54 protein-coding genes and 4 tRNA genes (1 of these 58 cut by a window edge) are annotated in these 56762 nt (G+C 70.1%); 36 read left to right on the top strand and 22 right to left on the bottom strand.

What is annotated here, in order from left to right; translation table 11 throughout:
• Together DEJ48_RS16250 and DEJ48_RS16245 are read right to left on the bottom strand one after the other, a co-directional pair.
• Positions 1–88: the 5' end (the start) of a CocE/NonD family hydrolase gene (locus DEJ48_RS16250; RefSeq protein ID WP_150216863.1), read on the bottom strand. 1904 nt of this gene lie to the left of the window's left edge; only the first 88 of its 1992 coding nucleotides appear in the window; it begins with the start codon at positions 86–88; its stop codon lies off the left edge, out of view.
• Between the two features lie 10 nt (positions 89–98).
• Complete coding sequence (locus DEJ48_RS16245) at positions 99–1613, bottom strand: peptide MFS transporter (RefSeq protein WP_150216862.1); 1515 nt, start codon at positions 1611–1613, stop codon at positions 99–101.
• 314 nt (positions 1614–1927) lie between these two features.
• Here DEJ48_RS16245 and DEJ48_RS16240 point away from each other — a divergent pair, with 314 nt between their 5' ends.
• From DEJ48_RS16240 to DEJ48_RS16225, 4 genes are all read left to right on the top strand, one after another.
• Positions 1928–2938, top strand: a complete 1011-nt coding sequence (locus DEJ48_RS16240) for a polyprenyl synthetase family protein (RefSeq protein WP_150216860.1) — start codon at positions 1928–1930, stop codon at positions 2936–2938.
• A gap of 285 nt (positions 2939–3223) precedes the next feature.
• The gene (locus DEJ48_RS16235) at positions 3224–4504 is read left to right on the top strand and encodes a LolA family protein (RefSeq protein WP_150216858.1); all 1281 of its coding nucleotides are present in this window, start codon (positions 3224–3226) and stop codon (positions 4502–4504) included.
• A gap of 111 nt (positions 4505–4615) precedes the next feature.
• A complete protein-coding gene (locus DEJ48_RS16230; protein WP_150216857.1) occupies positions 4616–5608 on the top strand; it encodes an ABC transporter ATP-binding protein in 993 nt (330 codons plus the stop codon).
• Complete coding sequence (locus tag DEJ48_RS16225; protein WP_150216855.1) at positions 5595–6554, top strand: ABC transporter permease; 960 nt, start codon at positions 5595–5597, stop codon at positions 6552–6554. Before DEJ48_RS16230 ends, DEJ48_RS16225 begins: the two co-directional genes overlap by 14 nt.
• A 33-nt stretch (positions 6555–6587) precedes the next feature.
• On the opposite strand, the gene DEJ48_RS16220 is transcribed toward DEJ48_RS16225, so the two are convergent.
• From DEJ48_RS16220 to DEJ48_RS16200, 5 genes are all read right to left on the bottom strand, one after another.
• Positions 6588–7181: a flavodoxin family protein gene (locus DEJ48_RS16220; RefSeq protein ID WP_150216853.1), complete on the bottom strand. Its 594-nt coding sequence runs from the start codon at positions 7179–7181 to the stop codon at positions 6588–6590.
• Between the two features lie 167 nt (positions 7182–7348).
• Positions 7349–8311: a M28 family metallopeptidase gene (locus DEJ48_RS16215; RefSeq protein ID WP_150221210.1), complete on the bottom strand. Its 963-nt coding sequence runs from the start codon at positions 8309–8311 to the stop codon at positions 7349–7351.
• A 260-nt stretch (positions 8312–8571) separates the two neighbouring features.
• A complete protein-coding gene (locus tag DEJ48_RS16210; protein WP_150216851.1) occupies positions 8572–10191 on the bottom strand; it encodes a hypothetical protein in 1620 nt (539 codons plus the stop codon).
• A gap of 5 nt (positions 10192–10196) precedes the next feature.
• Positions 10197–10649, bottom strand: a complete 453-nt coding sequence (locus DEJ48_RS16205; protein WP_150216850.1) for a VOC family protein — start codon at positions 10647–10649, stop codon at positions 10197–10199.
• A 156-nt stretch (positions 10650–10805) separates the two neighbouring features.
• The gene (locus DEJ48_RS16200; protein ID WP_150216848.1) at positions 10806–11240 is read right to left on the bottom strand and encodes a winged helix-turn-helix transcriptional regulator; all 435 of its coding nucleotides are present in this window, start codon (positions 11238–11240) and stop codon (positions 10806–10808) included.
• A gap of 156 nt (positions 11241–11396) precedes the next feature.
• Here DEJ48_RS16200 and DEJ48_RS16195 point away from each other — a divergent pair, with 156 nt between their 5' ends.
• Positions 11397–13007, top strand: a complete 1611-nt coding sequence (locus tag DEJ48_RS16195; protein WP_150216846.1) for an MFS transporter — start codon at positions 11397–11399, stop codon at positions 13005–13007.
• 278 nt (positions 13008–13285) lie between these two features.
• Here the strand turns inward: DEJ48_RS16195 and rarD are convergent, their stop codons facing one another.
• Both rarD and DEJ48_RS16185 read right to left on the bottom strand, forming a co-directional pair.
• On the bottom strand, positions 13286–14272 hold the full coding sequence (gene rarD / locus DEJ48_RS16190; protein WP_411757540.1) for an EamA family transporter RarD: 987 nt from the start codon (positions 14270–14272) through the stop codon (positions 13286–13288).
• A gap of 169 nt (positions 14273–14441) precedes the next feature.
• Entirely contained in the window at positions 14442–15317 is an 876-nt protein-coding gene (locus DEJ48_RS16185) for an SDR family oxidoreductase (RefSeq protein ID WP_150216843.1), read from the bottom strand.
• Positions 15318–15418: 101 nt separating this feature from the next.
• On the opposite strand from DEJ48_RS16185, the gene DEJ48_RS16180 reads away from it, so the two are divergent.
• The gene (locus DEJ48_RS16180) at positions 15419–15790 is read left to right on the top strand and encodes a winged helix-turn-helix transcriptional regulator (protein WP_150216842.1); all 372 of its coding nucleotides are present in this window, start codon (positions 15419–15421) and stop codon (positions 15788–15790) included.
• 37 nt (positions 15791–15827) lie between these two features.
• Here DEJ48_RS16180 and DEJ48_RS16175 read toward each other — a convergent pair whose 3' ends face one another.
• The 5 genes from DEJ48_RS16175 to DEJ48_RS16155 all read right to left on the bottom strand — a co-directional run bounded on the left by DEJ48_RS16175 (position 15828) and on the right by DEJ48_RS16155 (position 23351).
• The gene (locus tag DEJ48_RS16175; RefSeq protein ID WP_150216840.1) at positions 15828–16955 is read right to left on the bottom strand and encodes a 2-oxoacid:ferredoxin oxidoreductase subunit beta; all 1128 of its coding nucleotides are present in this window, start codon (positions 16953–16955) and stop codon (positions 15828–15830) included.
• Entirely contained in the window at positions 16948–18879 is a 1932-nt protein-coding gene (locus DEJ48_RS16170) for a 2-oxoacid:acceptor oxidoreductase subunit alpha (protein WP_150216838.1), read from the bottom strand. Before DEJ48_RS16170 ends, DEJ48_RS16175 begins: the two co-directional genes overlap by 8 nt.
• A 538-nt stretch (positions 18880–19417) precedes the next feature.
• On the bottom strand, positions 19418–20077 hold the full coding sequence (locus tag DEJ48_RS16165; RefSeq protein ID WP_317850956.1) for a response regulator transcription factor: 660 nt from the start codon (positions 20075–20077) through the stop codon (positions 19418–19420).
• A 376-nt stretch (positions 20078–20453) separates the two neighbouring features.
• The gene (locus DEJ48_RS16160) at positions 20454–21818 is read right to left on the bottom strand and encodes a sensor histidine kinase (protein WP_150216834.1); all 1365 of its coding nucleotides are present in this window, start codon (positions 21816–21818) and stop codon (positions 20454–20456) included.
• A gap of 339 nt (positions 21819–22157) precedes the next feature.
• The gene (locus DEJ48_RS16155) at positions 22158–23351 is read right to left on the bottom strand and encodes a sensor histidine kinase (RefSeq protein WP_150216832.1); all 1194 of its coding nucleotides are present in this window, start codon (positions 23349–23351) and stop codon (positions 22158–22160) included.
• A gap of 265 nt (positions 23352–23616) precedes the next feature.
• Between DEJ48_RS16155 and DEJ48_RS16150 the strand changes: the two genes are divergently transcribed.
• The 15 genes from DEJ48_RS16150 to DEJ48_RS16080 all read left to right on the top strand — a co-directional run bounded on the left by DEJ48_RS16150 (position 23617) and on the right by DEJ48_RS16080 (position 37029).
• The gene (locus tag DEJ48_RS16150; RefSeq protein WP_150216831.1) at positions 23617–24006 is read left to right on the top strand and encodes an NADH-quinone oxidoreductase subunit A; all 390 of its coding nucleotides are present in this window, start codon (positions 23617–23619) and stop codon (positions 24004–24006) included.
• Positions 23997–24632, top strand: a complete 636-nt coding sequence (locus DEJ48_RS16145; protein ID WP_150216829.1) for an NADH-quinone oxidoreductase subunit B — start codon at positions 23997–23999, stop codon at positions 24630–24632. The genes DEJ48_RS16150 and DEJ48_RS16145 overlap by 10 nt, the downstream gene beginning before the upstream one ends.
• On the top strand, positions 24629–25825 hold the full coding sequence (locus tag DEJ48_RS16140) for an NADH-quinone oxidoreductase subunit C (protein WP_150216827.1): 1197 nt from the start codon (positions 24629–24631) through the stop codon (positions 25823–25825). The genes DEJ48_RS16145 and DEJ48_RS16140 overlap by 4 nt, the downstream gene beginning before the upstream one ends.
• Complete coding sequence (locus tag DEJ48_RS16135; protein ID WP_150216825.1) at positions 25822–26790, top strand: complex I subunit 1/NuoH family protein; 969 nt, start codon at positions 25822–25824, stop codon at positions 26788–26790. Before DEJ48_RS16140 ends, DEJ48_RS16135 begins: the two co-directional genes overlap by 4 nt.
• Positions 26790–27371, top strand: a complete 582-nt coding sequence (locus tag DEJ48_RS16130) for a NuoI/complex I 23 kDa subunit family protein (protein WP_150216823.1) — start codon at positions 26790–26792, stop codon at positions 27369–27371. The genes DEJ48_RS16135 and DEJ48_RS16130 overlap by 1 nt, the downstream gene beginning before the upstream one ends.
• Entirely contained in the window at positions 27368–27970 is a 603-nt protein-coding gene (locus DEJ48_RS16125; protein ID WP_150216821.1) for an NADH-quinone oxidoreductase subunit J, read from the top strand. Before DEJ48_RS16130 ends, DEJ48_RS16125 begins: the two co-directional genes overlap by 4 nt.
• Entirely contained in the window at positions 27970–28374 is a 405-nt protein-coding gene (nuoK, locus tag DEJ48_RS16120) for an NADH-quinone oxidoreductase subunit NuoK (protein ID WP_150216820.1), read from the top strand. The genes DEJ48_RS16125 and nuoK overlap by 1 nt, the downstream gene beginning before the upstream one ends.
• Entirely contained in the window at positions 28371–30380 is a 2010-nt protein-coding gene (locus DEJ48_RS16115; protein ID WP_150216819.1) for an NADH-quinone oxidoreductase subunit L, read from the top strand. The genes nuoK and DEJ48_RS16115 overlap by 4 nt, the downstream gene beginning before the upstream one ends.
• 6 nt (positions 30381–30386) lie before the next feature.
• On the top strand, positions 30387–32078 hold the full coding sequence (locus tag DEJ48_RS16110; protein WP_150216817.1) for an NADH-quinone oxidoreductase subunit M: 1692 nt from the start codon (positions 30387–30389) through the stop codon (positions 32076–32078).
• Between the two features lie 2 nt (positions 32079–32080).
• The gene (locus DEJ48_RS16105) at positions 32081–33625 is read left to right on the top strand and encodes an NADH-quinone oxidoreductase subunit N (RefSeq protein ID WP_150221209.1); all 1545 of its coding nucleotides are present in this window, start codon (positions 32081–32083) and stop codon (positions 33623–33625) included.
• A 179-nt stretch (positions 33626–33804) separates the two neighbouring features.
• The gene (gene htpX, locus DEJ48_RS16100) at positions 33805–34668 is read left to right on the top strand and encodes a zinc metalloprotease HtpX (RefSeq protein ID WP_150185717.1); all 864 of its coding nucleotides are present in this window, start codon (positions 33805–33807) and stop codon (positions 34666–34668) included.
• Entirely contained in the window at positions 34665–35060 is a 396-nt protein-coding gene (locus DEJ48_RS16095; RefSeq protein ID WP_150216815.1) for a YccF domain-containing protein, read from the top strand. Before htpX ends, DEJ48_RS16095 begins: the two co-directional genes overlap by 4 nt.
• A gap of 15 nt (positions 35061–35075) precedes the next feature.
• Positions 35076–35987 carry a barstar family protein gene (locus DEJ48_RS16090; protein ID WP_150216813.1) on the top strand — a complete coding sequence of 304 codons (912 nt, stop codon included), beginning with the start codon at positions 35076–35078 and terminating at the stop codon, positions 35985–35987.
• Between the two features lie 65 nt (positions 35988–36052).
• Entirely contained in the window at positions 36053–36604 is a 552-nt protein-coding gene (locus tag DEJ48_RS16085; protein WP_150216812.1) for an SMI1/KNR4 family protein, read from the top strand.
• Between the two features lie 158 nt (positions 36605–36762).
• The gene (locus tag DEJ48_RS16080) at positions 36763–37029 is read left to right on the top strand and encodes a GlsB/YeaQ/YmgE family stress response membrane protein (protein WP_150216809.1); all 267 of its coding nucleotides are present in this window, start codon (positions 36763–36765) and stop codon (positions 37027–37029) included.
• Between the two features lie 92 nt (positions 37030–37121).
• Here the strand turns inward: DEJ48_RS16080 and DEJ48_RS16075 are convergent, their stop codons facing one another.
• Entirely contained in the window at positions 37122–37610 is a 489-nt protein-coding gene (locus tag DEJ48_RS16075; RefSeq protein WP_055564526.1) for a YajQ family cyclic di-GMP-binding protein, read from the bottom strand.
• Between the two features lie 197 nt (positions 37611–37807).
• Between DEJ48_RS16075 and DEJ48_RS16070 the strand changes: the two genes are divergently transcribed.
• Together DEJ48_RS16070 and DEJ48_RS16065 are read left to right on the top strand one after the other, a co-directional pair.
• A tRNA-Tyr gene (locus DEJ48_RS16070) sits at positions 37808–37889 on the top strand.
• A gap of 313 nt (positions 37890–38202) precedes the next feature.
• Positions 38203–38883, top strand: coding sequence for a hypothetical protein (locus DEJ48_RS16065; protein ID WP_150216808.1), 681 nt, complete (start codon positions 38203–38205; stop codon positions 38881–38883).
• Positions 38884–39934: 1051 nt separating this feature from the next.
• Here DEJ48_RS16065 and DEJ48_RS16060 read toward each other — a convergent pair.
• Both DEJ48_RS16060 and DEJ48_RS16055 read right to left on the bottom strand, forming a co-directional pair.
• On the bottom strand, positions 39935–40864 hold the full coding sequence (locus tag DEJ48_RS16060; RefSeq protein ID WP_190537442.1) for a toll/interleukin-1 receptor domain-containing protein: 930 nt from the start codon (positions 40862–40864) through the stop codon (positions 39935–39937).
• Positions 40865–40899: 35 nt separating this feature from the next.
• Positions 40900–43620 carry an NACHT domain-containing protein gene (locus DEJ48_RS16055; protein WP_190537441.1) on the bottom strand — a complete coding sequence of 907 codons (2721 nt, stop codon included), beginning with the start codon at positions 43618–43620 and terminating at the stop codon, positions 40900–40902.
• A gap of 211 nt (positions 43621–43831) precedes the next feature.
• Here DEJ48_RS16055 and DEJ48_RS16050 point away from each other — a divergent pair, with 211 nt between their 5' ends.
• Positions 43832–44044, top strand: coding sequence for a hypothetical protein (locus DEJ48_RS16050; protein ID WP_150216804.1), 213 nt, complete (start codon positions 43832–43834; stop codon positions 44042–44044).
• A 57-nt stretch (positions 44045–44101) separates the two neighbouring features.
• Here DEJ48_RS16050 and DEJ48_RS16045 read toward each other — a convergent pair whose 3' ends face one another.
• Positions 44102–44758 (bottom strand): NAD(P)H-binding protein, encoded by a 657-nt coding sequence (locus DEJ48_RS16045; RefSeq protein ID WP_150216802.1) that lies wholly within the window; start codon positions 44756–44758, stop codon positions 44102–44104.
• Between the two features lie 286 nt (positions 44759–45044).
• A complete protein-coding gene (locus DEJ48_RS16040; RefSeq protein WP_150216801.1) occupies positions 45045–46343 on the bottom strand; it encodes an amidohydrolase family protein in 1299 nt (432 codons plus the stop codon).
• 242 nt (positions 46344–46585) lie between these two features.
• Between DEJ48_RS16040 and DEJ48_RS16035 the strand changes: the two genes are divergently transcribed.
• From DEJ48_RS16035 to DEJ48_RS16000, 8 genes are all read left to right on the top strand, one after another.
• A tRNA-Thr gene (locus tag DEJ48_RS16035) sits at positions 46586–46658 on the top strand.
• Between the two features lie 47 nt (positions 46659–46705).
• Positions 46706–46778: transfer RNA gene (locus tag DEJ48_RS16030), tRNA-Met, on the top strand.
• A gap of 88 nt (positions 46779–46866) precedes the next feature.
• Positions 46867–47031 (top strand): 50S ribosomal protein L33, encoded by a 165-nt coding sequence (gene rpmG / locus DEJ48_RS16025; RefSeq protein WP_004571794.1) that lies wholly within the window; start codon positions 46867–46869, stop codon positions 47029–47031.
• A gap of 104 nt (positions 47032–47135) precedes the next feature.
• Positions 47136–47588 carry a MaoC family dehydratase N-terminal domain-containing protein gene (locus DEJ48_RS16020; protein ID WP_150216799.1) on the top strand — a complete coding sequence of 151 codons (453 nt, stop codon included), beginning with the start codon at positions 47136–47138 and terminating at the stop codon, positions 47586–47588.
• Between the two features lie 4 nt (positions 47589–47592).
• The gene (locus tag DEJ48_RS16015) at positions 47593–48021 is read left to right on the top strand and encodes a MaoC family dehydratase (RefSeq protein WP_150216798.1); all 429 of its coding nucleotides are present in this window, start codon (positions 47593–47595) and stop codon (positions 48019–48021) included.
• Between the two features lie 136 nt (positions 48022–48157).
• The gene (locus tag DEJ48_RS16010; RefSeq protein ID WP_190537439.1) at positions 48158–48715 is read left to right on the top strand and encodes a TetR/AcrR family transcriptional regulator; all 558 of its coding nucleotides are present in this window, start codon (positions 48158–48160) and stop codon (positions 48713–48715) included.
• 74 nt (positions 48716–48789) lie between these two features.
• Positions 48790–50244: an MFS transporter gene (locus tag DEJ48_RS16005; RefSeq protein ID WP_150216795.1), complete on the top strand. Its 1455-nt coding sequence runs from the start codon at positions 48790–48792 to the stop codon at positions 50242–50244.
• A gap of 37 nt (positions 50245–50281) precedes the next feature.
• Positions 50282–51400, top strand: a complete 1119-nt coding sequence (locus DEJ48_RS16000; protein WP_190537998.1) for a UDP-N-acetylmuramate dehydrogenase — start codon at positions 50282–50284, stop codon at positions 51398–51400.
• Between the two features lie 16 nt (positions 51401–51416).
• Here the strand turns inward: DEJ48_RS16000 and DEJ48_RS15995 are convergent, their stop codons facing one another.
• A complete protein-coding gene (locus DEJ48_RS15995) occupies positions 51417–52049 on the bottom strand; it encodes an NAD(P)-dependent oxidoreductase (protein WP_150216791.1) in 633 nt (210 codons plus the stop codon).
• 87 nt (positions 52050–52136) lie between these two features.
• Between DEJ48_RS15995 and DEJ48_RS15990 the strand changes: the two genes are divergently transcribed.
• Positions 52137–52739, top strand: a complete 603-nt coding sequence (locus DEJ48_RS15990) for a TetR/AcrR family transcriptional regulator (RefSeq protein ID WP_150216789.1) — start codon at positions 52137–52139, stop codon at positions 52737–52739.
• A 3-nt stretch (positions 52740–52742) separates the two neighbouring features.
• Here DEJ48_RS15990 and DEJ48_RS15985 read toward each other — a convergent pair whose 3' ends face one another.
• Both DEJ48_RS15985 and DEJ48_RS15980 read right to left on the bottom strand, forming a co-directional pair.
• Complete coding sequence (locus DEJ48_RS15985) at positions 52743–53777, bottom strand: adenosine deaminase (RefSeq protein WP_150216787.1); 1035 nt, start codon at positions 53775–53777, stop codon at positions 52743–52745.
• A 125-nt stretch (positions 53778–53902) separates the two neighbouring features.
• The gene (locus DEJ48_RS15980) at positions 53903–55129 is read right to left on the bottom strand and encodes a pyridoxal phosphate-dependent aminotransferase (RefSeq protein ID WP_150216785.1); all 1227 of its coding nucleotides are present in this window, start codon (positions 55127–55129) and stop codon (positions 53903–53905) included.
• Positions 55130–55310: 181 nt separating this feature from the next.
• On the opposite strand from DEJ48_RS15980, the gene DEJ48_RS15975 reads away from it, so the two are divergent.
• From DEJ48_RS15975 to nusG, 3 genes are all read left to right on the top strand, one after another.
• A tRNA-Trp gene (locus DEJ48_RS15975) sits at positions 55311–55383 on the top strand.
• Positions 55384–55490: 107 nt separating this feature from the next.
• The gene (gene secE / locus DEJ48_RS15970; protein WP_150216783.1) at positions 55491–55778 is read left to right on the top strand and encodes a preprotein translocase subunit SecE; all 288 of its coding nucleotides are present in this window, start codon (positions 55491–55493) and stop codon (positions 55776–55778) included.
• A 77-nt stretch (positions 55779–55855) separates the two neighbouring features.
• Positions 55856–56758 (top strand): transcription termination/antitermination protein NusG, encoded by a 903-nt coding sequence (nusG, locus tag DEJ48_RS15965; protein ID WP_150216781.1) that lies wholly within the window; start codon positions 55856–55858, stop codon positions 56756–56758.
• The last annotated feature ends 4 nt before the right edge of the window (positions 56759–56762 follow it).

Here is a 56762-nt window from a genome sequence, read left to right as displayed (position 1 = left end):
CGCGCGCGTAGAGCGTGGTCCCGTCCGCGAGGGGTACGCGGAAGTCCTCGCGGGTGGTCTCGTACGGGTAGGAGTCGCGGATCTGCATGAGTGGAACCTCAGTGGACGGGGTGCATGGTGCGGCGCAGCCACGGCGCCAGGGCGATCACGGCGATGCCCGCGACCACGGCGACGGCGCCGTTCACGCCGAAGTACGCCGGGTTGGAGACCTCTCCGTAGACCTTCACGACCTGCGCCTGGATGCCGTTGGCGAGCGCGAGGGAGAGGAACCAGAGGGCCATGGTCTGGCTGGCGAAGGCCTTGGGGGCGAGCTTCGTCGTCGCCGACATCCCGGACGTCTCCAGGAGGATGTCGCCCAGCCCGAGCAGCAGGTAGGAGCCGACGATCCACCAGGCGGCCATCTTGTACGTGTCGTCGGCGTGCCCCGAGGTGGGCAGCACCATCAGGAGGAACGACAGGCCGCCCAGGATCACGCCGAACGCGATCTTGTTGGACGCGTGCGGCTGGCGCGGGCCCATCCGCGCCCAGACGGCGGCGACGACCGGCGCGAGCGCCACCTCGAAGGCGCCGAGCGCGGACGCGTACCAACTGGCGGGGAAGTGGTAGCCGAGGATCGACGTCTCGGCGTTCGACGCGGCGAGGAGCATCATCGTCGAGTACGCCTGGAAGAGGATGAAGTTGAAGACTACGGAGGCGAGGAAAAGGACGACATAGGGGCGCAGTCTGCGCCGTTCGTCGTCCGTCACGCGGGGGCTGCGGAACATCACCGCGAAGTAGACGACCGGTGCGATCACCGAGATGAGGGTGAGCAGGTCGACGAAGCGGTCCATGGTCAGCCAGCCCACTGCGGCGAGCAGCCCTGCGAGCGCGGCGACCACGGCACAGCCCACGACGATCATGAGGACGGCCCGGCGCATCGCGTCCCTGGGGAGCGCGAATTCGGCGGAGGCCTTCCGTCCGGCGAGGTGACGCCGTCCCAGGACGTACTGGACGAGGCCGAAGGTCATGCCGATCGCGGCCGCCGAGAAGCCCCAGTGCCAGCCCTTGTGGTCGCCGAGCCAGCCGGTGATCAGCGGGCCCGCGAAGGCGCCCACGTTGATCGCCATGTAGTACAGCGCGAAACCGGCGTCGCGCCGCTGGTCCTCGGTGCGGTAGAGCTTGCCGACCATGGAGGCGACGTTCGGCTTGAGCAGACCGGTGCCCGCGCTGATGAGGCCGAGGCCCACCCAGGTCATCGTCGCCGTCGGCACGGCCATCGAGTAGTGCCCGCAGGCGATGAGGATGCCGCCCCACAGCACCGCGCGGTAGGAGCCGAGAATGCGGTCGGCGAGCCAGCCGCCGGCCACGGAGACCAGATAGACCAGAGTGCCGTACGCCGCTGAGACCGACGCGGCCGTGCCGGCATCCATCCCCATGCCGTCGTTCGCGACGGAGTCGGCGAAGTAGAGGACCAGGATGGCCTGCATGCCGAGGAACGAGAAACGCTCCCAGACCTCCAGGCCCGAGAGGGTGAGCAGACCGCGCGGCTGTCCGAAGAAGGCGTGGTCGTCACCCGGCGCGGGGTCGCCGGGCGGCTCGGCAGGCGGCTCGTACTCGGCCGTAGTACGGGACAAAGGGTCTTCTCCCGATCGTTACGGTTGTTGTGGTGCGGGACGGTCTTGTCGGTCGTATGGGCTGATCAAGAACATACCGGTGACCTTCGGCCACCGCGCGGGCTGGTCCGCCGACGGACCACGGTGCGCTCCGTACCCTGCCGACCAGGGCTGTGACGTGCGACGGACGGGCAGGTGCTCACCGTGATCGAAAGTCGACCGGATACGCTGACTTGAGTGATGGCAGCGACACATCGACAAACCCGTGTCATCGAACGAGAACCAATGATCGACCGAGTTGGCCGTGTGATCGTCAGCAGACAGGAGAACCTCTCGTGACCGTCGTCGGGCCTTTCGGGCTGAGCGTGCGGGACCAGGCTCTCGAAGCCGATGTCCAGGTCGGACTGGCGGCTGTCGAGGAGGGACTGCTCGAGGCCACCAAGAGCGAGGTGCCCTTCATCACCGAGGCCGCCCAGCACCTCGTCCGTGCCGGGGGCAAACGCTTTCGTCCGCTGCTCGTGATGCTCGCTGCCCAGTTCGGCGACCCCTACGCGCCGCGTGTGGTGCCCTCCGCCGTCGTCGTCGAGCTGACGCACCTCGCGACGCTGTACCACGACGACGTCATGGACGAGGCGGACGTGCGCCGCGGCGTCGCCAGCGCCAACCAGCGCTGGGGCAACTCCGTCGCCGTCCTGACCGGCGACTTCCTCTTCGCCCGTGCCTCCTACATCCTGGCCGACCTCGGCCCTGAGGCCGTCCGCATCCAGGCGGAGGCGTTCGAACGCCTGGTCACCGGCCAGATCCTGGAGACCGCGGGACCGGCCGAGGGCCGCGACCCGGTCGACCACTACCTCGACGTGCTCCGGGGCAAGACCGGCTCGCTGGTCGCTGTGGCCTGCCGGTTCGGCGCGATGATGTCCGGCGCCGACGAGGCCGTCGTCGACGTTCTCACGCAGTACGGGGAGCGCCTCGGCGTCGCCTTCCAGCTCGCCGACGACGTGCTGGACATCGCGTCCGACTCGCACGAGTCCGGCAAGACCCCCGGCACCGACCTGCGCGAGGGCATCCCCACGCTGCCGGTCCTGCGGCTGCGCGAGCGGGCCGCGCGGCTCGGGCTCGCCGAGGACATCGCCCTGTGCGAGCTGCTCGACTCGGACCTCACGGACGACGCGCGGCACGCGGAGGCCCTCGTCAGGCTGCGTGCGCACCCCGCGCTGGACGACGCCCGCCGGGACACGGTCTCCTACGCGGAGGGCGCACGCGCCGCCCTGGGGCCGCTGCCCGAGGGGGACGCCAAGGCGTCGCTGCTGGAGCTCTGCGACCTGGTGGTGCACCGGGCGGGCTGAGCGGCCACGGCGGGAACCCGGTCCTGGAACGGAACGCGGTCCTGGAACAACTGTCGAGCGGCGGTGCCGACCCCTACGGGATGGGGGAGGCGCCGCCGTTTCATGTCATCCCAGGGCAGTACGTGGAGTTGCGCCCGGGGTCTGACGCTTCTCGTTGGCCGATTTGGTCGGATGGAGTTCAGCGAGAACAACCACTCCTGACCAATTCGGGTGAGAATGGCGGCACAGGGTGGACGCAGGCACGTACAGGTAAGGCCGCCGCCGACCACGGAGGTAAGGCAGACAATGGCACCGTACGAACCGGAGAAGGACACCAGCGAGGCCGGGGAGCTGCGTGCCGGCCGCCGCAAGGCGGCCCGTTACGCGGTCCCGATCGCGGTGGCGGGGGTGGCGGCGGCGACCATCGGGCTCGTCCCGGCGCTCGCCACGTCGGGCGACCCGGACCTGCCGAAGGTCACCGCGCAGGAACTCATCGAGAAGATCGCCGCGTCGGACACGCAGCAGCTGTCCGGCAACGTCAAGATCAGCACCGACCTGGGGCTGCCGTCGATCGGTGGCATGGCGGGCGGCTTCGGCGGTGGCGGCGGCACGGACCGGAGCGAGGACGGCGACGACAAGGGCTCGGCGGCCGACCCCAAGAGCAAGCTGATGGAGCTGGCGTCCGGCACGCACACGCTCCGCGTCGCGGCCGACGGCCCCGACAAGCAGAAGGTGTCCGTCCTCGGGGACGCCTCCGAGTACAGCATGATCCACAACGGCGACGAGCTGTGGGCGTACGACAGCGCGTCGAACGAGGCCTATCACGCCACGGAGAAGGGTGCCTCCTCGGACAAGGGCGCCTCTTCGGAGAAGGGCGACAAGGGCCATGAGGCCGGAAAGGGCGCGAAGGACGTTCCCTCCACTCCGGCGGACTTCGCCGAGCAGGCCCTGAAGGCCGTCGACGACACCACCTCCGTGAAGGTCGACGGCACCGCGCAGGTCGCAGGCCGTGACGCGTACCGCCTGGTGATCAAGCCGAAGCAGTCCGGCTCCACGATCGGCCAGATCACGATCGCGGTGGACGAGAAGACCGGCACGCCGCTCAAGTTCACCCTGACCCCCGCTTCCGGAGGCGCGGCCGTCGTCGACGCCGGCTTCACGAAGGTCGACTTCGGCAAGCCGTCCGCTTCCACCTTCGACTTCACGCCCCCGAAGGGCACGAAGGTCACCGAGGCCGACGAGCACGGCAAGAAGGGCCACGACTTCCAGGACAAGGGCGACAAGGGCGGCAAGGAGTTCGACAAGGGCGATCTCAACGAGCCGAAGATCATCGGTGAGGGCTGGAGCACCATCGCCGAGCTGAAGCTGCCGGGCGGCCAGGGCCTGCCGACGGCCGGTTCGGGCGACGTCCCGCCGGACGCGCAGAAGCTCCTCGACTCGCTGGGCGACCAGGTCGACGGCAAGTTCGGCTCCGGCACGGTCTTCTCGACTCGCCTGGTCAACGCCCTCGTCACCGACGACGGCACCGTCTACATGGGCGCGGTCACGAAGGACGCGCTGGTGAAGGCGGCGAACGAAGCGCACTGACGCGGCACGCGCGGCACGTGTCGCGCGTTGACGTAGGGGAACGGCGGATGGAAGGTGCCTGCCGGGCACCTTCCATCCGTTTCGTCGCAGGTGGGCAAGAGGGAGGGCAACGTGCCGGGTACCAACGGCAGCTCGGTGGGTGTCGCCGGCTCGGTGGAGCACGTCATCGAGACGCACGCGCTCACCAAGCGCTACGGAAAACACCTCGCCGTCGACCGGCTCGACCTCACCGTCCCCGTAGGCAGCGTTTTCGGTTTCCTCGGGCCGAACGGCTCGGGCAAGACGACCACGATCCGCATGCTGATGGGCCTCATCGAGCCGACCTCCGGCCACGCCCAGGTCCTCGGCCGCCCCATGCCCCGCTCCACGCGCAGCGTGCTCCCGCACGTGGGCGCGCTGATCGAAGGACCCGCCCTGTACGGCTTCCTGTCGGGCCGTGACAACCTCCTGCGGTACGACTCCGCCGACCCGACCGCCGACCCGCGTACGCGCCGCACACGGGCCGAGGCGGCCCTGCACCGGGTCGGGCTCACCGCGGCCGCGGGCAAGAAGGCGAAGGCGTACTCCCTCGGCATGAAGCAGCGGCTCGGGCTCGCGGCCGCGCTGCTCCAGCCGCGCAGGCTCCTCGTCCTCGACGAACCGACGAACGGCCTCGACCCGCAGGGCATGCGCGAGATCCGCACCTTGGTGCGGGAGCTGGCGGCGGAGGGCACGACCGTCTTCCTCTCCTCGCACCTCCTCGACGAGATCGAGCAGGTCTGCACGCACGCGGCCGTGATGACGCAGGGCCGTCTCATCACCCAGGGGCCCGTCGCCGAGCTCGCGGCGGGCGCGCGCGGCAGGCTCGTCGTGACGACACCGGACACGGGTGACGCCGCCCGCGTCCTGAAGGAGCACGGCGTGGCGGACCTCGTCGTGACGGAGGACCGCGTGACGGGAGAGCCACCGGGCCAGGACGAGTCCGGCCGGGAAGTGGAGTTGGCCGAGTTGAACGCGGCACTGGTCGGAGCGGGCGTCCGCGTCCGCGGCTTCGGACTCGAAAGGGCCTCTCTGGAGGACGCGTTCGTGGCACTGACGGGGGAGGGATTCGATGTCGCGGGCTGAGATCGTCAAGGCCACGGACGCTACGGACGGCACGGACACCACGGCGGCCTCCGGACCGACGCCTCCGTCGACGGCGACACCAGGGGGCGGCGCGCGGGATGCGCGGTGGATCTGGACGCTCGGCCTGTTCCGCAGCGAGCTAGGGATCACCTTCCGCCGCTGGCGGACCCTCGCACTGCTCGGCGTGCTCGCAGCCGTACCGATTCTCGTCGGCATCGCCGTCAAGATCGAGACCAGCGACGGCTCCACGATCGGCGGAGGCGGCGATGAAGGCGGACCCGCCTTCATCGCGCAGATCACCAACAACGGCCTGTTCCTGGTCTTCACGGCGCTCGCCGCGACGCTGCCCTTCTTCCTGCCGATGGCCATCGGCGTCGTCGCGGGGGACGCGGTCGCGGGCGAGGCCAACGCGGGCACCCTGCGCTACCTGCTGGTCGCGCCCGCGGGGCGGACCAGGCTGCTCCTCGTGAAGTATGCGACCACGTTGACGTTCTGCCTGGTCGCGACCCTGGTCGTGGCCACGTCCGCGCTCGCGACCGGGGCCCTGCTGTTCCCGCTCGGCGAGGTCACCACGATCTCCGGCACCCGTATGGGCTTCGGCGAAGGGCTGCTGAGGGCCCTGATGATCGCGCTCGTCGTCGCCGTGTCACTGATCGGGGTGGCGGCGCTCGGCCTGTTCGTGTCCACGCTCACGAGCAGCGGCATCGCCGCCATGGCGACGACCGTCGGCCTGCTGATCACCGTCCAGATCCTGGACCAGATCCCCCAGCTGCACGCCCTCCACCCGTACTTCTTCTCGCACTACTGGCTGTCCTTCGCCGATCTGATGCGGGAGCCCGTCTACTGGGACGACATCATCAAGAACCTGCAGATGCAGGGGCTGTACGCGGCCGTGTTCGGCTCGGCCGCGTGGGCGCGGTTCGGGGCGAAGGACGTGATGGCGTAGGGCGCGCGCGGTGGCCCGGGGACCGCGCTGTCGTCAGTTGTCGTAGGGGTAGCGGGCCAGCGGGGGCTCCTGGGCGAAGAAGGTCTTGGCGCGCGCCAGGGCCTCGGTGTCCTCCAGGACGTGGCCGGGTCGGGTGCCGTTGCCCAGCAGCACGCCACCGAAGTGCATGGGGAAGAAGGCGGCCGTGTTGCGCAGGGTGCCGATCAGCGGCTCGGCGACCTCCTCCTCGCGGTGGGCGAGCGCAGTGACGCCCCACAGAGTGCGGTCCTTGAGGGTGTCCTTGAAGGCCACCTCCGGAGTCTCCAGCCAGGCGTCCCAGTAGTCGAGGTAGCGCTTGACCGTGGCCGAGAGCGAGTACCAGTACAGGGGCGACACGATGACGATGTCCGTGGCCTCCAGGGTGGCGTCCAGAAGCTCCGCTTCGTTGTCGCCGACGGGGCGGGGGCGCGCCCGGGGGCGGCCGTCCTCGTGACGACGGTCCTCGAAGTCGGGCAGCGGCAGCTCCGCCAGGTTCAGCCAGCGCTGCTCGACGTCGGAGGGGAGCTGCTCGGCCGCCTTGCGGGCCAGGATCTCGGAGTTGCCCTCGGGGCGTGCGCTGCCGAGGACGAAGAGGAACTTGCGGGTCATGGAATCCCCCTGGATGCAGTTGCTTGCGCGTGCACTATATGCACGCGCAAGCAATGCCGTCCAGGGGTGGTCGGGCACGCCGCTCGGGAGGCGGCTCCTTTTAGGGAGGCGGCTCCCTTTAGGGGGTGCTGCTCACGAGACGGCTCCCTTCACGGAGTGGGCGTTGTCTATGAAGAGAGCCCCCACACCGCGTACGCGACCGCGTCGCTGTTGCGGTCGAGTGCGGTTCCGTCGATGTTCGACACACCGTCGCAGGACGAGTGGTAGCACTTGTCGAACGCCTCTCCCGCCGTCCCGCCCCACTTCTGCGCCTGCTCGGCCGACTTGGTGGTCTCGGCGCCGCTGAACAGCCCGCCGACCGGCACACCCGCCTGCTGGAACGGTGCGTGGTCGGAGCGTCCGTCGCCCTCGTCGTCCGGCTCCGTGGCGACGTTCTTGCCCGCGTAGTAGTCCTTGAAGGTCTTCTCGATCGTGGGGTCGTCGTCGTAGACGAAGTAACCCGCGTTCGGGGAGCTGAGCATGTCGAAGTTCAGATAGGCGCTGATCTTTGAACGGTCGCCGCCGGCCAGGCTGTCGACGTAGTGCGAGGAGCCGACCATGCCGATCTCCTCGGCGCCCCACCATGCGAAGCGCAGGTGCTTGGTGGGCTGGTACTTCTCCCGGGCCACGGTGAGCGCGGTCTCCAGGATGGCGGCCGAGCCGGATCCGTTGTCGTTGATGCCGGGGCCGTCGGAGACGCTGTCGAGGTGGGCGCCCGCCATGACGACCTGCCCGTCGTCGCCGCCGGGCCAGTCGGCGATCAGGTTGTAGCCGGTCTCGCCTCCTGCCGTGAACTCCTGGACGGAGGTGGTGAAACCGGCGGCGTCGAGCTTCTTCTTCAGCTGGTCGATCGACGCCTTGTACCCGGCGCTGCCGTGTGCCCGGTTGCCTCCGTTGGCGTCCGCGACGGACTGGAGGTCGGCGAGGTGGGCCTTGACGTTGTCGACGGAGATGTCGGGGGCGGCGGCCGCCTTGGGGGTCGCCGCCGCCTCGGGGGCGGGGGCCGCGTTGGATATCGCGGTGGTCGTCAGGAGTCCGGCGACGGCTATGGCTGCGGCCGCGGCGGTACGTCCGGGAACGGAGAGTTTCATGTGGGGGGCTCCGGTTTCCGTGGTGGTCATGCGAACTCGTGCGCGTCGCAGGTGGGTTGGGGCTGCGAGTGGCACACGAGTTCGGAGTTGCCTGATGGTGCGGGTGGGACTGAGGTGACGTCAAGACCGCAAACCGGGCATGGGGTTCCGGATAGCGTGCGTCGTGTGGGGTGCTAGGTGTGCGGTGCGCTGTGCGGTGCGTGCGGTGTGCTGTGTGTGGCGGGCGTGCCGGGCATGGCGCGTGGCCGTGCGGTCGGCGTTCACGGGCGTACGTGGACGACCCATCCGGGCGCGTACGTGTCGGGCACGCGGTGGTGGGGCCAGGAGCGGGCCCATGGCGGAGGTTCCGCTTCGCGCAGGACCAGGGCGGTCGGGCGGCGCGGGTCGCCGGTGCGGCCGGGTGCGCAGCCCGTTGCGTAGGCGACGGGGATGACCGAGGTGTTGCCTCGCAAGACGCAGGGAGGGGGCGTTCCGCTCCGGGAGGATCGGGAGGACCGGTCGTTGCGGGGGCCCGCTCCGACGCCGTGTTCGTGCAGGACTTCGGCGACCCGGGCCCAGTCGCCGCGAGCGCCCGCCTGGATCCCGGCGTTGCTGTGGGCGAGGGGGAGTTGGACGGCGAGATGTCCGGCGAGGGCCAGCCCCAGCGCGGCGAAGCCGATACGCGGCCGACGGGACGCGCGGGCGACGTCGACGAGCGCGAGCAGACCAAGGGCCGCGGCCGGGGCGAGCAGAGCGTGGGTGGGGGCGAGGAAGCGCGGGGCGGCGTAGGGGACGAGGACGAGGTAAGGGAGGGCGACGGACAGGGCGGTGACGGCGGCCAGCAGGCACGCGCGCAGGGGCGTGGTGTCGGCCGACTGCGGAGGTCCGTTACGGAGCTCTGGATGCGCCTCGTGAGCCATGCGGTGCACCTCACGCCCCATACGACGTGCCTCGCGATCCGTACGACGTGCCTCGCGAGTCGCAAGGCGCGTACGTCGACTTCCGCCGTGCGCACTCCAGAGCCCCACCGCCACCAGTAGGGGCAGCACGAGCCACCACTCCGCCGAGAGCGGGCGGATGGAGTCGCTGTCGCAAGGGCGGCAGAGGAGCGGCCCGTCCATGACGGTGAGGTGATGGACGACGGAGAGCAGCGGGCGCAGGTCCCCCTGAACTTCACTGGCCTCCGCCAGCCGTGCGCCGACTCCGCCGAACCGGACGTACGCCTCGACGATCCACGGCAGCGCGCCTGCCACGAGCCCACCGAGCACAGCGAGGACGCGGCTCCACCCCCGCCAGGCCGGCACCAGCAGGGCGGCGGCCAAGAGGGGTACGCCGAGGGCGAGACCGTCATTGGGTCGCATCAGGGTCGCCAGGGCGAGGCCGCCCGAGACTCCGGCGCGGGTCATGGGGGACTGGCGCGACCGCAGGAAGAGCCCGACCGCCCCGACGGCGCCCATGGCGGTGTAGTGGTTGGGCATCGCCGCGCTCGCGTAGAAGAGCACGAACCACAGTCCGCCGTAGAGCGCGGCGGCGACCGCGGCCGCGGAGGGGCGCCCGAGGGGTCGTACCCAAGGACGGAACCCCAGGTAGAGGGCGGCGGTCGCGAGCAGCGTCAGCCACACCCTGAGCAGCACGACGGAGTCGCTCCAGGCCGCCACCGGCGCGATGAGGAACGGCACGCCCCGGGTGCGGGGCGCGCTGAAGGGTGTGGCGGGGGCGCACGGCGAGAAACGGCTCGCATAGACGGTCTCGTCCCAGCCGAGGGGCAGGGCGAGCGGTACGAGGACGAGGGACAGCGCGGCGAAGGCGCCGCAGACGCCCAGGAGGAGGTGGTGGGCGCGCAACAGGTGGGCGCGTGACTGCGGTGCCGTGCGACGGCCCACCGGTCCCAGTGGGCTCACCTGTCTCAGTGGACGCAGAACTCGTTCCCTTCCGGGTCCGTCATGAGCACCCACTCTCCCCCCGGCTCCTTGACGTGCCGTTCCACGGCGGCGCCCAGTGCCTCAAGGCGGGCCACCTGGTCGTCACGGGTCCCCGGCTCGCTGTGCACGTCGACGTGGAGCCGGTTCTTGCCGGTCTTGGGCTCGGGCACGCGTTGGAACAGGATCCGGCGGCCGAGACCCGTGCCGCTCGCCTCGTCGTACGGGTCGTCGGGGTGTCGGACGGCGATCAGGTCACGCCAGGCGCGACGGCCGCGGAACTCCAGCGTCGCGGCCTCAGGAGCGGCGCCGAGACCGAGGAGGCGTTCGATCAGCGCGCTGTTGTCCTCGACCTCGTAGCCCAACATCTCGGCCCAGAAAACGGCTTGGTCATGCGGATCGGCGGCGTCGATGACGAGCTTCCAATGCAGGGTGGTCATGGTAACCAGTTATAACGGTTACGCAGGCCCCCTGCATGTATTTCGCGGTGAACGGCCGCCACCTAGGGCCAGATTGAGGGCCGGCTCGGGGTGATCCCGGATCGTGCGACGGCGGCTCAGGCGTCACTCTGGATTTGCGCGGAGATCCGGACCGGCCTAACCGTCCTCGGTGGCCCGCGCGTCGTAGTCGGCACGGGCTGCGGCGATCTCGTTCTGGTGCTCCTCCGTCCAGGAGACCAGGGCCTGGATCGTGTGGTGCAAGGTGCCGCCGAGCGGGGTGAGTTCGTACTCGACCCGGGGCGGGACGACGGGATGCACCGTGCGTTTCACGAGGCCGTCGCGTTCCAGCTGCCGGAGTGTGACCGTCAGCATCCGCTGGCTGATGCCGTCGATCTCGCGCCGCAGTTCGGTGAAGCGCAGGCGGCGGCGGTCCAAGAGCGCGATGACCAACAACGACCACTTGTCGGCCACCCGGTCGAGGATCTGCCGCACCTGGCAGTCCTCGCGGGTGTCCCACTGAAAAGGATCGGCTTCGCCGTAGTCCACGGTGCCCGGGAGGTTAGTCAGTGACTTTGAAGTGCCTTCTTCCACGGTTCTCGATGCTGTCGCAGGATGCCAGTGGTTACAAGAGGGAACCGACCCTCACAGTCGTAACCACGTTCGCGGCTGCCCGCTATGACGGCTACGGCTACCGCCACGGCCGCGGCAGCCGCCGCCATCTCCGCATGCCTGCAAAGGAGTTCTGCCATGAGTGCACGTGCCTGGGCGTTGCTGCTCGTCCTCTGCGGCACGATTTTCCTCGAAGGCATCGACATCGCGATGCTGGCGATAGCGATCCCGGAGATCAGGTCCGACCTGGGGCTCTCGACGGGTACGGCCGCGTGGGTGATCAGTGCGTACGTCCTCGGGTACGCGGGGTTCACCCTGCTCGGCGGTCGCGCGGCCGATCTGCTCGGCAGGCGGCGGATGTTCCTGGCCTGGCTGGTCGTCTTCATGGTCTTCTCCGGGCTCGGAGGCTTCGCGACAGAGGGCTGGATGCTGGTCGTGGCGCGGTTCGTGACCGGGGTGGCCGCGGCGTTCATGACGCCGGCGGCGATGTCGATCATCACCACTTCCTACGAGGAGGGGCCCGAGCGGAACAGAGCGTTGCTGATCTTCGCGGGGACGTCCGCGGGCGGGTTCTCGCTCGGCCTGGTCGTCGGCGGGCTGCTCACCGAGATCGGCTGGCAGTGGGTGTTCTTCACGCCGGTGTTCTTCGCGGGCGTGATCCTGGTGGCGGGCCTCCGGCTCATACCGAAGCGGGACGACGAGGCCGGCGCTGCCGCACCGCGTGTGGCGCGACGGTTCGATCTGCCGGGGGCGGCGACGGTGGCGGGGGCCATGCTGCTGCTCGCCTTCGGCGTCGTGCGGCTGGAGCACGGCCTCTCCGGTTGGCCGTTGACGCTCGGCGCGGTGGTCGCGGGACTGGTGCTGGGTGTCTTCTTCGTGCGGGTGGAGCGGCGTACGGACGATCCGCTGGTGCGGCTCGGGATCCTCCGTACCGGGTCCGTGGCACGGGCCGGGGCGGGAGCACTGCTCTACCTCGGGGCCTTCATGGGCTTCCAGTTCGTCCTGACGCTCTACCTCCAGGAATTACGAGGCTGGTCGTCGTGGCAGACCGCCGTCGCGATGATCGTGCTGGGCTGCGACGTCTTCCTGTCGCCGACGCTCACGCCGCGCCTGGTCCGGAGGTTCGGCGACCGGCGCGTGATCCTGGGCGGGTTCGTGATGGCGGCGGTGGCGTACGCGCTGTTCCTGCCGGTCGGCGCGGACTGGCCGTACCTGGCGATGTTCCCGACGCTGCTCCTCGCGGGCACCGGCTTCGCGCTGACGCTCGGCCCGCAGATGATCGCCGCGACGGACGGCGTGCCGGAGAAGGAGCAGGGCCTGGCGAGCGGGCTGCTCCAGACCGCCTCACAGTTCGGGGCCGCGATCGGCATATCGGCAGTGACGGCTGTCTACGGGTTGGCCAAGGCGGGTGGGGGAGCGGACGGAGGCGAAGGGGTGGATCTGAGCGCGTTCCGCGTGGCGCTGGTGGTGCCGTTGGTGATGGCTGTGGTGGGTGTGGTGGTCGCGATGGGCGGCGTGCGGAAGGAGGGGAGGGGGACGGTGGGGTCGGCGGAGGCGGAGGCTCTGGCGGCGGGACTGACGGCGGAAGAAGCCCGGCCCGCACCCGCACCAAACCGGAGCCGGTCACACAACGCCCCGGACCGCCCGCGAAGCGGGGACCCGGATCGGCCACGAATCGGTGCCCTAAGTCGGCCACGAAGCGGTGCCCCGGAGTCGCCGACGGCCTCACCGCCGTGCGAGGCCCGATAGCCACTCACCGCGGCGCCGTTCGACCACACACCGCAGTGCCGTGCGCCCTCTCACCGTCGTGTCGTACGCCCACGTACCGCGATGCCGAGCGCCACTCACCCGGCGCCGTACGCCCATATACCGCGGCGCCGAGCACCACTCACCGCGGCACCGAGCACCACTCACCGCACCCCCGTAACCCCGCGCGACAAGCGGAACCGATCCCTACGCCTACGCCTACGCTTACGCCTACGCATGCGCCCAAGCCCCCGGGGCAGCAGACGGCCCGCCCCACCCCGTCAGACCGCCGCCTCCCGCTCATCCGGCTTGCCCTGCTCGTTCGGCTTGCCCCGCTCGTCCCGCTCCCCGCGCCGCTCCTGGTCCAGCCGCTCCGCGGGGCCCGCGGCCTCGGCCGCCGCCACCGCCGCCGCCACCCGCGCCGCCGTGAGGCGGGACGCGTTGCGGCGGGCCGTGCGGAGGGCGTCCCAGGTCAGGAGGGAGAGGGCGAGCCAGACCAGGGCGAAGCCGGCCCAGCGCTCGGGAGGCATGGCCTCGTGGAAGTACAGGATGCCGAGGAGGAACTGGAAGACGGGAGCGAGGTATTGGAGGAGCCCCAGCGTGGAAAGCGGGACGCGGATCGCCGCCGCTCCGAAGCAGACCAGGGGCGCGGCGGTCACCACGCCGGTGGCCGCGAGCAGCGCCGCGTGCCCCGCGCCCTGCGTGCCGAAGACGATGTCGCCCTGTGTGGCGAGCCACGCCAGGTAGCCGACGGCAGGCAGGAACTGGACGGCGGTCTCGGCGGCGAGGGACTCCAGGCCGCCGAGGTTGACCTTCTTCTTCACCAGGCCGTACGTGGCGAAGGTGAAGGCGAGAGTGAGGGAGATCCACGGCGGCCTGCCGTAGCCGAACGCGAGGACGAGGACCGCGGCGAAGCCGACGCCGACCGCCGCCCACTGCACCGGGCGGAGCCGCTCGCCGAGGAGCAGGACGCCCATGGCGATGGTGACCAGCGGGTTGATGAAGTAGCCGAGGGAGGCTTCGACGACGTGGCCGGAGTTCACGGACCAGATGTAGACGCCCCAGTTGACGGTGATGACCGCCGCGGCGATCGTCACCAGGCCCAGCCTGCGCGGCTGGCGGAGCAGTTCGCGTGCCCAGTCCCAGCGGCGTATGAAGAGCAGCGCGATGCCGACCACCACGAGGGACCAGGCCATCCGGTGGGCGAGGATCTCGACGGCGCCGGCCGGTTTGAGGAGCGGCCAGAAGAGGGGGACGAGGCCCCACATCCCATAGGCGGCGAAGCCGTTCAACAGCCCGACGCGCTGCTCGCTCTTCTCCGGCGTTCCGGCTGCTCCGCTGTCCACGGCTCCTCCTCGATGCGCGGCAGTCCCACTGCTGCCGCACTGAAGGTAGCGCCGCGAGCCCCCGCCTGTCATGCCCGTAAACGGGAGACAGTCATGACCGGTGGTTCAGGCCTTCGAGCGCCGCCGCGACGGCCTCGGAGATCGGCGTCGTGGGGCGGCCGATCAGCCGCGCCAGCTCCCCGGTCGTCCCGGCCAGACGGCCCCGCGCGACCGCCGCGTCCACGTCGACGAGGACCGCGGCCAGCGGCTCCGGGAGTCCGGCGCCGGTCAGTACGGCGAGGTGCTGCTCGGCGGGGACGTTCGCGTACGAGATGGCCTGGCCGCTCTGGGCGGCGACCTCCGCGGCGTACTCGGCGAAGCTCCACGCGACGTCGCCGCTCAGCTCGTACACCTGGCCCTCGTGGCCCTCGCCGGTCAGGACGGCGACGGCGGCCTCGGCGTAGTCGGCGCGGGAGGCGGAGGCGACCCGGCCCTCGCCCGCGGAGGCGACGACGGCGCCGTGCTCCAGGACGGGGGCGAGGTGCTCGGTGTAGTTCTCGTGGTACCAGCCGTTGCGCAGGAACGTGTAGGGCAGACCGGAGTCGAGGATGAGCTGCTCGGTCACCTTGTGCTCGGCCGCGAGGTCGAAGTCGGCGTCGGGGCCGCCGAGGACGCCCGTGTACGCGAGGAGCGCGACGCCCGCCGCGCTCGCCGCGTCGACGACCGCGCGGTGCTGCGGTACGCGCTGCCCGACCTCACTGCCGGAGATCACCAGGACCCGGTCGCCGGCCGCGAAGGCGCCGGTCAGGGTCTCGGGGGCGCTGTAGTCGGCGATGCGCAGCTCGATGCCGCGCTCGGCGAGGTCGGCGGCCTTGCCCTTGTCGCGCACGACGGCGGCTATGTCCCCGGCGGGGACCTGAGCGGCGAGCAGCCCCTCGATGACGAGACGGCCGAGGTGTCCGGTGGCTCCGGTGACGACGATGCTCATGTCTGGAATCTCCTGGTGGGTGGCGCTTCGTTCGATCTGCCACCCACCCTAGGATTAGCGCTAACTTTCCGAAAGTACCCACTTCAAAGTAAGGTACTGGCATGAATGTAAGTACCTGGAACGTCGCGGGTGAGGAGATGTGTCCCCATCGGCTCGTCCTGGAGCATGTGACGAGCAGGTGGGGCGTCCTCGTCCTGCTCGCCCTGGAGGAGCGCTCGTACCGGTTCAGCGAGCTGCGGCGGCACGTCGGTCGCGTCAGCGAGAAGATGCTGGCGCAGACCCTGCAGACCCTGGAGCGCGACGGCCTCGTGCACCGCGACGCCAAGCCGGTCATCCCGCCCCGCGTCGACTACTCCCTCACGGAGCTCGGCCGTGAGGCAGCGGCGCAGGTCAGGGCCCTCTCGGCCTGGACGGCACGGCGCATGGACGACGTTCAGGAGGCCCGGCGGGCATACGACGAAGCCCGGTCCTGAAGGCTCAGGACCGGGCTTCGCACCAGACAGGGGCGGACTATCCGACGACCGTCCATGTGTCGCCGCCCGCGAGCAGCGCGGCCAGGTCGCCCTTGCCGTTCTGCTCGATGGCGGTGTCGAGCTGGTCGGCCATGAGCGTGTCGTAGACCGGGCGCTCGACGTTGCGGAAGACGCCGATCGGCGTGTGGTGCAGAGTGTCCGGGTCGGCGAGCCGGGAGAGCGCGAACGCCGTGGTCGGCGACGTGGAGTGCGCGTCATGGACCAGGATGTCGCCCTCGTTCTCCGGCGTGACGGCGACGACCTTCAGGTCGCCGGTCACCGCGTCGCGTACGACACCCTTCGAGCCTCCCCCACTCTCGGCTTCGCTCGAGCGGGAGGTGCCCCCACCGCCGAAGCGGATCGGCTGCCCGTGCTCCAGGCGGATCACCGCCTCCTCCGCCTGCTGCTTGTCCTTGAGGACCTCGAAGGCGCCGTCGTTGAAGATGTTGCAGTTCTGGTAGATCTCCACGAGCGCGGTGCCGGGGTGCTCGGCGGCCGCGCGCAGCACCTCGGTGAGGTGCTTGCGGTCGGAGTCCACCGTGCGGGCCACGAACGACGCCTCGGCGCCGATGGCCAGCGAGACCGGGTTGAAGGGCGCGTCGAGCGACCCCATCGGCGTCGACTTCGTGATCTTGCCGACTTCCGATGTGGGGCTGTACTGCCCCTTGGTGAGGCCGTAGATCCGGTTGTTGAACAGCAGGATCTTCAGGTTCACGTTGCGGCGCAGGGCGTGGATCAGGTGGTTGCCGCCGATGGACAGCGCGTCGCCGTCACCAGTGACCACCCACACGCTCAGATCCCGCCGCGACGACGCGAGGCCGGTGGCGATGGCCGGGGCGCGGCCGTGGATGGAGTGCATCCCGTACGTGTTCATGTAGTACGGGAAGCGGGAGGAGCAGCCGATGCCCGAGACGAAGACGATGTTCTCCTTCGCCAGGCCCAGCTGCGGCATGAAGCCCTGCACCGCGGCCAGCACGGCGTAGTCACCGCAGCCGGGGCACCAGCGCACCTCCTGGTCGGACTTGAAGTCCTTCATGGACTGCTGGGCGTCGGCCTTGGGCACCAGGGAAAGCGCTTCGATCGTGCTCCCGGTCCCCTCCGACCCGGCCGTTTTCGTGTCAGCCATCGATGGCCTCCTTGAGAGCCGTGGCGAGCTGCTCGGCCTTGAACGGCATTCCGTTGACCTGGTTGTACGAGACGGCGTCCACCAGATAGCGCGCCCGGATCAGCGTGGCGAGCTGACCGAGGTTCATCTCGGGGATCACCACCTTGTCGTAACGCGCGAGGACGTCGCCCAGATTCCGCGGGAACGGGTTGAGGTGGCGCAGATGGGCCTGCGCGACGGACTCACCCGCGGCGCGCAGCCGCCGGACGGCCGCGGTGATCGGCCCGTACGTCGAACCCCAGCCGAGGACCAGCGTGTCGGCGTCCCCGCCGGTGTCGTCGACCTCCAGGTCGGGCACGGCGATTCCGTCGACCTTGGCCTGTCGGGTGCGGACCATGAAGTCGTGGTTGGCCGGGTCGTACGAGATGTTGCCCGTGCCGTCCTGCTTCTCGATGCCGCCGATACGGTGCTCCAGGCCCGGCGTGCCCGGAATCGCCCACGGACGGGCCAGGGTCTGCGCATCGCGCTTGTACGGCCAGAAGACCTCGGTGCCGTCGGCCTCGGTGTGGTTGGTCCCGGAGGCGAACTGGACACGGAGGTCGGGCAGTTCGTCGACCTCGGGGATGCGCCAGGGCTCGGAGCCGTTGGCGAGGTAGCCGTCGGAAAGGAGGAACACCGGCGTCCGGTACGTCACCGCGATCCGGGCCGCCTCCAGCGCCGCGTCGAAGCAGTCCGCCGGGGTCTTCGGCGCCACGATCGGCACCGGCGCCTCGCCGTTGCGCCCGTACATCGCCTGGAGCAGGTCGGCCTGCTCGGTCTTCGTCGGCAGACCCGTGCTCGGCCCGCCGCGCTGGATGTCCACGATCAGCAGCGGCAGTTCGAGGCTGACGGCCAGGCCGATGGTCTCCGACTTGAGCGCCACGCCGGGACCGGACGTCGTCGTCACCGCGAGGGACCCGCCGAACGCGGCTCCCAGCGCCGCGCCGATGCCCGCGATCTCGTCCTCCGCCTGGAAGGTCCGCACGCCGAAGTTCTTGTGCTTGGACAGCTCGTGCAGGATGTCCGAGGCCGGGGTGATCGGGTAACTGCCCAGGTAGAGGGGGAGATCCGCCTGTCGCCCCGCCGCGATCAGGCCGTACGACAGCGCCAGGTTCCCGGAGATGTTGCGGTAGGTGCCGGTCGCGAACGCCTGCGCGGCCGGGGCGACTTCGTACGAGACCGCGAAGTCCTCGGTGGTCTCGCCGAAGTTCCACCCCGCGTGGAACGCCGCGATGTTCGCCTCGGCGATCTCCGGGCGCTTGGCGAACTTGGCTCGAAGGAACTTCTCGGTTCCCTCGGTCGGCCGGTGGTACATCCACGAAAGGAGTCCGAGCGCGAACATGTTCTTCGAGCGCCCCGCGTCCTTGCGCGAGAGGTCGAACTCCTTGAGGGCCTCCACGGTCAGCGTGGTCAGCGGCACCGGGTGCACGCTGTAGCCGTCCAGGGAGCCGTCCTCCAGCGGGGAGGTGGCGTAACCGACCTTCTGCATGGCGCGCTTGGAGAATTCGTCGGTGTTCACGATGACCTCGGCGCCGCGCGGCACGTCACCGATGTTGGCCTTCAGTGCCGCCGGGTTCATCGCCACCAGTACGTTCGGTGCGTCGCCCGGCGTCAGGATGTCGTGGTCGGCGAAGTGCAGCTGAAAAGACGACACGCCCGGCAGTGTTCCTGCGGGCGCGCGGATCTCGGCGGGGAAGTTGGGCAGCGTCGACAGGTCGTTGCCGAAGGACGCCGTCTCCGAGGTGAACCGGTCACCCGTGAGCTGCATACCGTCACCGGAGTCCCCCGCGAAGCGGATGATCACCCGGTCCAGACGCCGCACGTCTTTGTCACCTGCGGGCTTGCGTTGCTCTCCGACGACAGCCCCGTCGGCCTGCTCGGCTTGGCTACTGACCTGGCTGGTCACTGAACTGGACCTCCCTCGAGGCGACTGAGCGGATCGCCGGGACGACCGGCGCTCCCAAGGTCCACCCTACGTCTGTAAGGGTCGCCTTCCTGGGGTTGTTCGCATGGTGGATGCACTTCTGAGACACCGCGTTGCGCTGGTTTGCCATGGTTTGCCTCGCCCCCTGGTCCTTCATGGATGACGCTCCCCGCTCATCCTTTGGTTCTAGGACTTGCTTCCCCGGGACCTGCTTCCGGCCGAATCCGACCGTCTCCGGCCACCTGCGACGATCAGTCACTCTCCGTGGCTTCTGCTGATCCCGCTCCTGATCCCGTTCCTCGTTCCGTCGCCGACGGCACTCCTGATGCCGTTGGTCGCGCCGTGCTCCAGGCGATGCGCCGAGGGTCCCGGGCGTGTCCGGCGGGGCTCCCTGATGGCCCTGACAGGGGGTCCGACGGCACCCGACCCGGGCTCCAGCGGTGCCCGACCGGGGCTGTGGCCACAGCCCCGGACCGACGGATTCCGCTGGTTCCCGCGCATTTGACAGAGTGTCAGTTATTCATGAGTTGAGATAGGTGAGGACCGCAAGCACGCGGCGGTGATCCCCGTCACTCGGCGACAGGCCGAGCTTCAGGAAGATGTTGCTCACGTGCTTCTCGACGGCGCCGTCGCTCACCACGAGCTGCCGGGCGATCGCCGAGTTGGTCCTTCCTTCGGCCATGAGGCCGAGTACCTCGCGTTCGCGCGGAGTAAGCCCCGTGAGCACATCTTGCTTGCGGCTGCGGCCGAGGAGCTGGGCCACGACCTCCGGATCGAGCGCCGTGCCGCCGTCCGCCACGCGCACCACGGCGTCGACGAACTCCCGCACCTCGGCGACCCGGTCCTTGAGCAGATAGCCCACGCCGCGGCTCGACCCGGCGAGCAGTTCGGTGGCGTACTGCTCCTCGACGTACTGCGAAAGGACCAGGACCCCGAGACCGGGGTGCTGGTGACGCAGGTACACGGCGGCACGAACGCCCTCGTCGGTGTGGGTCGGCGGCATCCGGACGTCGGCGACGACCACGTCGGGCAGGGTGTCCTGCGCGGCGAGATCGGTGATCGTCTTGATCAGGGCGTCGGCGTCTCCCACACCGGCGACCACGTCGTGCCCGCGGTCGGTCAGCAACCGGGTCAGGCCCTCCCTGAGCAGCACTGAATCCTCGGCGATGACCACCCGCACTTTGTCCTCCACTTTTTGGCCCCCCGGCACTTTTTCTCGCCCCCCGGGCACTTTTGGCCCCCCGGCGCGCTTGTCTGGTCCGCGTCCGGCGCGACGGCGGTGGTGCCGGCCGGACACGTGGCGCCGACCGTTCGGCGCCGAACACTTGGCACCTCAGTATCGCGCGATCCGCCCGGACCCACGGGCTCGCTCGCCGGACCGGTCGCTGCGGGGCGTCCTTGGTCGCGCTCGGGGGGGCATCGGTGGGTGTGGGGTCACGGGGGGCCAGGCCCAGGGCCGGGGCAGGGCTCAGCTCAGGCCCCGGTCGGGGGAGGCGTGGTTTCGCTCAGGCCCCGGTCGGGGCCCGCGCGATTTCGCTCAGGGCCAGGGGCCGGCCCTACGCCTGGCGCCACGGCAGTTCCGCCGTGACCGTCGTCGGTCCGCCCATCGGCGAGTCGACCACCAGGATCCCGTCGACCGCGTCGAGCCGCTCCGCGAGCCCCGCGAGGCCCGAGCCCGCCGAGACGTCGGCGCCGCCCGTCCCGTTGTCGGTCACCTGGAGCATCAGCCGGTTCTCGGCCCGCCAGACGTCGACGCCCGCGGCCTTGGCGCGGCTGTGCTTGCTGATGTTCTGCAGCAGCTCGGAGACCGTGAAGTACGCGATGCCCTCGATGGCCGCCGCGGGGCGGCTTGTCAGGTCCACCTCCACGTGGACCGGCACCGTGCAGCGGGCCGCCAGCGAGGACAGCGCCGCGTCCAGGCCGCGGTCGGTGAGGACGGCGGGGTGGATGCCGCGGGCCAGATCGCGCAGCTCCTGGAGTGCCACCTTCACCTCGCCGTGCGCCTCGTCCACCATGCGCGCCGCCGCTTCCGGGTCCTCCGCCAGCTTCTCCTTGGCCAGGCCGAGATCCATGGCGAGGGCGACGAGGCGGGCCTGCGCGCCGTCGTGCAGATCGCGCTCGATGCGCCGCAGGTCGGCGGCGGCCGTGTCCACGACCACGCCGCGGTCCGACTCCAGCTCGACGACGCGGGTCGCGAGCCGCGAGGGGCCGAGCAGCCCGTACACCAGCACGCGGTCCACGGTCGTCAGGGCCCGCAGGATCCACGGGGTGGCCAGCGTGACAAGGAGGCCCGTCGCGGCCGTGATGCCGATCTCGAAGGGGTTGTCCAGGTAGATGCGGTGCCCGTCGTCCCCGCCGTACAGCTGGATGCCGTCCTGTCCTCCGTACATCGGGAAGAGCCAGAACCACAGCGGGTACGTCAGCATCAGCCAGCCGTACGCCCAGAAGACGATCGCCACCGAGAACGAGAAGACCGACCACGGCAGCATCAGCAGCGAGTAGAGGACGTGCCGCCAGGACGCGCCGCTCTTGAGGACCGCGCCCATGAGCGCCATCGGACCGCCGCCCTTGGGGCGCAGCGGCTCCGGCGACGCGACCTCGAGGCCGAGCAGGCCGCGCGCCCGCGTCCGCTCCAGGGCCCCGATGCCGCGGCAGCCGGCGAGACCGGCCGCGAGCACCGGGATGCCGATGAAGGTGATCAGCAGGCCCACGCCGAGCGAGAGCATCGTGATGGCGAAGACGAAGGACGTGATGCCGATCGGCAGGCTCAGCATGGTGTAGCCGAACTCCCGCCAGGTGCGGGCCTCGACGGGGGCGCGCAGTCCGGCGGGCAGCCGGTGGCGGCGCCGCTCCTCGACGTCGGTTCCCCGGAAGTCCGGCCGGTCCATGTGCGTGTACCCCTGTCCGTAGTCCGTGGCCATCGCTGCCGTCCGTTTCTGGGTCTGTCTGCGTATATCTGTCTGCGTATAGCTGAGCTTGTGTATAGCCCGAGCCTGTGTACAGCCGAGGCTGTGTATGTCCGAGCCTGCATATGTGCGGCCGCCCGGCCGCCGTGGTTACAGCCTCGTCGCTGCGGCGGTCCCGGGCCATGGAGCCGGTCGGCGTCTCGAACCGGGGGTTTTCCCTACCTTCGGGCTGCGCGGGACCGCGGAGACCTGTGGGAGCTCCGAGACCTCCAGGGCCTCCCAGACCTGCGGGACCTCCGAGACCCCCGGGCCCCGCGACGCCTCCGCACCCCGCGACGCCGAGGCCGGCTCCCGCTACTTGCGCAGGCCGGGCGCCGCGTCCGTCGCGCGGTCGCGCCACGGCAGCTCCGCCGTGATCGTCGTGGGGCCGCCCTCGGGCGACTCGATAACGAAGAGCCCGTCCACCGCGCCGAGCCGGTCGGCAAGCCCCGCCATGCCCGTACCGCCGTCGAGCCGCGCCCCACCCCGTCCGTCGTCCCAGACCTGGATGAGCAGCCGCTCGTCCGCCCGCCAGACGTCGACGCTCGCGCTCCTCGCCCCGCTGTGCTTGCTGATGTTCTGCAGCAGCTCGGAGACCGTGAAGTACGCGATGCCCTCGATGGCCGCCGCCGGGCGTGCCGGAAGGTCGGCGGTCACCTTGACCGGCACCGTGCAGCGCGACGCGACCGAGGAGAGCGCGGCGTTCAGGCCGCGGTCGGTGAGGACGGCGGGGTGGATGCCGCGGGCCAGGTCGCGCAGTTCCTGCAGGGCCAGCTTCACCTCGCCGTGCGCCTCGTCGACCATGGAGGCCGCGGCGTCGGGGTCCTCCAGGAGCTTCTCCTTGGCGAGGCCGAGTCCCATGGCGAGGGCGACGAGGCGGGCCTGCGCGCCGTCGTGCAGATCGCGCTCGATGCGGCGCAGGTCGGCGGCCGCGGTGTCCACGACCACGCCCCGGTCGGACTCCAGTTCGGCGATCCGCCGCTCCAACTCGTCGGAGGGGGAGAGCAGTCCGCGTACCATCGCCCGGTCCGCGTTGGTGAGCCCGCGCACGATGAAGGGCAGCACCGGCCAGAGCACGAAGAGTCCGACGGCGACGACGGTGAAGGTCAGCACGCCCCAGGGCAGCCGGATGAACCCGTACAGCATGGTGCGCCAGCCCACCGGGTCCTTCAGGTTCGACCACAGCCGCCCGAGGTAACTCTGCCCCCGCTGCCCCGGCATCGGGCTCGGCTCGTCCACCTGCAGGCCCAGCAGTTTCCTGGCCCGCGCCCGCTCGGCCCTGCCCAGGAGGCGCGCGCCGAGCAGCCCCATCGCGAGCAGCGGCAGACCGACCACGGTCACGGTCAGGGCGGTGCCGACGGACAGCACGGCCACCGTGTAGACGAACCCGACGATCCCCATCGGCAGGTTCACCAGGAGGTGGGCGATCTCCTTCCAGGTGTGCCTGTCGTACGCGAAGCGCGCGGGCGGTGGCCGGTCGTCGTGCAGAGGCGTGGTGCGTGCGGTCATACGCGCTAGGGTGCCCGGCCCGCCGCCGCGGCGCCATGAGGGCGGCCGCCCGGACAGCCGGGGGATAACCCCACCTCGCCGAACAACCCCACCCCGGTGAACAACCCCGCCCCGGTGGATGCCCCTCCGGTGGATGATCCACCCCGGGGTGACCGATGCGTGACGCATCTGCTTACCGAACCTTTAGCAGGCCCTAGACTCCCGTGCGTACAGATCGTCGAAAAGGGCCAGGAAGGTCAAGGAGTTCAGGGAGTGAGGGGCTGACGTGCCTGTGACGAACGTCGCGGCGAGCTACTACCAGTCGTACTCCGTCGTCGGACTGCTCGCCGTCGTCGGCGTGCTGTTCGTCGCAGTGGCCTTCGGCGCGGGGCGGCTGCTGCGGCCGGTGGTGCCCACCCCGGAGAAGCTCCTGACGTACGAGTGCGGCGTCGACCCCGTCGGCGAGGGCTGGGCCCACACCCAGGTCCGCTACTACGTCTACGCGTTCCTCTACGTGATCTTCGCCGTCGACTCGATCTTCCTCTTCCCCTGGGCGACGATCTTCGCCGCGCCCGGCTACGGCGCGACGACGCTCGTGGAGATGTTCATCTTCCTCGGCTTCCTCGCCGTGGGCCTGCTGTACGCATACAAGAAGGGCGTCCTGACGTGGACGTGACCCCGGACACCGACGGGCAGCCCGTGCCGCAGCCTGCGTCCAAGCCCGTACTCCTCCCCGAGCCGAAGAGGCTGGGCGCGCTCGCCCGGCTCGCCCCCGAGCCGATGAAGGTGGTCCTCAACTGGGGCCGCCGGTACTCCCTCTGGGTCTTCAACTTCGGCCTCGCCTGCTGCGCCATCGAGTTCATCGCCGCGTCCATGGCGCGGCACGACTTCATCCGGCTCGGCGTCATCCCCTTCGCGCCCGGGCCGCGCCAGGCCGACCTGATGGTCGTGTCCGGCACGGTCACGGACAAGATGGCGCCCGCCGTGAAGCGCCTCTACGAGCAGATGCCCGAGCCGAAGTACGTCATCTCCTTCGGCGCCTGCTCCAACTGCGGCGGCCCCTACTGGGACTCGTACTCCGTGACCAAGGGCGTCGACCAGATCATCCCGGTCGACGTGTACGTCCCCGGGTGCCCGCCCCGCCCCGAAGCGCTGCTCCAGGGCATCCTCAAGCTTCAGGAGAAGATCGCGCAGGAGTCGCTGGGGGAGCGGTACGGGAACGGTTCCGGCGCCCGCCCCTCGGCGGCCGCGCTGCAGAGCGGCCTCGTGCGGCCGCCCGCGCCGGGGGAGGGCACGGCATGACCGGCTGGCTGCCGAGCCCCGTCGAGGAGCTCTTCGGTGCGGAGGCCACGGCCGAGGAGTCGTACGACGTCCTGACGGTCGACGTCCCCGCCGCCTCCTGGATCACGGCCCTCAACACCGCCCGCACCACGCTCGCCTGCACCTACTTCGACTGGCTGAGCGCGGTCGACGAACCCGGCACGGGCTTCCGCGTCGCCGCCCACGTGGTCGCGCTCTCTCCCGTACGCCGCCTCCTCGTCCGTACGACGGTCGCCCACGACGCCCCGGTGCTCGCCTCCGCGGTCGACGTGTACGCGGGCGCCGCCTGGCACGAGCGCGAGACCCACGAGATGTTCGGCGTGACGTTCGAGGGCCACCCCGGACTGACCCCGCTGCTCCTGCCCGAGAGCTTCGAGGGCCACCCCCTCCGCAAGGACTTCGTGCTCGCGGCCCGGGTCGCCAAGGCCTGGCCGGGCGCCAAGGAGCCGGGCGAGTCGGAGCACGGCGGCCCCAAGCGCCGCCAGATGCTGCCCCCCGGCGTCCCCGACCCGAACGAGTGGGGCCCGCTGAAGGGCCAGCTCCCGGCGGCCCCGGCCCGCCCGGCCCGTGGCGCGGGCCGGGCGGCGGCGGGTGCGGGTGCCGGTGCTCGCGCGGGTGCGGGTGAGCGCCCACCCCGCAGGACCCGCTCGGTCAGCCAGGGCTCGGCGAGCCAGGCGCCGCAGACGCCGCCCGAAGCGCAGACGCCGCCCGAAGCGCAGACGCAATCCGCACAACCAGCGGCAACCCCGGACGCGCAGCCCGGCACGGCCCCGCAGCCGGAGGCCCCGGCCCGTCCCGCGCGCCGTACGCGCAGCGCGAGCCAGGGCTCGGCATCCCAACGAACGGCACCCCCGGACCCGACGCCCTCGGAGCCCCCGGCCCCGACGACCCCGGCTCCGGCGGCCCCCGCCCCGAAGGCGACCCCGGAAACGAAGTCCGACGCCCCGTGGCACCACGCCCGCCCGGCGTTCGAGGCCCCGGACCAGCCACGCCCCGAACAGGAGCCGAAGCCGAACGGAACCCCGGAGCCAGCCCCGGCTCCGGCCCCGGAACCAGCCCCGGAACCAGCCCCGAAGCCCACAACAGACCCTGAGACCCCCCGCATCGGGGAATCCGACGAATCCGGAGAATCCGGGGACACCGGAGACGCCGGAAACACCGGAGGCACCGAGTGAACGACGCCCTCGACGTCGCCCTGCGCCTCGTCATCGTCTTCGTCGTGTTCCTGGTCCTCCCCCTCGTCATCGGCCAGACCGAGCACAAGGTCATGGCCCACATGCAGGGCCGCCTCGGCCCGATGCACGCGGGCGGCTTCCACGGCTGGGCGCAACTCGTGGCCGACGGCGTCAAGTTCGCCCAGAAGGAAGACGTCGTCCCGGCCGAGGCCGACCGCCGCGTCTTCCAGCTCGCGCCCGCGATCGCCCTGCTGCCCTACCTCCTCGTCCTGATCGCCATCCCGATCGGCCCCGACGAGGGCGCGGTCGGCGAGGTCGTCGACGCGGGCATCTTCTTCGTGCTCGCGGTGATGGGCGTCGGCGTACTCGGCTCGCTCATGGCCGGCTGGGCCAGCGCCAACAAGTTCTCCCTCCTCGGCGGCCTCCGCACCGCCGCCCAGCTCCTCGCGTACGAGCTCCCGATGCTGCTCGCCGCCGCCTCGGTCGCGATGGCCTCAGGAACGGTCTCGCTGCCCGGCATCGTCGACGCCTTCGAGTGGTGGTGGCTGCCCTGGCAGATCGTCGGCGCGCTCGTGTTCTTCGTCGCTGGCCTCGCCGAACTCCAGCGCCCGCCCTTCGACATGCCGGTCGCCGACTCCGAGATCATCTTCGGCGCCTACACCGAGTACACGGGCCTGCGCTTCGCTCTCTTCCTCCTCGCCGAGTACGCCGGAATCGTCGTCCTGTGCGGTCTCACCACCGTCCTCTTCCTCGGCGGCTGGCACGGACCGTGGGGCGCCGACGGCCTCGGCTGGGTCTGGACCCTGCTGAAGACGGCCGTCCTCGCCTTCGTCGTGATCTGGCTGCGCGTGTCCTACCCCCGTCTCCGCGAGGACCAGCTCCAGAAGCTCTCCTGGACCCTCCTCGTCCCGCTCGCCCTCGCGCAGATCGCGCTCACCGGAATCGTGAAGGTGGCGATCAACTGATGCCCCCGATCCCAGGCTCGGGCCTCGCCAAGGGCCTCGCCGTCACCCTGCGCACGATGACGAAGAAGACCGTCACCGAGCAGTACCCCGAGCACCAGCCCGAACTGCCGCCCCGCACCCGCGGCGTCATCGGCCTCTTCGAGGAGAACTGCACGGTCTGCATGCTCTGCGCCCGTGAATGCCCCGACTGGTGCATCTACATCGACTCCCACAAGGAGACGGTCCCGCCCGCCGCCCCCGGCGGACGCGAGCGCAGCCGCAACGTCCTCGACCGTTTCGCCATCGACTTCGCCCTCTGCATGTACTGCGGCATCTGCATCGAGGTCTGCCCCTTCGACGCCCTCTTCTGGTCGCCTGAGTTCGAGTACGCCGAGACCGACATCCACGAACTCACCCACGAGCGCGACAAGCTCCGCGAGTGGATGTGGACCGTCCCGGCCCCGCCCGCCCTTGACCCCGCCGCCGAGGAACCGAAGGAACTCGCCGCCGCCCGCAAGGCAGCGGAGAAGGCGCAGGCGGCGGAGAAACTGGCCGCAGCCGAGGCCGAGGCCGCTGCCGAGTCGAAGGGCGAGGAGTCGTGAACATCGCCGCTGGAGCGGTCGCCGCCGAAACGCTCGCCGCCGAAACCAAGGGCTTCCTGTCCCCGACGGGCGTCGAGATCGCCTTCGTCCTGGTCGGCCTCGTCACCCTCGGCGCGGCCGTCATCACGGTCACGACCAGGCAGCTGGTGCACGCCGCACTGTGGCTGGTGGTCGCGCTCGGCGGGCTCGCCGTCGAGTACCTCCTGTTGACCGCCGAGTTCATCGCCTGGGTCCAGGTCCTCATCTACGTCGGATCCGTCGTCGTCCTCCTCCTCTTCGGACTGATGCTCACCCGGGCCCCGATCGGCCGCTCCCCGGAGGCCGATTCGGGCAACCGCCCGGTCGCGCTCGCGGTGGCACTCGTCGCCGCGGTCGCCCTGGTCTGGGTCGTCGTGGACGCGTTCCGCACCACGGTGATCGACCTGGACGGCGCGGCCCAGGGCTCCACCGACGTGACCGGATCGATCCTCTTCCGGCACTGGGTGCTCCCGTTCGAAGCCCTCTCGGTCCTCCTCCTCGCCGCCCTCGTCGGCGCGATCGTCCTGTCCCGCAAGAACACCGCCCAGGACCAGACCCAGGACCAGGAGGAGAACAACTGATGCACCTCCACCTCGCCTACCCCGCGGTTCTGGCCGTCCTCCTCTTCTGCGTCGGCCTGTACGGCGTGCTCGCCCGGCGCAACGCGATCCTGGTCCTGATGTCCGTCGAGCTGATGCTCAACGCCGTCAACCTCAACCTCGTCGCCTTCGACGTCTGGCTCCGCGACTCCCTCCACTCCGGCCAGGCCCTGACGCTCTTCACCATCGCCATCGCCGCCGCCGAGATCGGCATCGGCCTCGCGATCGTCCTGGCGGTCTACCGCAACCGCGGCAGCTCCGCCGTCGACGACCTCCGCGACACCGCCGAACACCCGGACGACGATCCCGGCGACGGTGATACCGGCGCCGCCGCCGACACCGACGCAGAGGCCACACCGGCGCAGAAGGCTGAGGCCACCGCGTGACCACGACCACCCTCGCCGTCCTCGTCCCCCTCCTTCCGTTCCTGGGCGCGGCCGCGGGCCTGCTCCTCGGCCGGCGCGTCCCCGGTCTCGTACGCCCCCTCGCCGTACTGCCCACGCTGACGGCACTCCTGCTCGCCGTGCTCGTGGCGGTCCGTCAGGGCGGCGGCACCGGCGGCGGAACGGCCCCGGTCGACGCCGCCACCGAGCTCACCCCGACCGGCTCGGTCCCCATCGAGCTCGCCCTGCACATCGACGGCTTCGCCGCCCTCGTCGCCGTCCTGGTCGGCGTCGTCGCGTCATGCGTGCAGATCTACTCGACGGGCTACCTCCGCGAGGACCCGCGCTACCCCTCGTACGCCTCCCTCGTCTCCCTCTTCACCTCCGCGATGCTGCTCGTCGTCTACTCCGGCGACCTGATGGTGCTCCTGGTCGGCTGGGAGATCATGGGCATCTGCTCGTACTTCCTGGTCGGCCACTACTGGGAGACCCCCGAGGCGCGCGCCGCCTCCCTGAAGGCCTTCCTCGTCACCAAGCTCGGCGACGTCCCCTTCCTGATCGGCCTGTTCGCGCTCGCCGCCGACACCGGCTCCTTCCGCATCACGACGATCCTGTCGACGGTCGCGGACAACGGCCTGGACCACCCGACCCTGATCGCCCTGCTGCTGCTCGCGGGCGTCGCGGGCAAGTCGGCGCAGTTCCCGCTCCACACCTGGCTGCCCGACGCGATGGCGGGCCCCACGCCCGTCTCCGCGCTGATCCACGCCGCGACGATGGTCGCCGCCGGTGTCTACTTCGTGGCCCGGCTCCTCCCCGTCTTCGCCCTCTCCGGCGCGGCCCTGGTCGTCCTCGCCGTCATGGCCGCCGTCACCATGGCCGGCTCGGCCCTCGCCGCGCTCGCCCAGGACGACATCAAGCGCGTCCTTGCGTACTCGACGATCGGTCAGCTCGGCTACATGACCGGCGCCCTCGCCGTCGGCGACCGTGGCGCCGCCGTCTTCCACCTCCTGTCGCACGGTGCCTTCAAGGCGCTCCTGTTCCTCGCGGCGGGCGTGATCATCCACGCCGCCGGCACCAACTCGCTGGCCGCCATGTCCCGCATGGGTGGCCTGCGCGACCGCATCCCCGACGCGTACTGGACGATGACCGTGGCGCTCCTCGCGCTCGCCGCGATCCCGCCGTTCAGCGGCTTCTTCTCCAAGGAGGCGGTGCTCGGCGCCGCCGAGCACACGGCCACCGGCCACGCCGACGCGGTGCCCACCGCGGCGGGCTGGATCGTCCTCGTCGCCGGTCTGCTCACCGCCCTCCTCACCGCCGCCTACGCGACGCGCCTGTGGCTGCTCGCCTTCCACGGCCGCGGGACGCAGGCCCCCGACCACGGGCGCCAGCCCCTCGCCATGACCGCCGTGCTCTGGGTGCTCGCGGTCCCCTCCCTCGTCTTCGGTCTCGCCGTCGGCACGCTGCCGGACTGGTTCGACGGCCACTCGCTCGCACCGACGCTCACCACCTCCGTACTGGGCACGGGTGTCGCGCTCGTCGGCGGCCTGGTCACCTACGGCGCGTGGCGGCACACCACGGCGCTCGCCGCCCGCGTCCCGATGGGCGCGGTCGCCGCGACCCCGGACGGCGACGGCGCCCGGGTCGAGGTGGAGGCCATCGCCACCCACACGCCCGCGTACGGAGACGTCGCCTCGGCACCGGACCCGGCCGACCCCGGCCGCCTGCTGCTCGGCCCGCTGCACCGGCACGCCGCAGCCGGCTTCCACCTCGACGCCGTCTACACCGCCCTTTTCGTACGCCCCGTCCGCGCCGCGGCGAGCCTGGTCCGCTTCCTCGACCGCGAGGTCGTCGAGACGTACGTGCGCGGTGCCGGCGCCGCACCCCGCTGGCTCGGCGCGGCCGTCCGCCGCGCACAGACCGGCAACGTGCAGACCTACCTGAGCGCGCTGCTCGCAGGCACGGTCGTCCTGGCCGTCGCCGCCGTCCTCGTCGCCACCGCCGGAGCGTGAGCAGCCGTGATCGGTATCAGTGAGTCCGTGATGCAGTTTCTTCTGGCGTTGATCGTCGTCGGCCCGCTCATCGGCGCCGTGGCCGCTCTCCTGCCCGCCCCGCCCGGGCTGAAGGGAAAGTCGCCCGACCAGGCCGTGCTGCGCCACGGCGTGAGCGTGACCGGCGTGATCCTGCTCGCCGCGATCGTCCTCGCGCTCGGCTTCGACCACGACCAGCCGTCGAAGATGCAGGCCACGACCGATATCAGCTGGATCCCCGCACTCGACGTGCGCATCCATCTCGGCATCGACGGCATCTCGCTCCCCCTTCTGGTCCTGACCGCGCTGCTGACGTTCCTGTGCGCGCTGTACTCCTACTTCAAAATGCCGGCCGGGCCTTCCCCCAAGGCATTCGTCGCACTGATCCTCATGCTCGAGTCCGGCACCCTCGCGACCTTCGCCGTCCTCGATCTGCTGCTGTTCTTCCTGGCGTTCGAGATGGTGCTCATCCCGATGTACTTCCTCATCGCCCGCTGGGGCGGTGAGCAACGGGTCCAGGCCGCCTGGAAGTTCATCCTCTACACGCTGCTCGGCTCCGTCGTCATGCTGCTGGGCCTGCTCCTCATCGGGCTCAAGTCCGGCACATTCGACATGGTGGCACTCGCCACTGACAACGGCCGGAGTCTGACCACGTCCGTGCAGGTCATCGCGGTTCTGGCGATCGGGATCGGGCTCGCGGTCAAGACGCCGATGTGGCCGCTGCACAGCTGGCTGCCCGACGCCCACACCGCCGCGCCCACCGTCGGTTCGGTGCTGCTGGCCGGTGTCATGCTGAAGATGGGTACGTACGGGTTCGTCCGGATCATCCTGCCCGTCGCGCCGGACGGAATGCGGGAGTTCGCGCCGTACCTCGCCGCCTTCGCGGTCGTCGGCATCATCTACGGATCCCTGGCCTGCCTCGCGCTGGCCAAGCAGGGCGCGAAGGGCGACCTCAAGCGCCTCATCGCGTACTCGTCCGTCGGACACATGGGCTTCGTCCTGCTCGGCATCTCGACGATGAGCCCCACCGGCGTGAACGGCGCGCTGTTCGCCAACATCGCCCACGGCCTCATCACCGGCCTCCTCTTCTTCCTCGTCGGCGCGCTGAAGGACCGCACCGGCACGACCGACCTCGACACCCTCGCGCAGGGCTCCGGTGCCGCGCTCTACGGCAAGGCACCGCGCCTCGGCGGACTCCTCGCCTTCGGCGCCGTCGCCTCGCTCGGCCTGCCGGGCCTCGCCGGGTTCTGGGGCGAAATGCTGGCGCTGTTCGGCGCGTTCGAGCCCGCGGCGGACCTGAGCCGGCCCGCCTTCCTCACCTTCATGGCGATCGCCGCCTTCGGCACCCTGCTCACCGCCGCGTACATGCTCATCGTCGTACGCCGTGTGTGCATGGGCCCGATGCCGCGGACCACGGCCGGGGAGCCCGCCGACGGGGAGCCCGAGCAGCGGGAGCCGGCCGGCGAACCCGCGCCCGCCGCCCTCGCGGACGGCCCCACGCCCACGGCCTCCGCCGACGTCCGCGTGCGCGCCCGCGAGTTCGCCGACGTCCGCGGATACGAGTTCGCCGCCTGGACCCCGCTCGTCGCCCTCACCGTCCTCGCCGGACTCTGGCCCGCGGCTCTCCTCGGCCTGACCGACCCGGCCGTGCAGAAGCTCCTCACTGGAGGCAAGTCGTGACCGTGGCCGCCGAAAGCGCCGAAAGCGCCACAAGCCTGGTCCAGTCCGTCGACTGGCTCGCGATCGCGCCGCCGACCATCACGGCGGTCGTCGGCCTCGTCGTGCTCGTCGCCGACCTTTTCGTGAAGGACGGCAGGAAGGCGCTCCTCGGCTGGATCTCCGTCGCGGGTCTTGCCGGGGCCGCGCTCGCTTTGCTGCCGCTCCTGAACGACGACCGTTCGACCTTCTGCCTCACCGGCGGCGGCACGCACGCGTGCAGCTACACCGCCGACCGCTTCACCCTCGTCATCCAGCTCCTCGTCCTCGTCGGCGCCCTGCTCGCCGCCCTGCTCTCGATGAGCACCCTCAAGGACTCCGGCGACGAACTGCCCGCAGGGGAGTACTGGTTCCTGCTGCTGTCCTCCGCGGCCGGCGCCGCCCTGCTGCCCGCCTCGCGCGACCTCGCGACGCTCATCGTCGCCCTCGAAGTGGCCTCTCTCCCGGCGTTCGCCCTCGTGGGCCTCAAGCGGGGCGACAAGCGCTCCTCCGAAGCGGCCCTGAAGTTCTTCCTCTCCTCGGTCACCGCGACCGCGGTGAGCCTCATGGGCGTCAGCTTCGTGTACGCAGCCACCGGCACCCTGCACCTCACGGAGATCGCCACCGAGCTGCAGGACCTCCAGAACATCGACGGTCAGCTGCACACCCTCGCCCAGACGGGCGTCGCCCTCACCCTCGTAGGCTTCGCCTTCAAGGTCGCGGCCGTGCCCTTCCACTTCTGGGTGCCCGACACCTACGTAGGCGCGCCCCTGCCCGTCGCCGCCTACCTCTCGGTCGTCGGAAAGGCGGTCGGCTTCACCGGCCTCATCCTCGTCACCGTCGTCGCCTTCCCGTCGTACGCGGACGTCTGGGGCCCGGCACTCGCGGTCCTCGCCGCGGTCACCATGACCGCGGGCAACGTGGCGGCCCTGCGCCAGCAGGCCACGCGCGCGTACAGCGCGGTGCGCCTCCTCGCCTGGTCCTCGGTCGGCCAGGCGGGCTACCTCCTGGTGCCGATCGCCGCCGCCGGTTACGCCGACGACACCGCCGACGCGGAGAAGGCCATCGGTTCCACCGTCGCCTACGCCCTGATGTACGCGGCCGTGAACCTCGGCGCCTTCGCCGTGGCCGCCCTCGTCGGCCGCACGCAGCGCCTGAACCGCGTCAGCGACTACCGCGGGCTGTACGCGCGCAAGCCGCTGGCCGCCCTGGTCCTCGGCTTCTTCCTGCTCTGCCTGGCCGGTCTGCCGCCCGGCATCATCGGCCTCTTCGCGAAGGTCACGGTCTTCTCGGCCGCCGTCGACGCCGGTCTCGGCTGGCTCGCCGTGGTGATGGCCGCGAACGTGGTGATCGCCCTCTTCTACTACCTCCAGTGGACCGCGCTCCTGTTCCGCGCACCCAAGGGCGAGCCGGTCGAGCACCGCGCCCCGGCCCCGCTCACCGCGGCCATCGCGCTCACGGCGGTCCTCGGCGTCGCCCTATCCGGAGCGCCCCAGCTGATCCTGAGGTTCTCGGACACCGGCCTGTTCTGAGCCGCCGCGCGACCGGCCGAGGCACCGCGCGGCCGTCACCCGGGCGGCCTACATCGCTCGTGCGTGCACAAGGGAACTAGTGCTCCCCGCCTGGCGTTGACCAGTACGGGAGGGTCCACTGAACAGTGGAAGCACCAGTCAGCAGAGGGTTCCCCCACGCACCACCAGGAGGGCGTACCGTGCACCGCCGGCACAACGGATTGAAGACCGCCGTACTCCTCGGGGGACTGTCCGCGCTCATCCTTGTCATCGGCAGTTTCTTCGGGCGTACGGGCCTGATCGTCGCGCTGTTCGTGGCGCTCGGCACCAATGCGTACGCGTACTGGAACAGTGACAAGCTCGCCCTGCGCGCCATGCGTGCCCGCCCGGTGAGCGAATTCGAGGCCCCCGAGCTCTACCGCATGGTCCGCGAGCTCTCCACCCAGGCCCGCCAGCCCATGCCCCGTCTGTACATCTCGCCCACCGAGGCGCCGAACGCGTTCGCGACGGGCCGCAACCCCCGCAACGCGGCAGTGTGCTGCACCGACGGCATCCTGCGGCTCCTCGACGAGCGCGAGCTGCGCGGAGTCATCGGCCACGAGCTCAGCCACGTCTACAACCGGGACATCCTGATCTCCTCGGTCGCGGGCGCCCTCGCGTCCGTGATCATGTTCCTGGTCAACTTCGCCTGGCTGATCCCCGTCGGCCGCTCGAACGACAACGACGGGCCGGGCATCTTCGGAATGCTCCTGATCATGCTGCTCGGCCCGCTCGCGGCCTCCATCATCCAGCTCGCGATCAGCCGCTCCAGGGAGTACGAGGCCGATGCCTCCGGCGCGCAGCTCACCGGCGACCCCCTCGCCCTGGCGAGTGCGCTGCGTAAACTCGAAACAGGGACGAAGCAGTTGCCGCTGCCGCCCGAGCCCCGTCTCGAGACAGCGAGTCACATGATGATCGCGAACCCCTTCCGTCCGGGACAGGGCATGTCCAAGATGTTCTCCACGCACCCGCCGATGGCGGAGCGCATCGCCCGACTCGAGCAGATGGCAGGTCGCCAACAGTGAAGACAATCCTCAACGTCATATGGCTCGTCCTCTGCGGCTTCTGGATGTTCCTGGCGTACCTCCTGGCGGGGGCGCTGCTCTGCATCACCATCATCGGCATCCCGTTCGGCCTCGCCAGCTTCCGCATCGGCCGCTATGCCCTGTGGCCCTTCGGCTACACGACAGTCGAGCGCCGCGACGCGGGAGCGCCGTCCTGCGTGGGCAACGTCCTGTGGCTGGTCCTCGCCGGCTGGTGGCTGGCCATCGGCCACATCGTCACGGGCTTCATGCTCTGCGTCACGATCATCGGCATCCCTCTGGGCATCGCCAACTTCAAGCTGATCCCCGTCTCGCTGCTGCCGCTCGGCCGCGACATCGTCCGCACCGACCAGCCGTTCGCCGCGCGCTACTAGCGGGGGCGCACTCCGGTGCAGCACTCGAAGTACGCCCTCGCCGCGTACGACCCGGAGGCCGCCCCGTACGACGAGATCTGGGCGCTCTGCGCGGACGCGCGGCACCTGTTCGCCGACCAACTGCCGGACCGAACAGGCCTCTACGAAGAGCGTGACGCCCCCTCCGACGCGTTGACCGAACCACCCGTACGGCTGCTCGGCTGCGCACCACGCGGCGTCCTCAAGGACGCGTTGGAGTCCGGCAGAGGTGACCTCGGCCACGGCCGGGTGCTGCGGCTCGCGAGGTCAGGACGCCCCCTGCAACACGCCGTGGAGGGCGAGGTCGTCGCCTGGGTCCCCTCCGCGCGCGGGCGGGGCCTGGTCGACCTCGCCCTGGACCCGTGGACCGCACGGCCGCCGCGCGCCGCCGGGATGGTCTGGGACGCCTGGTGGTCCGGCTGGCCCACGGAGCCCAACGTCTGGGCGCGCGACGGCACGGGGACGGACGGCCGGTCCCACTGGCTGACCGTCGCCCGCCGGCACGCGGGACGTCCCGACCCGGACCGCCCGGACCGCGCCCCCGGCACCGCGTACCACCTCGACGGCCGCCACATCACCGACGAATCCGCCTTCTACTGCGCCCTGGGCGAGGCGGTGCACGGCCCCGGGGGCTACGCCGGACGAAGCCCGGAAACACTCGCGGACTGCCTCCGCGCGACGGAGGACCGCCTCCGCACAACAGAGGACCGTCTCCGCGCACCAAAGGACTGCCCCCGCGGAACGACGAACGCCCCACCACCCCCCACCCTCGTCTGGCACACCGCGCACAAAGCCCGAACCTGCCTGGGCGTCACACCCGTCACCTCACGCACGGACGACCGCGCACCGACCTTCGAGGAACTCCTCGCCCTGCTGAGGCAGATGGACATCCAGGTGGTCCTGGCCTGAAGCCGGAGCGGGGACGTGACGGCCACCCACGCCGCGTTGTCAGTGCCGTGGTCCACCATGAACTCATGACCGAAGCCGAGCAGTTGCTGGCCCGCGTCGCCGCCGAGGCGCGCGCCACCCGCCCCTGGGGCTGGGACTCCCTGCCCGCCCCCGTGGGCCCGGACACGCTGGCCCGCGCGGAGGCATCGCTGGGCTTCACCCTGCCGCCACTGCTCGTTGCGCTCTACACCCGCATAGGAGACGGCGGATTCGGCCCGGAGTACGGCCTGTTGCCGCTGCTCGAAGGCAAGTCCTCCGGAGGCGAGCCGGCCGCCGTCGAGAAGTACCTCGCGATGCGCGAATCCGACTGGGGCTGGCCCAAAGGCGTGCTGCCGATATCCCACTGGGGTTGCGCGATGTACGCGTGCGTGGACTGCCGCACGGCCGACGGCCAGGTCCTGCTCTTCGAGCCCAACGGCGGCGATCCCCGGCACGCCTGGTTCATCGACGCCCCGACCCTCACGGCGTGGCTCACCGCGTGGCTCGACGGCACGGGGTGGTACGAGGAGGAGAACGACGGCATGGACCTGCAGCCGTGGCAGGCCCCCCGCAGCCAGACCACCAGCGCGCACGAATGACGCGCGCTCTCCGCCCCTCCGGCTATGCCCCGCACACCCGACCACCGCTGTGGCATGCGCCGCACCTTACGGATCACCGCAACCGCGCCTCTCCGTAGTGACGTCCTACAGGGCAACAGCGCACAAAGCTCACCGCGCGGGAAAGGCCGGGTCATCACATGGGCATCATCAGCTGGATCATCTTGGGGCTGCTGGCCGGAGCCGCCGCCAAACTGCTGCTGCCCGGCCGCGACCCGGGCGGTTTCATCGGCACGACCGTCATAGGCATCGCGGGCGCCTTCGTCGGCGGCTGGATATCCGCCCGCTACCTGGACCGCCCGATCGCCGACGACTTCTACGACGGCGCCACCTGGGTGGCGGCCATCGGCGGCTCACTCGTCCTGCTCGTCGCCTACCGCATCCTCTTCGGACACTCACGGCGCTGAGACGCCGCCTCACGGTCTGCGGCCAGCAGCAAAGGGCGGGCACCCCATCCGGGGTGCCCGCCCTCCGTGTTCCGTACGACGGTCGGCTTGACCTACCGGTAGTTCACGAACTGCACGGCGAAGTCGAAGTCCTGCCCCTTGAGCAGCGCCTGCACGGCCTGCAGGTCGTCCCGGCTCTTCGAGCTGACGCGCAGCTCGTCGCCCTGGACCTGTGCCTTGACGCCCTTGGGGCCCTCGTCACGGATGATCTTGGCGACCTTCTTCGCGTTCTCCTGGGAGATGCCCTCTTCGATCGAGGCGAAGATCTTGTACTCCTTGCCGGACAGCTGCGGCTCACCCGCGTCCAGCGACTTCAGCGAGATGCCCCGCTTGATCAGCTTGGACTGGAAGATGTCGAGGATCGCCTTGACCCGCTCCTCGCCGTTCGCCTCCATCAGGATCTTCTCGCCGGACCAGGCGATCGACGCGCCCGTGCCCTTGAAGTCGTAGCGCTGCGAGATCTCCTTGGCGGCCTGGTTGAGGGCGTTGTCGACCTCCTGCCGCTCGACCTTCGAGACGATGTCGAAACTGGAGTCGGCCATGTCCTGTGGCTCCTTGTATCGGGGTATGCGTACTCAGCGGATACACGGCCGACTGACGCTGGCCGCATCCGCAAAGCCTAGCCACCGCCCCCGGGCGGGGTGCCGATCAATCGGGTGGCGAAGCACCCCCGTGCATCAGGTATCGTTTACGTCGTTGCCACGGAGCGCCGCGAAAGCGGAGTGTGGGCAGCAAACCCGGCGGTGTGCCCGAGCGGCCAAAGGGAGCAGACTGTAAATCTGCCGGCTCAGCCTTCCCAGGTTCGAATCCTGGCGCCGCCACATGAAGGTAAACCCCCTCCGATCTGCGGAAACGTTGATCTGAGGGGGTTTCTTCGTATGCGAGCACAGTGATTCGAACGATGGTCGAAAAGCGTGGCTTGTCTCACCAGGTCTCAGGTCTGGCCCGCCCCTGATCAGTGCGTGCCCCCCGAGCGTCCCCCGGGGGATACGGCGACTCCGTGCCATTCCCGCAGGTCGGCTTCGCCATAGCCTGTGCCTTGGGTCAGCCTCCACGGCTCGTGCGAAGGTGCGGCCGTCGGCAACCCCCACTGGACTGGCCGACATCGGCAGCGCAGCCATTACGATCACGCGCATGTCTCCGCACCCTCGCCTTCCCGCCGTCATCGACGCGGCCGATGCTTTATCCGCCGGGCTGCGAAACCCTTCGATGCTGGTGGGGCTTCACCGCGACCTTGATGGCTTGACCGGGAAGGACGACAAGTCGCTCGGGGGCTCGAAGAAGCAGTACGCGCTGCGGTGGGGAATCTTCACGATGTCCTACGCGGCCGTCGAAGCCTTCTTCAACGACGTCCTTGCCCTCGATCCGTCCAGGACGCGGCATCTTCCACTCAACCCGGACAAGCTCCGCCACGTCGGGCAGCAACATGCGGTCCGCCTTTTCACCAACGACTGGGGAGTCCGCACGAGGACTCTGGGCAATGGCCCCGGGAACCGCTCGCGCTGGAGTGCATTCGTCGGCACTCAAGAGGTGCAGCTGTACCTCGCCGATATGAAAACCCTCCGCGACATCCTGAGCCACGGCGGGGACCCGTACACGGTGTCGAACCGCTCCGGAGCGTTGTGGCCGTTGAAGAGTGGTGGGCACTCGATGCGTCTTATGGGCGCTGAAGGCTTCATCCAAGCGTGCTGCGACCTCGCCTCGCAGACCGTGCTTGCCTACGGTGGGGTCTCTGCCGACTGCCCCGAGTGGCCGGAGCCCGAGCGGTCGGGGCTCTCAATGGAGCGGCGTCCGTCGCTGCCGCTGTTGGACTGATCACCCTCCACTCGGCCGCCTGTTCGATCTCTCAAGGGCTGCAGGCGCGTCATGGCGAGGGCGAGGGCGTGGGGTGCGGGTGTGACGCCCACATCCTTGACGCAAATAACCGAAATTTTCAGTCGTGGCCGAGCCGGCTGTCGGGCCCCGCAGTGCCCTCACTTGGAGAATGCCCGCACGGGTGATCCCCGAAGGTGCTACTGGCGACACCGTAGATCTGGCCTGGCGACGAAGATGATGCCGTCGTGCGCCAGTGTCAGTTGCCGGGCGGAAGTTCGCCAGCATTCGCCACCCCGTGCCCGCTCCTTGCGCCACTGGCGCGCCAGCTAACTTCTTGAGGGTTCGATGCCTCTCTCCTCGATCGCCCGCCTGGATCGGGCGGGACCCAACTGCGTTGGGATCAATGAGAGATGGGAGATCGAACCAGATGGAGCGATCGACATGGCGAGCGCGTTGCCGCAGGCGCAACCAGTTACCGGACTGGCTTCAGCTTGTGGCCTCGTTCCTGACTGCGGTCACGGCCATCGCGGGGTGCATCGAACACTTCGTGTGATGCATCACAGGCGTTCCGGACGGTTGGTCGGGCGGTAGACGAGCCCGACCGGTGCATAGTCGGCCGGACTCGCCCGTAGCCCGCATGTGAGCCTGGCTTCGGGGAGCTGCCCGGAGCCAGGCGTTCATGCGTCGGGGTGCCTTGCGGCCCCACGACGAGGAAACCCCAAGTCTTCGAGCGCTTCAAGCATCTGATCCACCGTCATGATCAACAGTCTTGGCGAAAGCCCATGGTGAGGCATGGCGTTAAGGGGGTGGCGCTCGACTTCACCTCCGGAGATCGTTTGGAAACGCCTGGTCAGGGCTCTGCAGGGGGTGGCGAAAGCTAGCGAATTCCGTCGATCGACAGAGCGGTGCGGAAGAGCCCATGTTGAGCGCTCCCCCCAGGCATGCCCAAGGGTCGCGCTGCTGGTCATCTCGCCAGGTCAGCCCGTTGGGGACGACCTGCTGTAGCCCCGCCGGCTCAGCCTTCCCAGGTCACGGAACGTTACCTTTCGGCTCAGTCCTGTTGGAGTTCCATCTTGAACCGTTCGACGAGATCTTCCTCCAAAGGGCGTGAGTCGATGTACTCGAGGTAATTCCAACCCCGTACGTCCACGTGTGCGGTCGCCCCCGTCTTGAGGAGTGTGACGACTGTTTTTCCCTTTCCTCGCGCGTAGCCGAGCTCAAAGTAGACATTGGGGCGTTCCATGGTCAGGTCGGTGACCACGAGGCGGGCGGAGCTGATATTGCGCAGGATCGTCTCCGTCACTCGGAAGTCCCGCTTTATGTCCTTGGTCCTCTCGGCTCTCAGCCCCATTCGCCTCGCCGCGGACTCGATGGCCGCGAAAGTCGGATCCATGGCCGGATCGAAGCTGATCACCACAAAGACGTAGTCATCCACCACTTCGGTCTCCTTGGGTGCGTCACCCGTGTCCGTGTCGCGGCCGAGCCTCTCCAGGGTCCGTGTCACCGTGTCCTCGATGATCCCCTGAACCTGCTGGACCGTCATGACCTCGGCGGGCGACGGGTCGCTGGACGTGCTCCAGCTCTCGATGGCCTCCGTCAGGATCCTGATCTCCTCGGGGTCCTCTTCATTCAGGTCGACTGCATGAATACCGGCCAGGTCACGGGGCAGGTCGCTGAAGCGCGCGCCTCCGACCAAGACGGGAATCACCCGCTGCGAACGGATGAGTGCCGTCTGCCACTCGCTCGTGACCCATTCGGATCTGAGAGAAGACGGCGAGATCAATACCAGGACTATCTCTGCGTCCTCAAGGGCTTTCGTGATGGACCTTTGCCATTCATCTCCGACTCGTAGGCGTCTGTCGGACCAGACGTCGATCCCCGCCAGGCCGAGTGACCGCTCCAGTCTGCGAGCCACAGGCGCGTCCCGCGACGAATAGCTCAAGAATACGGGCGGCTTCTCGCGCTTTTGGTGTTCGGTCACGTGTACCCCCTGTGCGAAGACATGGACACGCTGAATCACCCTTTCTCCAAAGGCTCCCGTACGACCCTCGTGGACTCCGGAAGCAGGCTCCTGCCGATGAGCGTGGCCTCCTCGGGGACACGGAGCGTGAGCAGACTGCGGACCCGTTCCAAGGTGCTGAGGTCGATGCTCGGGTGGAGCGTCTCGATGGTGAGTTCGCACAGCTTGGGGAAGAGGCCCAGCCAGTCCCACGTGGCGCCCATGTCGGCCTCCACCCACAGATGGGTGAGGCGTTCCCCCGGGCACGTCGCCACGAACTCGTCCACCGTGAACTCGCCCGTGATCTTGATGTGGGAGCGTCCGCCGTAGCTGCGGAGCGCGCGGAGCTCGCGCAGGTTCGACACGGGGAAGTAGAGGCCCTCCTCGGCGAGGTGCGCGACCACCTCCTGGCCGTACAGGTCCGTCTCGTAACCGCCCCACGCGCGTGCGAGCTCGTTGCGGACCCGCAGGTCCGGATGGTCGCGGTACTGGGCGAGCAGCTCGATCGCGGCGTCCGTGGGGAACGGCGTGGCCGTGAGCACGGTGAAGTACGCCTCGTCGGCCACCGCGCAGTACGCCGCCTCCGCCGCCGCGGCCTCCGCCCACTGCGTCTCCGTGGCGAGCGGGTCCGGCGCGGTCGGGCGCGGCGGCAGCTCCCTCGGTCCTGGCAGCAACCCGAGTACGAAGGGCCCGACCGCCGTCAACGCGCGCGCCTGGTCCGGCGAGCGGGGCGGGATGAGGGCGGCCGCGCGCTCCTGCACCTCCGCCCGCACCGCGGGGGCCAGCTCGGTCGCGTGCTCCAGGCAGGCGGCCGCGAGGAGGTGCAGACGGTCCCTGCCCCGCCGGGAGGTGTCCTCGCGCCGGATCAGGCCGGTGAGCAGGCGCGTGCGCTCCGTGGGCCGCGCGTGGGCCACGGCCATTCTGATGACGTCCTCCCACTGGTCCAGATGCGCGTTGGCGATCAGGAAGTCGAAGTCGAGCTCCTCGACCGCCGCCTTCGCCCCGAGGTAGTCCTGGAAGGTGCGGTGGACGAAGTCCATGGAGTCCGCGCTCGGCTCCCGGAGCAGACCGCTACGGACGAGCAGATGCCTGTACACCGCCTCCGGAGTGCCCTGTTCGGCGACCTTGGGCATGGCGGGCAGCACCTGCCGCAGGAGCTCCACCGCGTCGGTACGGGTCATCTCCGAGCGGCCGTTGCGGATCATCCAGTACGCCAGTTTCTGGATCAGCTGGATGTGCTCGGCCTCGCTGACATGGATGGGCCCGCTCTTGTAGACACCGCGTTCGCGGTCACGCCGGAAGAGCAGCATCGACAGAGCCGCGTCGTAGATCTCCTTGCGCCCCTCGGGGAGGTACCCGCGGCGGTCCTGGTGCAGTGCGCAGATCAGTCCGCACATAAGAGGGTTGGTCGCGAGCTGGCTCAGGTCCTGGCGGGCCCGCACCGCGCGCAGCAGCTCGTTGGCGTACTGGTCACTGATGCCCGCCGCCTTGTGCCAGCGCTGGATGAACTCGGCGATGTCGTCGCGCTTCATGGGCGCGAGGTCCAGCTCAGCGAAGTCGTCGTCGGTCAGCCAGCGTTCCCGCACGGCGGACGGCCGTGAGGTGACGAGCCAGCGGTTGTCGGGATAGGCGCTCAGCAGCTCCCGCAGCCAGCGGCGTGCGTCGTTGCGGTCGTCCTCGGGGATCTCGTCGATGCCGTCGATCAGGATGAGCCCGCGCCCCGCCTGCAGCACCCTGTCGATCCACCCGTGCGGCTGGCCGCCGGCGATCTGACAGTCCACGGCCGACAGGAACTTGTCGGGCGTCGGGAGAGGGGCTCCGCTACGGGTGAGAGTGCGCAAAGGGAGGACGATCGGCACGAGACCGTAGAGGTACAGCAGTTGTTCGTCGAGCGACCGTTTCGCGGTCGAAACCGCCAGCCACTGGATGAGGGTGGTTTTGCCGGAGCCCGCGAGTCCGCGCAGGAGTACGCGGTTGCGGCCCGCCAGGACGTGATCGGCCGGGACCAAGGAGGGCGTGCCGCCCAGCCCGTCGGCGGCCGCGTTCAGCCGCAGATACGCCACGTCGAGCCGCCAGCTCTCCGGCGCGCCGGACAGATCCAGGCCGAAGATGCTCAGCTTTCCGTGCTTGGTCGCGATGTAGTGCGCGTACCGCTCCTCGAAGGGGCCGTCCGCCGGGGACGGCGAACGGGTGATCAGCGAGTCGATCTTCCGGGTCAGTTCCTCGATGCCGCGGCTCTGTTCGAGCAGGGTGCGCGGGACGAACGTGGACCGCTGGGTGAAGAAGTTCAGGATGTGCAGACAGGCGGTGTCCAGGACGCCGGCGTGCAGCGTGACCGCGTCGTGGGACAGGCCCAGCGTCGCGGTCCTGTTCTGCGCGCGCAGATGCTGGGAGAGCGCCAGATGGCCGAGGCGCACCGCCTGTACGTCATCCATCTCGAGCGTTCCGAGGGAGCGCAGCGAGTCGGTGACGGCATGGATGACGGCCTGCTTCTCGAACGACGGAAGCAGCTCCTCGACACCGGTCGAGTGTGCGGCCCGCTTCACCAGCTCCTCCGCGATCTTGTACAGATCCTTGTCGGAGAGCGTGCGCTTCTCACCCCTGAAGGACACGAGGTGGGCGACGCGGACGGGCTTGTCGACGAGACCGGCTCCGGGGCCCTCGGCCTGGAACAGCTTTCTGATCAGCGGCCCCACGACACTCGACGCGAGTCGGGCTCCGATCACGGCGGGTTCCATGCGGGCCAGGATAGGGCGGGGCCGTGCCCGTGTGCGGTCAACTGACGGCCTTCGTGGCGTAGTTGGCGTCATTGGTGTACGGCTCGCCGGCGTACGGGAAGGCTGGATGCTCGGGTGGCCGAGCGTTTTCTCGTACGGGTGTCCGGCGCGCCCCGGCACGTTCCGCGCGGGCCGACGAGCCTCAGGCGCCGCCGATGGGCACACTGATCACATGTCGTCCCGTCGCAGAAACTGCCCGGAGTGCCGCCGTGAGATCGCCGTCGTCGGCGGCCGCTTCGCCCGCCACGACCCGCCCGGCCCGCGCGGCACCGGCGACCTGGTCTCCTGCCCCGGATCCCGCAGGCAGGCGCACCTGGGCGCCGCACAGCCCGCTCTGGACGGTTACGTGGTCCCGGACTGCCCCGGACAGCTCCCGCTGTTCTGAGGGTCGCTGAGGAGCCCTCAGGCGGCACCGCCAACCCTCAGGCGACCCCGCCGCCCCTCAGTTGCCCGCGACCGACTTGACCGCCACGGACACCGGTACGGACCCACTGACCAGCTCCAGCGTCAGTCCGGCCGTCGCCGACGTCTCCAGGAGCTCCGCGAGGACCGCGGCCACGTCGTCCCGCGGAACCGGCCCGCGCCCGGTCGACGCCTCCAGGCGTACGAGGCCGGTGCCCGCGTCGTCCGTCAACATCCCGGGGCGCAGGATCGTCCAATCGAGGGCGGCACGCGCGCGTACGTCCGCGTCGGCCTCGCCCTTGGCCCGCAGATAGGCGTCGAAGATCTCGTCGCCCTGGTGCGCGGGGTCGGCGCCCATGGACGACACGACGATGTAGCGCCGCACTCCGGCCCGCTCCGCCGCGTCCGCGAACAGGACGGCCGCGCCCCGGTCGACGGTGTTCTTGCGGTCCGCGCCGCTGCCGGGCCCCGCGCCCGCCGCGAAGACGGCCGCGTCGGCGCCGCGCAGATGCCCCGCGACCTCGTCGACGGAAGCCGACTCCAGGTCGCACAGCACCGGTTCGGCGCCGGCCTCGCGCAGATCGGATTCCTGCCCGGCGCTACGGATCAGCCCGGCGACTTCGTCACCGCGCGCGGCGAGCAGACGCTCCAGCCGCAGCGCGATCTGACCATGACCTCCAGCGATGACAATGCGCATACTCCCGACCGTACGGCAGGGCGGACGCTAGCGCTCAACACGCGCGCGTGGACCACCCCCGGGTAGCGGCAAGCCCCCACTGCACATCCCGCGGCGCCCCCGCCCCCCTCCGCCGCGGCACACAGTCGCACGTCGCAACGCGCCCCCACCCGCACACCGCAACGCGCCCCAGCCGAAAGCCGCAACGCGCCCCAGCCGCACCGCAAGACGCTCCACCCACACATCCCGCCGCGCCCCCACGCCCACCCCACCACGCCCCCCACCGACCGCCCCAGTTCAGAACCCCTCAGGCCGAAGGCTCGTCCCCCGCGGGCCGTCCCGGCGCCGCCCCAGGCGCCGCCCCTGCCGACCGCCCCTGCCGCGGCAGGTCCAACGCCACCGCCGCCGCGGAATCGCAGTACTCGCGCACCGCACTGGTCCGCGCCACCACCCGGCCCCGGTGCACCACGATCCGGCTGTACGCGAGCGACAGCGCACCCGAGAGGCGGTCGCCGCGCACGGCCAGCAACTCGGCGGGAAAACCCGCCTCCACGCGCACCTCCGGCAGCCCCATGGCAGCCCGCGCGGCCCCGCTCACCGCGCCGTACGCGTCCTCGGGCCGCAGCCCGCACCGCGATGCCAGCAAGTACGCGGCCTCCAACGGATCCCCGCGCCCCACCGGGTTCGACACGTCCCGCATGGCCCCGCTGCCCGCCGCGACCCGCACCCCCGCCGACCGCAGCAGGCGCACCGGCGCCGTCCCGCGCCGCTCCGCGCTCCCGCAACCGCCCTGCGGCAGGCAGACCACCGTCACCGCGGCCGCCGCGAGTTGCTCGGCGGCGCGCGCGGTCACGTCCTCGGGCAGTCGTCCGAGCCCGGCGCACGGGCCGAGCGTCACCCCGGCCCGCAGGCCGCCCGCCATCGCCGCGAGCCGCCCGAGGCGCGCCGGATCGTCGGCGTCCGTGTGCAGGTCGACGGGGCAGCCGTGCTCGGCGGCGATCTCCAGGACCGCCTCCGCGTACCCCGTGGGATCGGGATCCAGATCGGGGCAACCGCCCACTACGGAGGCGCCCATTTTCACCGCGTCCCGCAGCATCGCGAGCCCGTCCGCGCCCGCGACGCCCGTCAGCAGCCGTGGCACGGCGACGGCCGTCAGGTCGACCAGGCCCCGGAGCGAGCGGCGCGCCTGCAGCACCGCCTCCAAGGGGCCGAGCCCCTGGACGTCGCCGATCCGCACGTGCGAGCGCAGCGCGGTGGCACCGTGCCCGAGTTGCAGCAGCGCCGCCTCGGTGGCGCGGCGCTGGACGTCCGGGGCGTCGTACGAGACCGGGCCCGCCGTGTCGGCGGACAGCGCCGTGTCGCTGTGTGCGTGCGGCTCGGCGGCCGCGGGCAGCAGGAGGTAGCCGGCGAGGTCCACGCGCGCGGTGTGGGCACTCAGGCTGCCCGCGGTGCCGACCGCCTCGATGCGTCCGCCGCCGAGCCGGACGTCCACGGTCCGTCCGTCGGTGAGCCGGGCGCCGCTGAGCAGCAGGGAACCGGAGTCGGCGGCGGGGCCGGAGCCGGAGGCGCCGGAGGAGTGGGGCTGCTGCGGCTGGCTGTCGGGCATCGCGCTCCTCGGGCTCGGGGGCGGCTGCAGTCGTCGAGGCGTCAAGATCACGCAGCGCGCGTCGAGCCTAGGACGGTGAAAGGCCCGCTTCGAGGAGGAGCGGAATAGTCGTACCGGTGTGGTGCGCGTACGCGGATGGGGTGTTCATGGACGCCTGAGGCGGGGCGTCCGATGCCCTCGGACAGCCCTGACGAAACGGATTTGGGCGATCGGCGACCAACCGTGTAATGTCTTCATCGCTCGCCCCAATAGCTCAGTCGGTAGAGCGTCTCCATGGTAAGGAGAAGGTCTGCGGTTCGATTCCGCATTGGGGCTCTGATGTTGAGTGATCCTCGCCTTCGGGCGGGGTGATCCGGCATCGCAGCGGTGTAGCTCAGTCGGTAGAGCAAGCGGCTCATAATCGCTGTGTCACCGGTTCAAGTCCGGTCACCGCTACTAACGGTAGCCGATTGTGGGGTCGGTCCTTCGATCGGCTACTCTTTTATGCGTTCATCCGTCCATCCGTCCGTCAAGGAGCACTCACGTGGCTGCCACCGACGTCCGCCCGAAGATCACGCTGGCCTGCGTGGAGTGCAAGGAGCGGAACTACATCACCAAGAAGAACCGGCGTAACGACCCGGACCGTCTTGAGATGAAGAAGCACTGCCCGCGCTGCAACGCGCACACTGCGCACCGCGAAACGCGCTAAACACAGGCTCGTACACGAGGCCGTCCCCGATTGTTGGGGGCGGCCTCGCGTCGTGTTGTGCGAAGCCATCTGCAACGAAACCAACCGCAGGAGGTGCCGAGTCCATGGCGCTCGACCAGTCCTTCGTGGGGCGTTCCTATCCCCCCACTGATCCTTATGAGGTCGGCCGGGAGAAGATCCGCGAGTTCGCCGAGGCCGTGGGGGACACCAATCCCGCGTACGCCGACACGGAAGCGGCCAAGGCGCTCGGTCACCCCGATGTGATCGCCCCGCCGACTTTTGTGTTCGCGATCACTTTCAAGGCCGCGGGTCAGGTCATCGAGGACCCGCAGCTGGGACTCGACTACAGCCGCGTCGTGCACGGCGACCAGAAGTTCGCCTACACCCGCCCGGTGCGTGCGGGCGACCGGCTCACGGTGACCTCGACCATCGAGGCGATCAAGTCGATGGCGGGCAACGACATCCTGGACATCCGCGGTGAGGTCCACGACGAGGCCGGCGAGCACGTCGTGACCGCCTGGACCAAGCTCGTGGCGCGTGCGGCGGAAGGGGCCTGAGGCGATGACGGCGAAGATTGCGTACGAGGACGTCGAGGTCGGCACCGAGCTGCCGCCCCGGACCTTCCCCGTGACACGCGCCACTCTCGTGCAGTACGCGGGCGCCTCCGGGGACTTCAACCCGATCCACTGGAACGAGAAGTTCGCACGCGAGGTCGGCCTTCCCGACGTCATCGCGCACGGCATGTTCACCATGGCCGAGGCGATCCGCGTCGTGACCGACTGGGTGGGCGACCCGGGAGCCGTCGTCGAGTACGGCGTGCGCTTCACCAAGCCCGTCATCGTCCCGAACGACGACAAGGGCGCCACCATAGAGGTCAGCGCCAAGGTCGCCGCCGTGCTGGACGACAACCGCGTGCGCGTCGACCTGCTCGCGAAGAGCGGGGACCAGAAAGTCCTCGGCATGTCGCGCGCCGTCGTACAGCTCGCCTGACAACTGCTCGGGTAAGGGGCGTCCTCAATGGGAGGGCGCCCCTTACTCATGCCCTGGAGTGCTCGTCACTCATGCCCCGGAGTGCTCGTCCGCGGACCGGCTTGACGGCTTAGTGATTGACCACTAACTTAATCGCATGGTCAGGATGAGCGCAGAAGAGCGGCGCGAAAGCGTCATCCGCGCGGCGATGGTCGAGTTCGCCCGCGGTGGCTACAACGGCACTTCCACCGAGGTCATCGCCAAGCGGGTGGGTGTCTCGCAGCCGTATCTCTTCCGCCTCTTCCCGAGCAAGCAGTCCATCTTCCTCGCCGCCTCCGGGCGGTGCTGCCAGGAGGTCACGGAGGTCTTCCGCAAGGCGGCCGAGGGGCTGGAGGGGGAGGAGGCCCTGCACTCCATGGGGAGGGCCTATCAGGCCCTCATCGCCGAGGACCCGGACAAGCTCCTCATGCAGATGCAGATGTACGTCGCCGTGGCCTCCGCGGAGGCGTCCGGCGACCGGGAGTTCGGCGACGCGCTGCGGGCCGCCTGGATGGACATGTACGACACGGTCCGCCTCGCGCTGGGGGCGGACGTCGACGAGACGACGCAGTTCTTGGCGTACGGAATGCTGATCAACGTCCTGGTGTCGATGGGGTTCCGGCCCGACCACCGGGTGTGGGCCGGCTTCTACGACTCGGCGCAGCCCAAGGGATGAGTCGCGCGGGGCAGAGGGGCCTCCTTCTGTGCCCACGAAAGTTAGTCATCAATAACTAACCAACAGGGGAAGCAATGCCGGAGCAGAAAGCGCAGCCAGAGCAGACGGCGTCGCGCGGGGGAATGGTCTGGGCCCTCGTCATCACGAGCGTCGCCGGGTTCATGGCGGCACTCGACAACCTCGTCGTCACCACCGCCCTGCCCTCCATCCGCGAGGACCTCGGGGGCGCCCTGCACGACCTCGAATGGACCGTGAGCGCCTACACCCTCACCTTCGCCGTGCTGCTGATGTTCGGCGCGGCCCTGGGCGACCGGTACGGGCGCCGCCGCCTCTTCACCGTCGGCCTCACGATCTTCACCGCCGCCTCCGCCGCCGCGGCGCTCGCACCCGGCCTGGACGCGCTGATCGCCGCCCGCGCGGTGCAGGGCGTCGGCGCCGCCATCATGATGCCGCTCACGCTGACCCTGCTGACGGCGGCCGTACCGCAGGCCAAGCGCGGCATGGCGTACGGCATCTGGGGCGCCGTCAACGGCCTCGCGGTCGCCAGTGGCCCGCTGATCGGCGGCAGCCTCACCGAGCACGTCTCCTGGCAGTGGATCTTCTGGCTGAACGTCCCGCTGGGGCTCGCCCTGCTGCCGCTCGCCCGGCTGCGCCTCGCCGAGTCCCACGCCCCCGGCGCGCGACTGGACACGGCCGGCACGCTGCTCGCCAGCGGCGGGCTCTTCGGAATCGTGTACGCCCTTGTCCGCGGCCCCATCGACGGCTGGTCCAGTGCCACCGTCCTCGTCAGCCTGAGCGCGGGCGTCCTCCTGCTCGGCGGTTTCATCCGGCACGGGATGCGCCACAGGGCGCCGATGCTGCCGATGCGCCTCTTCCGTAGTCGTGCCTTCGCGGGAATCAACGCGGCGAGCCTGCTGATGTTCCTCGGGATGTTCGGTTCGATCTTCCTGCTCAGCCAGTACATGCAGGGCGTCCTCGGCTACTCGCCCACCGAGGCCGGGCTGCGCATGCTGCCCTGGACCGGCATGCCGATGCTCATCTCGCCGCTGGCCGGCTACCTCTCCGACCGGATCGGCGGCCGCCCGGTCGTCGCCGCCGGCCTCTTCTTCCAGGCCGTGGGCCTCGCCTGGTACGCGGTCGTGGTGACGCCCGACGTCTCGTACGCCACCCAGCTGCCGGCGCTGATCATCAGCGGCATCGGGATGTCCCTCTACTTCGCACCGGCGTCCAACCTGGTCATGTCCAGCGTGCGACCGCAGGAGCAGGGCATCGCGTCCGGCGCCAACAACGCGCTGCGCGAGGTCGGCGGCGCCCTCGGCATCGCCGTGATGTCCTCGATCTTCTCGGCCCAGGGCGGCTACGGCTCCGGGCAGGACTTCGTGAACGGCCTGGAGCCCGCGCTGTGGGTGGGCTCCGCGGTGGTGGCCCTCGCGGCGGTGGCGGCGCTCTGCATCCCGTCCCGTCGGCGGGCGGCCGGAGGGGCCGGGACGACCGCGTCCACGTCGGAGGACGAGCTGATCGCCGTCTGAGGGCGTGGGAGAGCGTCTGACGGACGCACGGGGGCGCCTGACAGACGTACGAGAACGGCCCCGCCCTGACCGGCGGGGCCGTTCTCGTACTCTTGAGCACGTGCAGGAACTCCACGATGCCCCGCTCGCCCCGCTGACCACCTTCCGGCTCGGCGGCCCCGCGACCCGTCTGATCACCGCGACGACCGACGCCGAGGTGATCGCCGCCGTCCGTGAGGCCGACGACTCCGGAACCCCGCTGCTGCTCATCGGCGGCGGATCGAACCTGGTCATCGGCGACAAGGGCTTCGACGGCACCGCCCTGCGCATCGCCACCCGGGGCTTCGCGCTCGACGGCACGAAGCTGGAGCTCGCCGCCGGCGAGGTCTGGACCGACGCGGTCGCTCGCACCGTCGAAGCGGGCCTGGCGGGCATCGAATGCCTCGCCGGCATCCCTGGCTCCGCGGGCGCGACCCCGATCCAGAACGTCGGGGCGTACGGCCAGGAGGTCTCCTCGACGATCACCGAAGTGGTCGCGTACGACAGGAAGACCCACGAGACCGTTGTGATGGCGAACGCCGAGTGCGCGTTCTCGTACCGCCACAGCCGCTTCAAGGCCGACCCCGACCGCTTCGTGGTGCTACGGGTCCGCTTCGAGCTCGAGGACGCGCAGGGGATGAGCGCGCCCCTCAAGTACCCCGAGACCGCGCGCACGCTCGGTGTCGAGGCGGGGGACCGGGTCCCGGCCGCGGTCGCCAGGGAGACTGTCCTCAAGCTCCGCGCGGGCAAGGGCATGGTGCTGGATCCCGAGGACCACGACAGCTGGTCCGCCGGGTCGTTCTTCACCAACCCGATCCTCACCGAGGAGGAGTTCACCGCCTTCCACGCGCGCGTGACGGAACGCCTCGGTGCGGACGTCGCCCCGCCCGCCTTCCCGACCGGCGACGGCCGCGTGAAGACCTCCGCCGCCTGGCTCATCGACAAGGCGGGCTTCACCAAGGGCTACGGAGAGGGCAGGGCCCGCATCTCCACCAAGCACACGCTCGCGCTCACCAACCGCGGCGGAGCGACCACCGAAGACCTGCTGGAGCTGGCCCGCGAGGTCGTCGCAGGGGTGCGGGACGCCTTCGGGGTCACCCTCGTCAACGAACCGGTGACGGTGGGCGTCAGCCTCTGAGGCATCCGGCGCGCGGCTAGTAGGCGACGCCCACGCCCTGCTTCACCGTCGACGCGTCGTCGATCGCCGCCAGCATGGCGTGCGCCACGTCCGCCCTGCCGATGAACCGGCCGCTGGTCGGGGTGCCGCCGACCACCCTGCGGTAGACACCCGTCGCCGGCTTGTCCTGGAGCCTCGGCGGCCGTACGGACGTCCAGTCCGTCGCGCTGCTCGCCAGCGCGGCCTCCATGGCCCGCAGATCGTCGTACACGGGCTTCAGGACCCTGGCGACCAGGGAGCCCATGATCCGGTCGACCGCGGGCTGACGCTCGGCCGGCGGGCCGACCGGCGCCGCGCTCACCACCACGAGCCTGCGCACCCCCTCGGCCTCCATCGCGCGCACCACCGACCGCGTGAGGTCCGCTGTGATCCCCGCGTCCGCCTTCTTGCGCGGGCCGAGACCCGAGAGGACCGCGTCCCGCCCGGTCACGGCCGCACGCAGGGCCTCCGGATCGGTCAGGTCGGCCCGGAGGACCTCAAGGCCCTCACCCGTCACGCTCAGCCGCGCGGGGTCCCGCACGACGGCGGTGACGCCGTGCCCCGCCGCGAGCGCCTGCCTGACGATCTCCCCGCCGACACCGCCGGTGGCACCGAAAACAGTGAGCTTCATTGCGCGTCCTCCCCGGGTGGGTAAGTATTCACTCACCACTAGGGTGAGTATCCACTCACCCATACGTCAAGGTTGGTTGGACGGCCCATGCAGCAGAAGCCCACCCGGGCCCGCATCCTCGACGCGGCGCACGAGCTCATGTTCACCCGCGGCCTGGCCCGCGCCACCACCAAGGAGATCGCCAAAGCGGCCGGCTGCTCCGAAGCCGCGCTCTACAAGCACTTCGCGAGCAAGGAAGAGCTGTTCGTGAGCGTGCTCAAGGAGCGGCTGCCCAGGCTGAACCCGCTCCTGAACGAGCTCGTGGAGAAGCCGGGGGAGCGCAGTGTCCTGGAGAACCTCACCGAGATCGCGATGCAGGCCAGCCGCTTCTACGCGGAGAGTTTCCCGATCGCCGCCTCCTTGTACGCGGAGACCCAGCTGAAGCGCCGCCACGAGGACTCCATGCGCGAGATGGGCACCGGCCCCCACGTGCCCATCGAGACCCTGGACGCCTATCTGCGGGCCGAGCGGGACGCGGGCCGGATCGCACCCGACGCCGACACGTTCGCGGCCGCCTCGCTCCTCATGGGCGCCTGCGCGCAGCGCGCCTTCGCCTACGACGCCACGGTCGGCAAGCAGCCCCCGCAGCCCGTCGAGGAGTTCGCCGCCGCACTCGCCCGCACGCTCCTGAAGGGCATCACGAGCGTGTAATCCCTACGAGGTCAGCCACTCGTCCACCCCGGCCAGCATCTTCCGCTGTACGTCGACGGGCGCGGCCGAGCCGCGGACCGACTGCCGGGCGAGCTCCGCCAGTTCGGCGTCGGTGAAGCCGTGGTGGGTGCGTGCGATGTCGTACTGGGCGGCGAGCCGCGACCCGAAGAGCAGCGGGTCGTCGGCGCCGAGGGCTATCGGCACCCCCGCCTCGAACAGCGCGCGCAGGGGGACGTCCTCCGGCTTTTCGTAGACCCCCAGGGCGACGTTGGACGCCGGGCACACCTCACAGGTGACGCCCCGGTCGGCGAGCCGCTTCAGGAGCCGCGGGTCCTCGGCGGCCCGCACCCCGTGCCCGATGCGCGCCGCGTCCAAGTCGTCCAGACAGTCCCGCACCGACGAGGGCCCGGTCAGCTCACCGCCGTGCGGCGCCGCGAGCAGACCGCCGTCGCGCGCGATGGCGAAGGCCCGGTCGAAGTCCCGTGCCATGCCGCGCCGCTCGTCGTTGGAGAGCCCGAAGCCGACGATGCCCCGGTCCGCGTACCGCACCGCGAGCCGCGCCAGCGTGCGGGCGTCCAGGGGGTGCTTCATGCGGTTCGCGGCGACCAGGACGCGCATGCCGAGGCCGGTCTCCCGCGAGGCGCTCTCGACGGCGTCCAGGATGATTTCCAGGGCCGGGATCAGGCCGCCGAGCCGCGGCGCGTAGGACGTCGGGTCGACCTGGATCTCCAGCCACCCCGAGCCGTCGCGCAGATCCTCCTCGGCGGCCTCTCGCACCAGGCGCCGGATGTCCTCGGGCTCGCGCAGACAGGAGCGCGCGGCGTCGTAGAGCCGCTGGAAGCGGAACCAGCCCCGCTCGTCCGTCGCGCGCAGCTTCGGGGGCTCGGCGCCGGTCAGCGCCTCCGGAAGACGCACTCCGTACTTGTCGGCCAGCTCAAGAAGGGTGCTCGACCGCATCGACCCGGTGAAGTGCAGGTGGAGATGGGCCTTCGGCAGGTCTCGTACGTCCCGTACACGCTCGTCTCGTACACGCTCCATTCGAGGATCTTGCCGTATGCACCTGGCGTCCCGGTAGCGGCTTTCCCCCTTCGGGGCCCCCTCCGAACGAAGAAACGGGCCGCCTCTCCGAAGGAGAGACGGCCCGCATGTTCTCGACGCAGCCCTCAGTCGCGGGCCTCGGCGAGCAGCTTCTGGATCCGCGAGACGCCCTCGACGAGGTCCTCGTCGCCCAGCGCGTACGAGAGGCGCAGGTAACCCGGCGTCCCGAAGGCCTCACCGGGAACGACCGCGACCTCGGCCTCCTCGAGGATGAGTGCGGCCAGCTCGACGGAGTCCTGCGGGCGCTTGCCGCGGATCTCCTTGCCGAGGAGGCCCTTCACCGAGGGGTACGCGTAGAAGGCACCCTCGGGCTCGGGGCAGATGACGCCCGCGATGTCGTTGAGCATCCGCACGATCGTCTGGCGGCGCCGGTCGAAGGCCTCGCGCATCTTCTCGACGGCGACCAGGTCTCCGGAGACGGCCGCGAGCGCGGCGGCCTGCGCGACGTTGGAGACATTGGACGTGGCGTGCGACTGCAGGTTCGTCGCGGCCTTGACGATGTCCTTCGGGCCGATGATCCAGCCCACGCGCCAGCCGGTCATCGCGTACGTCTTGGCGACGCCGTTGACCACGATGCACTTGTCGCGCAGCTCGGGAAGGATCGCGGGGAGCGAGGTGAACTTCGCGTCTCCGTAGACGAGGTGCTCGTAGATCTCGTCGGTCATGACCCACAGGCCGTGCTCGACGGCCCAGCGGCCGATCGCCTCGGCGTCGGCCTCGCTGTAGACGGCGCCCGTCGGGTTCGACGGCGACACGAAGAGGACGAGCTTCGTGCGCTCCGTGCGCGCGGCCTCCAACTGCTCGACGGAGACGCGGTAGCCGGTGGTCTCGTCGGCGACGACCGGGACCGGGACACCGCCCGCGAGGCGGATCGACTCCGGGTAGGTGGTCCAGAACGGTGCGGGGACGATGACCTCGTCGCCCGGGTCGAGGACCGCGGCGAACGCTTCGTAGATGGCCTGCTTGCCGCCGTTGGTCACCAGGATCTGCGACGCGTCGACCTCGTAGCCCGAGTCACGGAGGGTCTTCGCGGCGATCGCCGCCTTGAGCTCGGGGAGGCCCCCGGCCGGCGTGTAGCGGTGGAACTTCGGGTTCTTGCAGGCCTCGACGGCGGCTTCGACGATGTAGTCCGGAGTCGGGAAGTCGGGCTCGCCCGCCCCGAAGCCGATCACCGGTCTTCCTGCGGCCTTGAGGGCCTTGGCCTTGGCATCGACAGCGAGGGTCGCGGACTCGGAGATCGCGCCGATGCGCGCGGAGACCCGGCGCTCGGTCGGAGAAGTAGCAGCGCTCATGGCCCCATCGTTCCAGACCCGAAACGGCCCCGGTGCGCGGGTTTCCAAGACCGTCGCAGCCCTTTCTGTTCGACGGGGCGCCGCAGAGCACGTACACTCACTGCTCGTTGGCCCTCACCGGCCGCTTTCTCTCAGCGCACTCCGTGCACATGGGCGGATGCGGTAGGTTGGGGGAAACCAAAGGGTCGTAGCTCAATTGGTAGAGCACTGGTCTCCAAAACCAGCGGTTGGGGGTTCAAGTCCCTCCGGCCCTGCTACACACTCCTTCGCCAGGATGTGTGCGCATGTACGTACTGCAATGCACCGCCGTGCGGCTCAACCGGGCGCGGCACGGCCACGACCCGGAATCAGGTGAGGACGAGTGACGGACGCCGTGGGCTCCATCGACAAGCCTGATGCCCAGGACGAGTCGACGGAGTCCCAGAAGAAGGCCCGCAAGGGCGGCAAGCGTGGCAAGAAGGGCCCCTTCGGCCGTCTCGCGCTCTTCTACCGTCAGATCATCGCGGAGCTCCGCAAGGTCGTCTGGCCGACTCGCAGCCAGCTCACGACCTACACCACAGTGGTGATTGTCTTCGTCGTCATCATGATCGGTCTCGTGACCGTGATTGACTATGGCTTCAGCCACGCTGTCAAGTACATCTTCGGCTGAGCCGATAGCGAAGGGCGCCGTTCCTGGCGCCCCTTTCGCGCGTTCCACCCCTCTGTATCCAGGAAGAAGCAGCCACCGTGTCTGACCCGAACCTGAACGACGCCGTTGAGCCTCGCGGAGAGAACGCGGAGTCCGTGGAGGACCAGCTCGACATCGTCGAGGCGGCGGACGCCGAGGACCCGGACCAGGCCGACGCTGCCGACGCCGCCGCGGGTGAGCCCGCCGAAGAGGCCGCCATCCACCTCGAGGGTGACGCCGAGGCCGTAGCGGAGTCCGAGGAGGACGAGACCGCCGCTGCCGACGTCGCCGACGAGGAGGACGTCGAGGCCGCCGCGGACGAGCCCGAGGAGGAGGCCGAGCCGGTCGACCCGATCGTGGCCCTCCGCGAGGAGCTCCGCACCCTCCCCGGCGAGTGGTACGTCATCCACACCTACGCCGGTTACGAGAACCGCGTGAAGACCAACCTCGAGCAGCGTGCCGTCTCGCTGAACGTCGAGGACTTCATCTTCCAGGCCGAGGTGCCGCAGGAAGAGGTCGCGCAGATCAAGAACGGCGAGCGCAAGACCATCCGCCAGAACAAGCTCCCCGGCTACGTGCTGGTGCGCATGGACCTGACGAACGAGTCCTGGGGCGTCGTCCGCAACACGCCCGGCGTCACCGGCTTCGTCGGCAACGCCTACGACCCGTACCCGCTGACCCTGGACGAGATCGTCAAGATGCTCGCCCCGGAGGCCGAGGAGAAGGCCGCCCGCGAGGCCGCCGAGGCCGAGGGCAAGCCGGCTCCGGCCCGCAAGGTCGAGGTGCAGGTCCTGGACTTCGAGGTGGGCGACTCGGTCACCGTCACCGACGGCCCGTTCGCGACGCTGCAGGCGACGATCAACGAGATCAACGCCGACTCGAAGAAGGTCAAGGGCCTCGTCGAGATCTTCGGTCGCGAGACCCCGGTCGAGCTCAGCTTCGACCAGATCCAGAAGAACTGACGTT

The organism is Streptomyces venezuelae (genome assembly GCF_008642315.1).
Classification (GTDB): Bacteria; Actinomycetota; Actinomycetes; order Streptomycetales; family Streptomycetaceae; genus Streptomyces; species Streptomyces venezuelae_D.
Note: the sequence above shows the minus strand (reverse complement) of the source record. Positions and strands in the feature narration are given on the sequence as shown.

Coding starts and splice junctions, on each gene's coding strand:
- DEJ48_RS16235 (WP_150216858.1), top strand. CDS start 3,224: ATGGCACCGTACGAACCGGAGAAGGACACCAGCGAGGCCGGGGAGCTG.
- DEJ48_RS16225 (WP_150216855.1), top strand. CDS start 5,595: ATGTCGCGGGCTGAGATCGTCAAGGCCACGGACGCTACGGACGGCACG.
- DEJ48_RS16220 (WP_150216853.1), bottom strand. CDS start 7,181: ATGACCCGCAAGTTCCTCTTCGTCCTCGGCAGCGCACGCCCCGAGGGC.
- DEJ48_RS16215 (WP_150221210.1), bottom strand. CDS start 8,311: ATGAAACTCTCCGTTCCCGGACGTACCGCCGCGGCCGCAGCCATAGCC.
- DEJ48_RS16205 (WP_150216850.1), bottom strand. CDS start 10,649: ATGACCACCCTGCATTGGAAGCTCGTCATCGACGCCGCCGATCCGCAT.
- DEJ48_RS16195 (WP_150216846.1), top strand. CDS start 11,397: ATGAGTGCACGTGCCTGGGCGTTGCTGCTCGTCCTCTGCGGCACGATT.
- rarD (WP_411757540.1), bottom strand. CDS start 14,272: ATGTGGGGCCTCGTCCCCCTCTTCTGGCCGCTCCTCAAACCGGCCGGC.
- DEJ48_RS16185 (WP_150216843.1), bottom strand. CDS start 15,317: ATGAGCATCGTCGTCACCGGAGCCACCGGACACCTCGGCCGTCTCGTC.
- DEJ48_RS16180 (WP_150216842.1), top strand. CDS start 15,419: ATGAATGTAAGTACCTGGAACGTCGCGGGTGAGGAGATGTGTCCCCAT.
- DEJ48_RS16175 (WP_150216840.1), bottom strand. CDS start 16,955: ATGGCTGACACGAAAACGGCCGGGTCGGAGGGGACCGGGAGCACGATC.
- DEJ48_RS16160 (WP_150216834.1), bottom strand. CDS start 21,818: ATGGCCACGGACTACGGACAGGGGTACACGCACATGGACCGGCCGGAC.
- DEJ48_RS16155 (WP_150216832.1), bottom strand. CDS start 23,351: ATGACCGCACGCACCACGCCTCTGCACGACGACCGGCCACCGCCCGCG.
- DEJ48_RS16140 (WP_150216827.1), top strand. CDS start 24,629: ATGACCGGCTGGCTGCCGAGCCCCGTCGAGGAGCTCTTCGGTGCGGAG.
- DEJ48_RS16130 (WP_150216823.1), top strand. CDS start 26,790: ATGCCCCCGATCCCAGGCTCGGGCCTCGCCAAGGGCCTCGCCGTCACC.
- nuoK (WP_150216820.1), top strand. CDS start 27,970: ATGCACCTCCACCTCGCCTACCCCGCGGTTCTGGCCGTCCTCCTCTTC.
- DEJ48_RS16085 (WP_150216812.1), top strand. CDS start 36,053: ATGACCGAAGCCGAGCAGTTGCTGGCCCGCGTCGCCGCCGAGGCGCGC.
- DEJ48_RS16080 (WP_150216809.1), top strand. CDS start 36,763: ATGGGCATCATCAGCTGGATCATCTTGGGGCTGCTGGCCGGAGCCGCC.
- DEJ48_RS16075 (WP_055564526.1), bottom strand. CDS start 37,610: ATGGCCGACTCCAGTTTCGACATCGTCTCGAAGGTCGAGCGGCAGGAG.
- DEJ48_RS16065 (WP_150216808.1), top strand. CDS start 38,203: ATGTCTCCGCACCCTCGCCTTCCCGCCGTCATCGACGCGGCCGATGCT.
- DEJ48_RS16055 (WP_190537441.1), bottom strand. CDS start 43,620: ATGGAACCCGCCGTGATCGGAGCCCGACTCGCGTCGAGTGTCGTGGGG.
- DEJ48_RS16050 (WP_150216804.1), top strand. CDS start 43,832: ATGTCGTCCCGTCGCAGAAACTGCCCGGAGTGCCGCCGTGAGATCGCC.
- DEJ48_RS16045 (WP_150216802.1), bottom strand. CDS start 44,758: ATGCGCATTGTCATCGCTGGAGGTCATGGTCAGATCGCGCTGCGGCTG.
- DEJ48_RS16040 (WP_150216801.1), bottom strand. CDS start 46,343: ATGCCCGACAGCCAGCCGCAGCAGCCCCACTCCTCCGGCGCCTCCGGC.
- DEJ48_RS16020 (WP_150216799.1), top strand. CDS start 47,136: ATGGCGCTCGACCAGTCCTTCGTGGGGCGTTCCTATCCCCCCACTGAT.
- DEJ48_RS16015 (WP_150216798.1), top strand. CDS start 47,593: ATGACGGCGAAGATTGCGTACGAGGACGTCGAGGTCGGCACCGAGCTG.
- DEJ48_RS16010 (WP_190537439.1), top strand. CDS start 48,158: ATGGTCAGGATGAGCGCAGAAGAGCGGCGCGAAAGCGTCATCCGCGCG.
- DEJ48_RS16005 (WP_150216795.1), top strand. CDS start 48,790: ATGCCGGAGCAGAAAGCGCAGCCAGAGCAGACGGCGTCGCGCGGGGGA.
- DEJ48_RS15995 (WP_150216791.1), bottom strand. CDS start 52,049: ATGAAGCTCACTGTTTTCGGTGCCACCGGCGGTGTCGGCGGGGAGATC.
- DEJ48_RS15990 (WP_150216789.1), top strand. CDS start 52,137: ATGCAGCAGAAGCCCACCCGGGCCCGCATCCTCGACGCGGCGCACGAG.
- DEJ48_RS15985 (WP_150216787.1), bottom strand. CDS start 53,777: ATGGAGCGTGTACGAGACGAGCGTGTACGGGACGTACGAGACCTGCCG.
- DEJ48_RS15980 (WP_150216785.1), bottom strand. CDS start 55,129: ATGAGCGCTGCTACTTCTCCGACCGAGCGCCGGGTCTCCGCGCGCATC.